Origin of the sequence: Psychroflexus curvus, from assembly GCF_020164585.1 — a bacterium.
GTDB lineage: Bacteria > Bacteroidota > Bacteroidia > Flavobacteriales > Flavobacteriaceae > Psychroflexus > Psychroflexus curvus.
The window spans coordinates 1-57,671 of the sequence record NZ_JAIQZF010000007.1 but is presented as its reverse complement, the minus strand read 5'-3'; the positions used below and the strand labels follow the sequence as shown (position 1 = coordinate 57,671).

At 39.6% G+C, this 57,671-nt stretch carries 47 protein-coding genes (1 of these 47 running past the window's edge); 22 read left to right on the top strand and 25 right to left on the bottom strand.

What is annotated here, in order from left to right:
- From LB450_RS11435 to LB450_RS11400, 8 genes are all read left to right on the top strand, one after another.
- Window positions 1–1,189, top strand: partial view of a hypothetical protein gene (locus tag LB450_RS11435; RefSeq protein WP_224488823.1) — the 3' portion only. Its footprint begins 452 nt before the window's first position; the window shows 1,189 of its 1,641 coding nt (coding positions 453–1,641); its start codon lies off the left edge, out of view; its stop codon occupies window positions 1,187–1,189.
- Complete coding sequence (locus tag LB450_RS11430) at window positions 1,189–2,187, top strand: vWA domain-containing protein (RefSeq protein WP_224489093.1); 999 nt, start codon at window positions 1,189–1,191, stop codon at window positions 2,185–2,187. The genes LB450_RS11435 and LB450_RS11430 overlap by 1 nt, the downstream gene beginning before the upstream one ends.
- On the top strand, window positions 2,188–3,234 hold the full coding sequence (locus LB450_RS11425) for a VWA domain-containing protein (protein WP_224488821.1): 1,047 nt from the start codon (window positions 2,188–2,190) through the stop codon (window positions 3,232–3,234).
- Window positions 3,209–4,078 (top strand): tetratricopeptide repeat protein, encoded by an 870-nt coding sequence (locus LB450_RS11420; protein WP_224488819.1) that lies wholly within the window; start codon window positions 3,209–3,211, stop codon window positions 4,076–4,078. Before LB450_RS11425 ends, LB450_RS11420 begins: the two co-directional genes overlap by 26 nt.
- Window position 4,079: 1 nt before the next feature.
- Window positions 4,080–5,837 (top strand): BatD family protein, encoded by a 1,758-nt coding sequence (locus tag LB450_RS11415; protein WP_224488817.1) that lies wholly within the window; start codon window positions 4,080–4,082, stop codon window positions 5,835–5,837.
- 1 nt (window position 5,838) lies between these two features.
- The gene (locus tag LB450_RS11410; protein WP_224488815.1) at window positions 5,839–6,588 is read left to right on the top strand and encodes a tetratricopeptide repeat protein; all 750 of its coding nucleotides are present in this window, start codon (window positions 5,839–5,841) and stop codon (window positions 6,586–6,588) included.
- A gap of 414 nt (window positions 6,589–7,002) precedes the next feature.
- Window positions 7,003–8,571 carry a SulP family inorganic anion transporter gene (locus LB450_RS11405; protein WP_224488813.1) on the top strand — a complete coding sequence of 523 codons (1,569 nt, stop codon included), beginning with the start codon at window positions 7,003–7,005 and terminating at the stop codon, window positions 8,569–8,571.
- Between the two features lie 2 nt (window positions 8,572–8,573).
- Window positions 8,574–9,200: a carbonic anhydrase family protein gene (locus LB450_RS11400; RefSeq protein ID WP_224488811.1), complete on the top strand. Its 627-nt coding sequence runs from the start codon at window positions 8,574–8,576 to the stop codon at window positions 9,198–9,200.
- 53 nt (window positions 9,201–9,253) lie between these two features.
- Here the strand turns inward: LB450_RS11400 and LB450_RS11395 are convergent, their stop codons facing one another.
- A complete protein-coding gene (locus LB450_RS11395) occupies window positions 9,254–9,775 on the bottom strand; it encodes a CvpA family protein (protein ID WP_224488809.1) in 522 nt (173 codons plus the stop codon).
- A 45-nt stretch (window positions 9,776–9,820) separates the two neighbouring features.
- Between LB450_RS11395 and LB450_RS11390 the strand changes: the two genes are divergently transcribed.
- The 3 genes from LB450_RS11390 to LB450_RS11380 all read left to right on the top strand — a co-directional run bounded on the left by LB450_RS11390 (window position 9,821) and on the right by LB450_RS11380 (window position 12,327).
- Complete coding sequence (locus LB450_RS11390; protein ID WP_224488807.1) at window positions 9,821–10,174, top strand: hypothetical protein; 354 nt, start codon at window positions 9,821–9,823, stop codon at window positions 10,172–10,174.
- Between the two features lie 82 nt (window positions 10,175–10,256).
- Window positions 10,257–11,279, top strand: a complete 1,023-nt coding sequence (pheS, locus tag LB450_RS11385; protein ID WP_224488805.1) for a phenylalanine--tRNA ligase subunit alpha — start codon at window positions 10,257–10,259, stop codon at window positions 11,277–11,279.
- 646 nt (window positions 11,280–11,925) lie between these two features.
- The gene (locus LB450_RS11380) at window positions 11,926–12,327 is read left to right on the top strand and encodes a hypothetical protein (RefSeq protein WP_224488804.1); all 402 of its coding nucleotides are present in this window, start codon (window positions 11,926–11,928) and stop codon (window positions 12,325–12,327) included.
- Between the two features lie 8 nt (window positions 12,328–12,335).
- Here the strand turns inward: LB450_RS11380 and LB450_RS11375 are convergent, their stop codons facing one another.
- The 5 genes from LB450_RS11375 to LB450_RS11355 all read right to left on the bottom strand — a co-directional run bounded on the left by LB450_RS11375 (window position 12,336) and on the right by LB450_RS11355 (window position 16,406).
- Window positions 12,336–13,235 (bottom strand): EamA family transporter, encoded by a 900-nt coding sequence (locus tag LB450_RS11375; protein ID WP_224488802.1) that lies wholly within the window; start codon window positions 13,233–13,235, stop codon window positions 12,336–12,338.
- 12 nt (window positions 13,236–13,247) lie between these two features.
- Window positions 13,248–14,255, bottom strand: a complete 1,008-nt coding sequence (locus LB450_RS11370) for an NAD(P)H-dependent glycerol-3-phosphate dehydrogenase (RefSeq protein ID WP_224488794.1) — start codon at window positions 14,253–14,255, stop codon at window positions 13,248–13,250.
- Between the two features lie 125 nt (window positions 14,256–14,380).
- Window positions 14,381–14,962, bottom strand: a complete 582-nt coding sequence (gene nadD, locus LB450_RS11365; RefSeq protein WP_224488792.1) for a nicotinate (nicotinamide) nucleotide adenylyltransferase — start codon at window positions 14,960–14,962, stop codon at window positions 14,381–14,383.
- Window positions 14,959–15,537, bottom strand: coding sequence for a guanylate kinase (gene gmk / locus LB450_RS11360; protein WP_224488790.1), 579 nt, complete (start codon window positions 15,535–15,537; stop codon window positions 14,959–14,961). The genes nadD and gmk overlap by 4 nt, the downstream gene beginning before the upstream one ends.
- Window positions 15,538–15,539: 2 nt before the next feature.
- A complete protein-coding gene (locus tag LB450_RS11355; protein ID WP_224488783.1) occupies window positions 15,540–16,406 on the bottom strand; it encodes a YicC/YloC family endoribonuclease in 867 nt (288 codons plus the stop codon).
- Window positions 16,407–16,540: 134 nt separating this feature from the next.
- On the opposite strand from LB450_RS11355, the gene lpxB reads away from it, so the two are divergent.
- Complete coding sequence (gene lpxB / locus LB450_RS11350) at window positions 16,541–17,653, top strand: lipid-A-disaccharide synthase (RefSeq protein ID WP_224488781.1); 1,113 nt, start codon at window positions 16,541–16,543, stop codon at window positions 17,651–17,653.
- 231 nt (window positions 17,654–17,884) lie between these two features.
- On the opposite strand, the gene dnaE is transcribed toward lpxB, so the two are convergent.
- From dnaE to LB450_RS11275, 15 genes are all read right to left on the bottom strand, one after another.
- Entirely contained in the window at window positions 17,885–22,249 is a 4,365-nt protein-coding gene (gene dnaE, locus LB450_RS11345; protein ID WP_224488779.1) for a DNA polymerase III subunit alpha, read from the bottom strand.
- Window positions 22,250–23,017: 768 nt separating this feature from the next.
- A complete protein-coding gene (locus LB450_RS11340) occupies window positions 23,018–24,100 on the bottom strand; it encodes a bifunctional 3-deoxy-7-phosphoheptulonate synthase/chorismate mutase type II (protein WP_224488777.1) in 1,083 nt (360 codons plus the stop codon).
- Window positions 24,090–24,959, bottom strand: coding sequence for a prephenate dehydrogenase (locus LB450_RS11335; RefSeq protein ID WP_224488775.1), 870 nt, complete (start codon window positions 24,957–24,959; stop codon window positions 24,090–24,092). Before LB450_RS11335 ends, LB450_RS11340 begins: the two co-directional genes overlap by 11 nt.
- The gene (locus LB450_RS11330) at window positions 24,956–26,116 is read right to left on the bottom strand and encodes a pyridoxal phosphate-dependent aminotransferase (protein ID WP_224488773.1); all 1,161 of its coding nucleotides are present in this window, start codon (window positions 26,114–26,116) and stop codon (window positions 24,956–24,958) included. Before LB450_RS11330 ends, LB450_RS11335 begins: the two co-directional genes overlap by 4 nt.
- Window positions 26,113–26,937: a prephenate dehydratase gene (locus LB450_RS11325; RefSeq protein ID WP_224488771.1), complete on the bottom strand. Its 825-nt coding sequence runs from the start codon at window positions 26,935–26,937 to the stop codon at window positions 26,113–26,115. Before LB450_RS11325 ends, LB450_RS11330 begins: the two co-directional genes overlap by 4 nt.
- Window positions 26,938–27,134: 197 nt before the next feature.
- Window positions 27,135–28,481 carry a M24 family metallopeptidase gene (locus tag LB450_RS11320; RefSeq protein ID WP_224488763.1) on the bottom strand — a complete coding sequence of 449 codons (1,347 nt, stop codon included), beginning with the start codon at window positions 28,479–28,481 and terminating at the stop codon, window positions 27,135–27,137.
- A gap of 162 nt (window positions 28,482–28,643) precedes the next feature.
- Entirely contained in the window at window positions 28,644–29,876 is a 1,233-nt protein-coding gene (gene clpX / locus LB450_RS11315; protein ID WP_224488762.1) for an ATP-dependent Clp protease ATP-binding subunit ClpX, read from the bottom strand.
- A 3-nt stretch (window positions 29,877–29,879) separates the two neighbouring features.
- Window positions 29,880–30,554 carry an ATP-dependent Clp protease proteolytic subunit gene (locus LB450_RS11310; protein WP_224488760.1) on the bottom strand — a complete coding sequence of 225 codons (675 nt, stop codon included), beginning with the start codon at window positions 30,552–30,554 and terminating at the stop codon, window positions 29,880–29,882.
- Between the two features lie 107 nt (window positions 30,555–30,661).
- A complete protein-coding gene (gene tig / locus LB450_RS11305) occupies window positions 30,662–31,984 on the bottom strand; it encodes a trigger factor (RefSeq protein ID WP_224488758.1) in 1,323 nt (440 codons plus the stop codon).
- Between the two features lie 108 nt (window positions 31,985–32,092).
- Window positions 32,093–32,668 (bottom strand): CPBP family intramembrane glutamic endopeptidase, encoded by a 576-nt coding sequence (locus LB450_RS11300; RefSeq protein WP_224488756.1) that lies wholly within the window; start codon window positions 32,666–32,668, stop codon window positions 32,093–32,095.
- Window positions 32,669–32,684: 16 nt separating this feature from the next.
- Entirely contained in the window at window positions 32,685–33,035 is a 351-nt protein-coding gene (locus LB450_RS11295; RefSeq protein ID WP_224488754.1) for a phage holin family protein, read from the bottom strand.
- Between the two features lie 88 nt (window positions 33,036–33,123).
- Window positions 33,124–34,683: an SGNH/GDSL hydrolase family protein gene (locus LB450_RS11290; RefSeq protein WP_224488746.1), complete on the bottom strand. Its 1,560-nt coding sequence runs from the start codon at window positions 34,681–34,683 to the stop codon at window positions 33,124–33,126.
- A gap of 9 nt (window positions 34,684–34,692) precedes the next feature.
- Entirely contained in the window at window positions 34,693–35,949 is a 1,257-nt protein-coding gene (locus LB450_RS11285) for an OmpP1/FadL family transporter (protein ID WP_224488744.1), read from the bottom strand.
- 284 nt (window positions 35,950–36,233) lie between these two features.
- Complete coding sequence (locus tag LB450_RS11280) at window positions 36,234–37,898, bottom strand: SGNH/GDSL hydrolase family protein (protein WP_224488741.1); 1,665 nt, start codon at window positions 37,896–37,898, stop codon at window positions 36,234–36,236.
- Window positions 37,899–37,916: 18 nt separating this feature from the next.
- A complete protein-coding gene (locus LB450_RS11275; RefSeq protein ID WP_224488739.1) occupies window positions 37,917–40,715 on the bottom strand; it encodes a TonB-dependent receptor in 2,799 nt (932 codons plus the stop codon).
- A gap of 430 nt (window positions 40,716–41,145) precedes the next feature.
- Between LB450_RS11275 and LB450_RS11270 the strand changes: the two genes are divergently transcribed.
- The gene (locus LB450_RS11270; protein ID WP_224488723.1) at window positions 41,146–43,506 is read left to right on the top strand and encodes a penicillin acylase family protein; all 2,361 of its coding nucleotides are present in this window, start codon (window positions 41,146–41,148) and stop codon (window positions 43,504–43,506) included.
- Window positions 43,507–43,663: 157 nt separating this feature from the next.
- On the opposite strand, the gene LB450_RS11265 is transcribed toward LB450_RS11270, so the two are convergent.
- Both LB450_RS11265 and LB450_RS11260 read right to left on the bottom strand, forming a co-directional pair.
- The gene (locus LB450_RS11265; RefSeq protein WP_224488721.1) at window positions 43,664–44,431 is read right to left on the bottom strand and encodes an alpha/beta fold hydrolase; all 768 of its coding nucleotides are present in this window, start codon (window positions 44,429–44,431) and stop codon (window positions 43,664–43,666) included.
- A 94-nt stretch (window positions 44,432–44,525) separates the two neighbouring features.
- Window positions 44,526–45,239 carry a pyridoxine 5'-phosphate synthase gene (locus tag LB450_RS11260; protein WP_224488719.1) on the bottom strand — a complete coding sequence of 238 codons (714 nt, stop codon included), beginning with the start codon at window positions 45,237–45,239 and terminating at the stop codon, window positions 44,526–44,528.
- A gap of 78 nt (window positions 45,240–45,317) precedes the next feature.
- Between LB450_RS11260 and LB450_RS11255 the strand changes: the two genes are divergently transcribed.
- The 8 genes from LB450_RS11255 to murI all read left to right on the top strand — a co-directional run bounded on the left by LB450_RS11255 (window position 45,318) and on the right by murI (window position 53,219).
- Window positions 45,318–45,974 (top strand): CBS domain-containing protein, encoded by a 657-nt coding sequence (locus LB450_RS11255; protein WP_224488712.1) that lies wholly within the window; start codon window positions 45,318–45,320, stop codon window positions 45,972–45,974.
- Window positions 45,975–45,980: 6 nt separating this feature from the next.
- Window positions 45,981–46,868 carry an NAD kinase gene (locus LB450_RS11250; RefSeq protein ID WP_224488710.1) on the top strand — a complete coding sequence of 296 codons (888 nt, stop codon included), beginning with the start codon at window positions 45,981–45,983 and terminating at the stop codon, window positions 46,866–46,868.
- A gap of 96 nt (window positions 46,869–46,964) precedes the next feature.
- The gene (gene porG / locus LB450_RS11245) at window positions 46,965–47,675 is read left to right on the top strand and encodes a type IX secretion system protein PorG (protein WP_224488708.1); all 711 of its coding nucleotides are present in this window, start codon (window positions 46,965–46,967) and stop codon (window positions 47,673–47,675) included.
- Between the two features lie 3 nt (window positions 47,676–47,678).
- Entirely contained in the window at window positions 47,679–48,416 is a 738-nt protein-coding gene (locus tag LB450_RS11240) for an isoprenyl transferase (RefSeq protein ID WP_224488706.1), read from the top strand.
- On the top strand, window positions 48,352–51,009 hold the full coding sequence (gene bamA / locus LB450_RS11235; protein WP_224488705.1) for an outer membrane protein assembly factor BamA: 2,658 nt from the start codon (window positions 48,352–48,354) through the stop codon (window positions 51,007–51,009). Before LB450_RS11240 ends, bamA begins: the two co-directional genes overlap by 65 nt.
- 30 nt (window positions 51,010–51,039) lie before the next feature.
- Entirely contained in the window at window positions 51,040–51,834 is a 795-nt protein-coding gene (locus LB450_RS11230; protein WP_224488703.1) for an OmpH family outer membrane protein, read from the top strand.
- Between the two features lie 25 nt (window positions 51,835–51,859).
- Entirely contained in the window at window positions 51,860–52,369 is a 510-nt protein-coding gene (locus LB450_RS11225; RefSeq protein ID WP_224488701.1) for an OmpH family outer membrane protein, read from the top strand.
- Between the two features lie 61 nt (window positions 52,370–52,430).
- Window positions 52,431–53,219, top strand: coding sequence for a glutamate racemase (murI, locus tag LB450_RS11220; protein ID WP_224488699.1), 789 nt, complete (start codon window positions 52,431–52,433; stop codon window positions 53,217–53,219).
- Here murI and LB450_RS11215 read toward each other — a convergent pair.
- The gene (locus LB450_RS11215; protein ID WP_322962779.1) at window positions 53,216–54,250 is read right to left on the bottom strand and encodes a type IX secretion system membrane protein PorP/SprF; all 1,035 of its coding nucleotides are present in this window, start codon (window positions 54,248–54,250) and stop codon (window positions 53,216–53,218) included. The genes murI and LB450_RS11215 overlap by 4 nt on opposite strands.
- 179 nt (window positions 54,251–54,429) lie before the next feature.
- Between LB450_RS11215 and LB450_RS11210 the strand changes: the two genes are divergently transcribed.
- Window positions 54,430–55,341 carry a NifU family protein gene (locus LB450_RS11210; protein WP_224488697.1) on the top strand — a complete coding sequence of 304 codons (912 nt, stop codon included), beginning with the start codon at window positions 54,430–54,432 and terminating at the stop codon, window positions 55,339–55,341.
- Between the two features lie 554 nt (window positions 55,342–55,895).
- On the opposite strand, the gene LB450_RS11205 is transcribed toward LB450_RS11210, so the two are convergent.
- Entirely contained in the window at window positions 55,896–56,315 is a 420-nt protein-coding gene (locus LB450_RS11205) for a CBS domain-containing protein (RefSeq protein ID WP_224488695.1), read from the bottom strand.
- Window positions 56,316–57,671: the final 1,356 nt, after the last annotated feature.

The window sequence follows — 57,671 nt, the reverse complement described above, 5'->3', positions numbered from 1 at the left end:
AGGCGTAAACAAGCCTTTTGCTGTGCCATCCTGGTTTTGGTGGACTCTCGCTATTATTGCAATTTTAGCAGTTATAGCTTTCTTGATTTTCAAATTGAAGAAAAAAAGAGACGAAGCCAGGCGTAGAATTCCTCCCTATGAACAGGCGATGCTGTCTTTGAAAGAGTTGGACAAATCTTCTACTTTAGAAAATAGAAATTTTAAAGACTACATTACAGAACTCACCTATATTTCCAGAAGATACCTCGAGGAAAAGTTGGAGATAAGAGCTTTGGAATATACTACCAGCGAACTTATTTCTGAATTAAAATTCAAAAAGGAAAAGAAAAAATTGGCTCTCAAAGAGGATATGATTGCTGAGTATGAAAAGATTTTAAAAAGGGCAGACCTTGCTAAATTCGCCAATATTAAACCTGATTTACTGACTTTAAAATCAAACAGAAAACAGATTGAAAAGTTTTTAAAACACGTCCAAAGTGCCATTCCACAAATTACAGAAGAAGAGAAGAAAAAGGATGAAGCTTTTCAAAAGACTTTGGCCAAAAAACGAAAGAAACAAAAATGGATCGTCGGGGTTATACTTGGGTTGGTATTGATTTTCGTTACAGCGACTGCTGTCGTGGCCACTAAAGGCTTCGAGTACGTGAAAGATAATATTTTAGGAAATCCTTCCAAAGAACTGCTGGAAGGCGATTGGATTACCAGCGATTACGGCGTACCACCTGTGAGCATGACTACACCAGAAGTATTGGTAAGAGGTGAATTTGAGCTTCCGGAAAGCATTTCCGAAAATGTAAAAGCCAAAGAAACCTATGGTTTTGGAACGCTATACCAAAGCTTGTATGTTAAGCTAAACCAAGTTCGATTTAAAGATGCTCAAGACATAGATTTGAATGCTATTGTAGACGGGATTTATAATAACCTGGAAGAACGGGGAGCTTATAACATCATTACCAAAGCAGAAGAGTTTGAAACGCTGGGAGGGGTGAAAGGTAAGAAGGTATTTGGAAGCTTTTCCATAGAAAATCCTATTACTAAAAAAGACATTAAGAAAGAATATCAAATTGTGAATTTTGGTCGGGGAGGTTTTCAACAGATCGTCATTTTTCACGATGCTGATGATGAATATGGTGAGAAAATCGCCAATCGTATATTGAATGCTGTGGAATTTAAAACGATAGAACAATGATGTTTGAAAACTTTACGTTTGAAAATCCGAGCTGGTTCTGGCTGTTGCTGGCTATTCCGTTAGCGATATTCTGGTATTGGAAAAAACGCAGTAAACAAACAGCAACGCTTAAAATATCCAGCACCCAGGGCTTTGATAAAAGTACCCTGGCTCAGCTTCGACCGCTTTTATTCATTCTCAAAATGTTAGCGCTTGTTCTTTTGACTATTGCCATGGCAAGGCCAAGAACGGTGGACGTTACGACCAAAGTAAAAAAGACGGAAGGTATCGATATCGTTATGGCGGTAGATATTTCTGCAAGTATGCTGGCAAGAGACCTGGAACCCAACCGTCTGGAAGCTCTTAAAAATGTTGCCAATAATTTTGTGGAAGGAAGACCAAATGACAGAATAGGCCTTGTAATTTATGCTGGAGAAAGCTATACCAAAACCCCGCTTACCAGTGATAAGTCTATCATCATCAATGCAATAAATGATTTAGAATATACGCAGAATATTGAAGGAGGAACAGCGATAGGAATGGGACTTGCTACTTCTGTCAATAAACTAAAAGATAGCAAAGCAGAAAGCAAAGTCATTATTTTATTGACAGATGGAGAAAATAATGCAGGATTTATAGACCCGATTACGGCTACACAGCTCGCTACCGAATATGATATCAAAACCTACACCATTGGTGTTGGCAGCAATGGAATGGCTCTATCGCCAGTGGGCATCCAACCAAATGGCCAGTTTGAGTATAGAAACATTGAAGTAAAAATTGACGAAAACTTATTGAAAACAATTGCAGAAAGCACAGGGGGTAAATACTTTAGAGCTACCGATAATGAAAAATTTCAATCGATTTATGAAGAAATCGATGACCTGGAAAAAACAGAAATTGAAGAGTTTAAATTTTATAATTACGATGAAAAGTTTAGAATATTTCTCCTTTTGGCAGGGGCTTTATTGTTTTTAGAATTTTTACTGAAACACACCCTTTTTAGAAGCTTTGTATAAATGATTTTAGAAGAACAAATATATGTATGGGGATTTCTGGTTTTACCAGTACTACTTCTTTTGTTTCTAAGTTATGTGTTCTGGAAAAAGAGAACCCAAAAGAAATTTGCGGATACCAAGCTGTTTAAAAAACTGGCTCCAGATCAATCCAGCTTTAAGTCTAATCTGAAATTCATAATCCTTTCCCTTGCTTTTGCTTGTTTTGTGATGGCATTGGTCAATCCGAAATTGGGCACCAAGATAGAAACGATAAAGCGGGAAGGTGTAGATATCGTGTTTGCTCTGGATGTTTCCAAGAGTATGCTGGCAGAAGACATTGCACCAAACAGACTCGAGAAATCCAAACGTATTATTACCGAAATCATCAACAATCTGGCGTCAGACCGTGTAGGTCTGGTTGGCTATGCAGGAAGTGCATTTCCTCAGGTTCCAATTACTACAGATTACTCCACCACCAAGACATTTTTGCAAAGCATGAATACCGATATGGTATCCAGTCAGGGAACGGCGATTTCTCAGGCTATAGATTTAGCCAGATCGTATTACAACGATGATGACCAAACCAATAAAGTTCTTGTCATTCTATCTGAAGGTGAAGATCATGACAGTAATGCTGAAGGTATGGCAGAGCAAGCTTCAGAAGAAGGGATAAGAATATTTACCATTGGTGTGGGGACAGAGCGTGGCGGCCCTATCCCTATTAAACAAAACGGCAGAATACAATCTTATTTAAAAGATGATGCCGGAGAAACGGTAATCACCAGGAAAGATACGGAGACCCTGAGAAGAATTGCGGAAATCGGAAATGGGGCTTATATAAATGGGACAAGTACTTCTGAAGCTGTTGAAGGAATCTTAAATGAACTACAAAAAATTGAAAAAACTGAGTTTGAAGCCAAACAATTTGCAGATTTTAAGAGTAAATATCAGTGGGTTTTAGGTTTTGGTATATTTTTGGTACTGATAGATATACTCCTGCTGGACAGAAAAACAGCCTGGATACGACGATTGAATTTATTTAATGAAAGAAAGAAAGATGACGACTAAGACTATTATTTTATCGGTTTTGATAAGCTTGAGCACTGCCATTGTAGCTAAGGCCCAAAGCATTTCTAATGCTCCAAAAAAAGCGAAAGCTTTACTGGCCGAAGCAAGTTCCAAAGACCTTGACTTCCCTAGGTCTGAAGCTAAGATAAGACAGGCCAAAGCCATAGATAAAGACAACTCAGACATCAGCTATAACTTTGGAAATTTATATATAGAAAATAACGAGCTCGAATCTGCAAGGTTAAGACTCGTTGAATCTATAGAAAGTACAGAGGATAAATCCTTAAAACATAAAAGCTACCATAATTTAGGCAATGTATTGATGGAAGAAGAGCAATACCAAATGGCAGTAGATGCCTATAAAGATGCCCTTAGAAACAATCCTACAGACGAGGAAACCCGTTATAATCTTGCTTACGCCAAGTCCAAGTTAAAAGACGAGAAAAACGACGAGAACAAGGACGGTGATGATAATAAGGATAAAAACAAAGACGAGAGCGAGGACGAAAGCAAGGATAACAAAGACGAAGGAGAAAACGAGGATAAAGATAAAGACAACAAGGAGAAAGATCAGGAAGACGACAAGGGCGATAAGAATGAAAATGAAGAAGATCAAAAAGACGATAAGGGCAATAAAGACAAACAGGAAAAAGAGAAAGAAGGTGAAGGCGGAGATAAAGAGCAGGAGCAGCCTCAGCAGCCTCAGAATACGAAAGGACAAATCTCTCCACAACAGATTCAGCGTTTGCTAGAAGCCATTGAGAATCAGGAAAAAGACGTACAAGAAAAGCTAAATGCTCAAAAAGCAAAAGGACAAAAATCTAAAACAGGAAAAGACTGGTAAAATGAAACAATTGACATTTTTATTGGTTTTTCTGCTGGGCTGGTCTTCAGTTGCTCAAGTGAGTTTCACTGCCGAAGCAAGCAGGTCTAAGCTTGGTATCAACGAACGGTTGAAGGTTGAGTTTATAGTAAATGCTAATGGTGACAATTTTATGCCACCAAGTTTTGATGGTTTTACAAAAATTGGAGGTCCATCCCAAAAAATTTCTCAATCCTGGGTGAATGGAAAAAGTACGTTTCAAAAAACATTTACCTATTTTTTTCAGCCAGAACGCAGAGGTGAGTTCACTATTGGGCAAGCTGAAATCACCGTGGATGGACAAGTGTATAAAACCTCACCTATCCAGATAGAAGTAACAGCCGCCGTAGATACGCCAAATCAATCCAGGGCTGTTGCCGAAGCTGGTGACGGCATACATTTAATCGCAGAAGTAAGCAAATCTCAGCCTTATCTCAATGAAGGTATTTATGTGGTTTATAAATTGTTTTTAAGTCCAACCGTGAATATCAGAAACTGGAGACCTCTAGATGATCCTAAGTTTGAAGGATTTTGGAGTCAAAATATAGATATTGAACAGCTTGAACTTAAAGAAGGTGAATTTGGTGGTCAGCCTTATCGCTATGTGGAGCTTCGTAAAACCGTTTTATATCCCCAAAAAACAGGAGATCTCAAAATTGAGCCTTTGTCTCTGGCTGTTTCTGTTGAAGTGCCAACAGACAGAAGGGACTTTTTTGGAAGACGCATGTATGATGTGGCAGAGAAAAACTTTTCTGCCAACACAAGAACCATAGACGTGCAACCTTTACCTGAAGAAGGTAAGCCAGCAGGTTTTTCTGGCGCTGTAGGTGAATTTGATTTTGAACTAAAAGCCAATAAAAAAGAACTGGATGCTCAAACTTCCCTTGAACTAACTTCAGAAGTAAGTGGAAAAGGAAATTTGAAGTTATTCAACTTACCAAAAATCCAGACGCCTTCTTCTTTTGAAGTCTATGACCCTGAACGAAATGAAAACGTGAGAACAACAAGCCTTGGCATGCGTGGTGACATATCAGAGAAATATACTATTATACCTGAGTTTAAAGGGGAGTACGTTATCCAGCCAACATCATTTTCATATTTCAACCCGAGGACGAATTCCTATGAAACGATACAATCCAGCCCAATAACCATACAGGTAAACGCTGGTCCGGAGCGTCCGGAAGAAACTGCAAATGTTACCCCAAGCGATTCTGGTAATCCACAAAATATTATTTCTTCAAAAAACAACTTTAACTACATTAAGTTAAAAACAAATTTGAAAGCAGAAGATCAAACTCAGTTTTTTCAATCGCCACTCTACTGGACTTTATTTTTCCTCCCATTTTTAAGTATTCCTTTTATGCTGATATTTGGGAAAGTAAAAAACAGAGATATCGATCAAAATCAGCTTCAGTTAAAAAGAGCCAACAAGCTGGCTAAAAAATATTTATCTGAAGCTAAAAAGACCATAGGCGATTCCAAGGCTTTTTATGAGTCTCTTGAGAGGGCTTTGCATAACTACATAAAAGCCAGGTTGAAGATTCAAACTTTGGATATGCAAAAAGAAAAAATACAATCACTGCTTTTACAAAAAGGGGTTTCACAGGAGACTTCCAAGAATTTTTTAAAGATTTTGGAAAGTTGTGAGTTGGCAAGATATACACCAACAGTTACAGAAGACATGCAAAACGATTACAAAGAATCCGCAAAAGTTATATCTGAAATTGATAAAGAAGTTTAGTATGAAATTTTATACCTGCGTATTATTTTTTTTAATCAGTTCTGTTGGTTTTTCTCAAGCTGAAGGTACTTTTGAAAAAGCTAATTCTGCTTATGCAGATGATGAGTTTGAGGAGGCGATTCAACTTTACAATACTATTTTGGAAGAAGGCTTGGTGTCATCCGACTTGTATTTCAACTTGGGAAACGCGTATTTCAAACAAAATGATCTGGCCAATGCGATTTACCACTACGAAAAGGCACTTCAGTATAGTCCGGGCGATTCAGACATAAAAGAAAACTTAGAGATTGCCAATTCGCAAACCATAGACAAAGTCGTAGATGCTCCGGAGAATCAGCTAAATTCTGTAGTTCACTTGATGACCCGTACTCTGAATATAAATGCCTGGGCCTGGATAAGTATTGGCTTTTCTGTAGGTTTTGGCTTATTAATTATACTTTATTTCAGGTCATCAACAGTGAAAGGCAAACAGAGAAACTTTTCTTTTGCCATTGCTTTTCTAGTCTTTGCCGTTGGGAGTTTGTTTTTAGGACGCTTTCAAAATCAGCTTCAGCAAGAGCAGTCCTTTGCTATCATTTTTGAAAATCAATTGCCTGCCTACGTGGAGCCTAATCCCAGAAGCGATATCAACTTTGAACTCAATAAAGGAACAAAGGTAAGCTTAGGGTCAACGTTTAGAGATTTTACTGAGATAAAACTTTCTGATGGTTCTTCGGGCTGGGTCAAAACATCAGCTTTTAAAGAATTATAACAAGAGGTATTGAAAGAGTTACCAATTAATCCATATATTTGCCTGATATATGAGATTAAAATTATTTATACTTGTTTTTTCTTTTACCAATCTTTTGGTAACTCCTACTATTCTGACCTTACAAGGTAATGGTGATGTTTCTTTTTTTATAAACTTAAATGAAGAAGAAAATTCAGAAGAAAATAGTGTCTCATTTAGCGAATATCTTTTTCATAAATCAGACAAGGCTGTTAGTTCTTTAGATTCCAGCTATTCAAGATTTCTACCACACTACACATTAAGCTACAAAACTATTTATCAGAAAATAGTATCTCCCCCTCCAGATTTTAAATTGAATTATTTCATTTAATCATTTCAATTTCAATTTATAAATCTAAGTGCTTTTTTATGAAAAGCACCATTTCAAATATTTTTATGTTTAAACATTTAAATAAAGACATACCAGCTAGTATAGTTGTTTTCTTTGTAGCTCTACCTTTATGTCTGGGTATTGCTTTAGCCAGTGGAGCACCACTTTTTTCAGGACTAATTGCAGGAATCGTTGGAGGAATCGTGGTCGGGGCCCTTAGTGGTTCTTCTGTGGGTGTAAGTGGTCCTGCTGCAGGACTTGCAGTTATTGTGTTAGGGGCTATTGCAAGCCTTGGAAAATACGAGTATTTTCTTGTTGCCGTCGTTATTGGTGGAGTCATTCAAATCCTTTTAGGCTTTCTTAAAGCTGGAGTCATAGGCTATTATTTTCCTTCTTCTGTTATAAAAGGAATGCTGGCGGGAATAGGGATCATTATTTTTCTTAAACAGTTTTCAGTGGCATTTGGATTGCCGGATGATTACCGATTTTTTGATTACAACCTGGAAGTCTTATTAGATAATGTGATTTTAGGCTGGGAACAGCTTTCTTTAGGCACATTAACAATTACTATTCTCAGTATTGCTATCATGATGCTTTGGTCCAATGTTCTTGAGAAAAAACACAGCATTTTCAAAATTATTCCGGGACCTTTGGTTGCAGTAGTTGTAGGGGTATTATACAAACTCTTTATAGATGACTCAAGTGTTTTAGGAATATCAGATTCAAACCTGGTTACCGTTCCGGTACCAGATAATTTTTCTGACTTTGTAAGTCAGTTCACCTTCCCGGATTTTTCAATCATTACCTCTAGTCAGGTGTGGATTGTTGGGATCACCATTGCCATAGTAGCGAGTTTAGAAACTTTGCTCAGTGTAGAGGCAACAGATAAACTTGACCCGCGAAAACGAGTAACTCCTACCAATCGGGAATTACTTGCTCAGGGAACTGGAAATATGGTCTCCGGATTTATAGGTGGTCTGCCAGTAACTCAGGTGATTGTAAGGAGTTCTGCCAATATACAATCGGGAGGACGAACAAAAATGTCGGCTATATTACATGCCTTGTGGCTATTGCTTGCTGTAGTCTTTATACCAGATTTACTCAATCTTATTCCTTTGGCTGTATTGGCGGGTGTTTTACTAATCGTTGGATATAAATTAGCAAAGCCTTCACTTTTCATCAAATCTTATAAATTAGGTAAAGCTCAATTTCTACCTTTTATTATTACTGTCGCTGGAATTGTTTTTGGAGATTTACTTATCGGTATCGGACTAGGACTGGTTTCTGGTTTGCTTACAGTTTTATACAACAGTTTAAAAAACTCTCACTTCCTTCACATTGAAGAAAAAGAAGGCGTAAAAAAATCGATTAAAATGACCTTCGCTGAAGAAGTAACTTTTTTCAATAAGGGAGCTATTCTTAAAACATTAAATGATATTTCAGAAAATTCTAACCTTACCATTGATATTAGAAAGTCTAAATATTTAGACTATGATGTCTTAGAAATTCTTGAAGACTTTGCTATCAAAGCGGAAAACAGAAATATCAATATCAACATCATATCAGAACTCGGAGAATTTGAAAATCCGAAGGAATACAGTAAATTTTTCAATATAAATTCAAAATACAACTAATCATGCTTAAAAAGATAATAACAAAACAAGAACAGGAAGCTTTAACGCCAGACGAGGTATTAAAAGACCTTATGGAAGGTAATAAGCGATTTACTTCAGAAGATTTCCATTCAAGGGATTATAACGCTATGAAAGTAAGCGCAACTGGTGGTCAATATCCAAAAGCTGTGGTTTTATCTTGTGTAGATAGTAGAGTGCCTGTAGAGACAGTCCTGGATCAGGGAATCGGTGATATATTTGTAGCCAGAGTTGCAGGTAATTTTGAAAACACAGACATACTGGGCAGCATGGAATATGCCTGTAAAGTAGCTGGGAGTAAGCTCGTTTTTGTACTAGGTCACGAAAGTTGCGGAGCAGTAAGTGCTGCCTGCGATGGCGTTGAATTGGGTAATATCACTCATTTGCTAAGCAATATCAAACCAGCAGTAGAAGCTGTAAAGACCGATGGAAAAAGAGATTCTTCTAATAAAGATTTTGTACATAAGGTAGTTCAAAAGAACGTAGAACTGACTATGGACAGGGTAAGAGAAAAAAGCCCAATCTTAAAAAGCATGGAAGAAAAAGGAGAAATCAAAATAGTAGGAGGGGTGTATTCCCTTCAAACAGGTGAAGTAGAATTGCTTTCTTAATCACTTTATTTATTATTTAAGTTCCAACCCTCAAATTTTGTTTGAGGGTTTTTTTATGCCTCTTCGTTTCCGTTCAAAAGCTCACTTTCATCCAGCAACTCTTCTAAAGAGGGAAGCAGTGTGGAGCTCAATTCTCGAATGGTGGTAACCACCACAGAATCCTCTAATTTTGTTTCTGAAACAAATCTGCCATCACCATTGACGTAATCGAAAATAAGAAGCAAAATAAAAATAAAAAGTCCGGTTTTGATGACGCCAAACAGAGCTCCGAAAATTCGGTTGATCAAGCCCAGAGCTATGCTGTGTACGATGGTCGTTAAGATTTTGGCAATGACTGAAACCAAAATAACTATGCCGATAAACACAATAAAAAAGCTGGCAATCTCAATACCTGAGGGCGACCAGTCGGTCCATTTTTCAAGATAACCTTCAGCGATATAGCCGTATTCAAGACCGCCAAATATGCCTGCCAGTAAGGCGACAATCCCTGCTAGTTCTATGATGAATCCCTTTTGAAATCCCCTTATAAAACCGAGCAGGAGTAAAACCCCAAGAATAATATCTATTACATTCATGTTGTCAAATATAATCAATTCGGTTAAAGCGAGTACCTTTGTAGCATGAGAGATGAGTTACTTAAAACACGCTGGGAAAGCCTTCAAAATAAGCTGTCCAATCAATTTGCAGATGGAGAGCAAATGGAACTGGATGCCATTATTTATATGGTAGGCGTACAGGAACTTGGGAAGCCACAGGCTAAGTTCAAAAAAGATGACAAGATCAATTTGATGCACATCGCCATATGTACACTTTTGGAGCCTTACGGATTTTATGAATTTGACTTTATCGATGAAGAGGGCTGGCCCCATTTTACGAACACCTCTAAGCTGCCAGCGCTTAAAGCCGGCGAACAAACCGTCCTGATGAAAGAAGCTCTGGTGAGCTACTTTTTAAAGCGAGAGTACATCGAGTAAGCAGTACTATTTAAATAATAGATTTTCTAAGTTGGAAACAGTCTATTTTTTCTAAATTTGCCAATTCATTTTACCAAATGCCATGATAGATAAGATAAAGGGATATATCGATGAGGTTGAACGCTTTACAGCAGATAATGCTGAAGATGTTGAGCAATTCAGGATACAGTATTTAGGGAAAAAAGGAATTCTTAATGCGTTTTTTGCAGAATTCAAAAATGTACCTAATGAACAAAAAAAAGAATTTGGTAAGACCATCAATCAGTTAAAGATTTCAGCTCAGGAAAAAGTTGATCAGCTAAAACTGGAAATCGCTTCCAATATAGAGGATAAAGGTATTTACGGCGACCTCACCAGACCTGGAGAACCTTTACAAATTGGAGCAAGACATCCTATCTCTTTAGTCAAAAACAGAATTACAGAAATCTTTTCCAACATTGGCTTCAATGTTTCTGAAGGTCCAGAAATCGAAGATGACTGGCATAATTTCACTGCCTTAAATTTGCCGGAATACCATCCGGCAAGAGATATGCAGGATACCTTTTTTATCCAAACCGATCCTAAGGATATCTTGTTGAGAACGCATACCTCTAGTGTACAGGTACGCTATATGGAAAACAACACGCCACCCATCCGGACGATTTCTCCCGGGAGAGTCTTCAGGAATGAAGATATTTCATCGCGATCTCATTGTATTTTTCATCAGGTGGAAGGTTTGTACATCGATAAAGAGGTGTCCTTTAAAGACCTGAAACAAACTTTGATTTATTTCACCAAAGAGCTATTTGGAAAGTCAAAAATCAGATTAAGACCTTCTTATTTCCCCTTTACAGAGCCAAGTGCAGAAGTGGATATTTACTGGGGTCTCGAAACAGAAACGGACTATAGAATTACTAAAGGAACAGGCTGGCTGGAAATTATGGGCTGTGGTATGGTAGATCCCAATGTGTTAAGAAATTGTAATATCGACCCGAAAGAATACAGCGGTTTTGCTTTTGGTATGGGCATAGAACGCATAGCCATGTTGTTGTATCAAATTGGAGACATTCGTATGTTTTACGAAAATGATATTCGTTTTCTTGAGCAGTTTAAATCTACATTTTAACTAAAACTGATGTAACTAATCAGTATCTATTATGTTTTCACCTACAAGTTATAAATAATCTATTCTCAGTATGTTACATAAGTTTTTCACGCCAAGACCGCTAAGCTTTTCGCAAAGGCCGTGAATTTATAAATCGATGCTTATCAACAATTTGCGTCGCTTTTCGTTTTCTCTTTGCGAACCCTGTCTGTTCAAGTGACACAAAGGCAGGCCTGCCTGCCAATGGCACGAAGGCAGGTTCGCGTGAAGTAATTTTTTTCAATGCTTAAAATAGACTGATTAGTCCTTTTGACAAATTCAGGTTAAACTGGAGTCGAAGCCTTGAATAAAATGTCATATCGAGTCTCTGGAAATTTTAGGATTTCATTTAATGGAATGTGAGGATAAAGCTATAATTTTAATCTAAACTACGACTTAGCTTCCTCCCTTAAAGGAGTCCCGATAGCTATCGGGAGAGGAGGGTGTTTAGTAGAATGAAGTTCATTTCGCGTTAACACCCTTTGCCTATCGGCATTTCCCTCAAGGGAAAATAAGTATCTAAAAACGAGTTAATTACACAAAAAAGTCAATAGTAGAAGCTTGTCCTCAACACTGAGGGTGGCAGTCGAGACAACTTTACTATAACCACTTTTACACACTATATATCATGAAAAAAGACATCGATAACCATATTCCAGAAGTTGAACATGTTTACGTGGTTGCCGCTTTTGAGTATAATTCAATCTTCAAAGTGGAAGAGTGGACCATATACCTCGTCAATGATACTACTGAAGCTTTAGAAACCGTTTTGGTGGTGTCTAAAGGGGAAAGCAAAACAAAAACCACTTCTGTACTCAGAAAAAAATTAGAAGTCTTACCAGCTAAATCTATCGCTAAGCTTGAATTTCTTCACGAGGATGTGCTGGAAGTCGATAATATATTTCAGGTCACTTATTTTCTTAACGGGAAACTGATGCACAAGGATTTCAAATTTCCTAAATACAGCTTGAAATCTAAAGACATCAAAGCATTGCCGCTGCTAACTTCAAAAGGAATTATAGCGGAGTAGATGTTGACTTATAACGGCTCTTTCTGAACTTTCTTTAAGTTCATAAGGACTATCGAGGACAAAATCAGAAGTATTCCAACCCACTTATAAATATTTTGATCTTCATGCAGAACAAAGTAGCCCATCAGCACCGCTACCGGAAGTTCTATGGAAGAGATGATAGCGCCCAGGCCAACGTTTATTTTGGGCATGCCTGCTGTAAAAAACAAGGGAGGCAGAATGGTGCCAAACAAGGCTAAAACAGGTCCCCAAAGCATGAAAATACCAAAATCCATATACTCGATAAGTTCTGGTAAAGTAATCACGGAAACAACGATGAGCCCGCCCAGCATCATCCATTTGCTTCTGGTGATAGGGTGGTATTGCGTACCAACGCTATTGGAAGTCATAATTGTGATGGTGTAGGACAAGGCGGCCAAGATCCCAAAGCCGATACCTGCCAGACTTACCTGTTGTTCCTCGATCAATAAATCTGCAGCGAGAACGGTTCCTATCAAGATAAGAACCACAGAAATGATTTTGATTTTAGTGGGTTTTATCTTGTTGATGATGCTGTCCAGAACAACTCCTATCCATACGCTTTGCATGAGTAAAACGATACCTACAGACACGGTAATATATTGTATAGCCAGGTAATAAAATATACTGGTGAAGCCCAGAGACGTTCCGGCGAGGATGAGGTAGAAAATAGTTTTACGCCTCAACTTCGGATCTGTGATGGGTGGTTTTTTCTTTTTTAGAAAAAGATTCAAAATCATTAAGGCAACGAAACCGATGAGGATCTGAGAAAAAGTAACTTCATAAACCGTATAATGCTCTTCATAAGCCAGTTTGACAAAAGTGGTGAGTAAACCATAGCAGGAAGCGCCCAGGGCAACCAAAATGCCACCTTTCAAAATTGAATTCATGTAAAAAAATAATTAGTTAAGCTTATCAGCTAAATTTTCGAAGATTTTTTTTGGATTTTTCCCCTCGTATAAGACTTTGTAAACCGCATTTATGATAGGAGTTTTTGCCTTCTTTTTCCCAAAAGATTTGCTCATTTCATAGGCAGAGTTAGTAGCATAATAGCCTTCTGCGACCATACTCATTTCCATTTGAGCGCTTTTCACCGTATATCCTTTTCCTATCATGTTTCCAAAATAGCGATTTCGACTAAAGACAGAATATCCCGTAACCAGTAAATCCCCTAAATAGGCGGAATCATTGATGTTGCGTTTCATTTTATAGCGTTTTTTGATAAAGCGTTTCATCTCCCTTATGGCATTACTCATTAGCACGCTTTGGAAGTTATCTCCATACCCCAGACCATGTGCAATGCCTGCAGCTATGGCATAAATGTTTTTGAGCACGGCAGCATATTCGGTGCCTATGATGTCCTCAGAGACGTTGCATTTGATGTATTCGCTGCTCAGGTACTGAGCAAGAGTATTGGCATGCCCCTCGTTGGCGCAGGCAATCGTTAAGTAAGACAAGCGTTCCAGGGCCACTTCTTCTGCATGACAAGGACCAGTGATCACACCAATTCTTTCAAAAGGAATATCGTATTCCTTATTGAAGTGCTCTCCCACCAAAAGCTGAGATTCGGGTACAATGCCTTTGATCGCACTGAAGATGATTTTGTCTGTAATATCAACACTAATCTTATCGAGTTCCTTCTTTAAAAAAGCAGAAGGCACCACAAAAATTAAAATATCAGACAGTTCAATTACCTTATCAATATTATCGGATAATTTGATTTGTTTAGGGTTAAATTCAACAGCGCTGAGGTAGTTGGGATTGTGGTGTTCCTTCTCAATATAATCTATAACTTCCTGTTTTCTGATGTACCAATTTACTTCCGGTACATTTTCGCAAAGCATCTTCACAATGGCTGTCGCCCAGCTTCCGCTGCCGATAACTCCAAAATTTGGATTAGGATTTGTCATAGGGTTTGTCTTTTAAAAATTTTATTCTTCAATCTTTTTAAGATTGATTTTCAATTCAAAACTTGATAAATAAAAGTAGTTTTTAATTCGTATTAACAAAGATTTAAAGGCACCTGAGAACAGATTTATCTGTAAAAATTCATTTCGTCGATATATTCCCAAACTCTGTGCTGGAGCAAAGGCGCCACGTTTTTACCAGATTTTATCATCTTTCTTATTAAAGTAGATGAAATTTCCATGACAGGCGTGTCTGTTGTATGTATTTTGGGATTGTTTTGAAACTGCTCAGGAATTTCAATAGTGGTTTGTCTGGGGCACACGTAAATGTCGTGATGTTCCAGGATGCTTTCATAATTTTTCCACTTGTGAAAATTCACCAAATTGTCTTCTCCCATAATCAATGCAAAATCCTTATCGGGATGTGAGTCTTTCAGTTCTGCCAAGGTTTTGGAAGTGTAATTGGGTTGAGGCAACTTGAATTCAACATCGCAGGGCTTCAGCTTTTCGTAAGATTCTGTCGCTCGATATACCAGCTCATATCGGTGATGATTTTCCAAAAGATTGTTCTTTTTCTTAAAAGGACTTTGAGGGGTAATCACTAACCAGACTTCATCCAGATCTGTGTGCTCCGCCAAATGATTAGCAATGACCAAATGTCCAATATGAAACGGATTGAACGTCCCAAAGTAAAGGCCTACTTTTTTCATTTGATAAAGTCTTTAACCAATTCATAGGCTTCACCTAAGGCTGTGTCCAAATCTTCGTTCACGATAATATGATCAAATTGTGGAGCTGTAGCCATTTCAATAGAAGCTTTAGCAACTCTTGTGGCAATGCGGTCTTCAGATTCGGTTTTGCGTTTTTTGAGCCTTATTTTGAGTTCTTCAATACTGGGTGGTTCTACAAATACGGCAAGGGTTTGCTCTGGATAAATGCGCTTGATGTCCAGACCGCCAACCACATCAATATCGAAAACCACATGTTTTCCCATCGCCCAGATGCGTTCTACTTCAGAATTTAAAGTGCCGTAGAAATTATCTCTGTACACTTCTTCCCATTCCAGGAAATCATCGTTTTTGATGTGAGATTTGAATTCTTTCAAATCCATAAAATAATAATCTTCACCATCTACTTCATTTTCTCTCGGCGCTCTGGATGTTGCTGAAATAGAAAATTCCAGGTCCAAATCTTTTTGTGCTAAAAGATATCTTACAATCGTTGTTTTTCCAGAACCGGATGGTGCAGAAAACACAATGAGTTTACCTTGTTTTTTGTCGGTCATACTTAAAGGACGTTAAGCAGTTGTTCTTTTATTTTCTCCAGCTCGTCTTTCATTTGCACTACTGCTTTCTGCATAGCGGCAAAATTCGATTTGCTTCCAATGGTATTGATTTCTCTGCCGATTTCCTGGCAGATAAAATTGAGTTTTTTTCCGTTGGAATCCGGAGAGTTAAGTGCTTTGATAAAATAAGACAGGTGGTTGTCCAGTCTCGTTTTCTCTTCGGTGATATCGTATTTTTCGATGTAATAAATCAATTCCTGTTCAAATCGATTTTCATCTATTTTTTCTTTTAAATCCTCAATGCCTTTTCTCAATCTCGTCTTCACGTGTTCAATCCGCTCAGGATCTATGGATTTTACTTCTGAAAGTAAATCGGTTAGGTTTTGAATGCGGAGTTCAAAATCTTCCTTCAGGACTTTTCCTTCGTCAGTTCTGAAGGTATTGATTTGCTCCAAAGCCAAATCTAAAACTTTATATACCGCCTCTGAATCTTCTTTTTCGAGTTCATCTTTTTCAGAACTCAGCGCGTTAGGCATCGACATGGCAATCTGAAGTAAGCGGTTGTCATCTCCTTTTGTTGAAGATGGAAACTGCTGAAGTTGTTTTAGATAATTCTCAACCACTTTAGTATTGATTTTTGAAGAACTCTCTTCCGCATGCTTTTCAACCTGTAGGGAAAGGTCTACTTTACCTCGGTTAAGGCTTTGCGACAGCTTGTTTCTTATGGGAAGTTCCAGTTCTCTAAATTCTGAAGGAATTCTTACATTGGCGTCTAAGTTTTTACTGTTGAGAGATTTTATCTCTGCGGTAAAGGTTTTGCCTGCTACTTCTAGCTTGCTTTTGCCATAACCGGTCATGGATTGAATCATAAATGCGTTGTCTTAAAAAGATTAGGCAAATGTAGCAAATCCAACAGGAACTCAAGAATGAACTTGCAGTTAAGCTTAAGGTCTAATCTTTTATTTATCGTAATTTCGTGAATCGATAGCGGTAAATTAATTTGATGAAATATTATATCATTGCCGGAGAAGCTTCCGGAGATCTTCACGCTTCCAACCTGATGCAGGCTCTGCTGGAAAAAGATGCTTCTGCAGACTTTAGATTCTGGGGGGGTGACCTCATGGAAAGCCTTGGCGGAACGCTGGTAAAACACTACAGAGAACTTGCCTTTATGGGGTTTTGGGAAGTGATTACCAATCTGAAGACTATCTTGAACAACATCAAACTCTGTAAAGAAGATATAGGTCAGTTTCAGCCAGATGCGATCATTTTTGTGGATTATCCCGGGTTTAATATGAGGATTGCCAAATGGGCAAAAGCACAGGGCATTGCCACGCATTATTATGTTTCACCACAAATATGGGCCTGGAAAGAAAACAGAATTAAAGACATCAAAAGGGACGTGGACCACATGTATGTGATTCTCCCTTTTGAAAAGGAGTTTTATGAAACCAAGCACGATTTTAAAGTTCATTTTGTAGGTCATCCGTTGCTGGATCAGATCGAAAAGCGAAAAGAAATCAGTTTTAAAGAGTTTAAACACAAGCATCAGCTGGAGGATAAACCTATTATTGCCTTGTTGCCGGGAAGTCGAAAACAGGAAATATCCGTGATGCTTTCGGTGATGCTTTCAGTAGTTCGCCATTACCCGACCTATCAATTTGTGATTGCTGGGGCACCAAGTCAGGATGAAGAATTTTATAAGTCAATTGTATCAGATTCTAAAGTCAAATTAATCCAAAATGACACCTATAATCTGCTGAGTAAATCTCATGCGGCTCTGGTGACCTCGGGTACAGCTACTCTGGAAACAGCCCTGTTTGAGGTGCCGGAAGTGGTCTGCTACAAAGGTAATGTGATTTCTTATCTGATCGCTAAGCAAATCGTGAAGCTGGATTATATCTCCCTGGTGAATCTGATAATGGATAGGGAAGTGGTGAAGGAACTGATTCAAAATGAATTTAATTCCAAACACCTAAAACTGGAACTGGATAAAATTCTGAATCCGGACCAAAGAGAAAGGTTATTGTCAGACTATAAAGACCTGAAAACTAAACTCGGTGGAGCAGGAGCGAGTCGCCGTACCGCCGAATTGATTGTGAATAGTTTCAAGTAAACATTCTTGAGTATTTTATTTTACCTTACCTTTCCTTTGGAGAGGTCGGATTTATGAAATAAATCTGGGTGAGGCTTTTCGCAGCTGGCTATAATGACGTGAACTTTGACGAAAGCAAAGACTTATTTTTCTGTGGACAGTCGACTGTAGACCGAAGACAAACGTCCTTTCAACACATCACCACACCGCCTTTTCACTTTTTGTCTTAGTCTTCGCCTTAGTCTTGAAAAATCAATTCAACTTAAAACTGATGTTGTTCTGATTCAATTCTGAAATTAATTCAGAACAAATCTGGACTTTCTTAGACTTGCTGGGCATGTGGATTTTTATTTTATTTTTCATTTCATACACCACAAAATTCAAAATGTGATCACCGGTATAGTTGGAGAATAAATCCTGCATCGCCAGAACCTGGGACTCGGTAAGGTCGGCTACATTCATTTGAATTGTCAACTTTTTAGCATTTTCTTTCAGCACATCCTGCAGTTGTTTAAAGCCTAAAAACCCAATACGCGTTCGTCCGGGCTCACCCGTTTTCCTATCGATAAACTGGGTGGCTTTCAGCTTCACATGCACGAAGTTATCCTGAATTAAAAAGTGCCTGTACTTCAGATACTCTTCGCTAAAAATCCAAAATTCATGGCTTTCATTATAATCCTCAAGCACAAACGTAGCATAGCCTTTCCCCGTTTTGGTGACTCTGTGATTCACATCGGTGACCACGCCTGCAAGGCTGATTTCCTTATTCAAATGCTCTTCAATATGAGCCATTTGTCTTAGATTGGAATTGCAAAACGAATTGATTTCCAATTCAAAATCATCTAAAGGATGTCCCGATAAAAACAGGCCAACCACTTCTTTTTCGGCCTTTAAAGTTCGCATGGTATGCCAGGGCTCGCAGGGCGGCACTTCGGGCTCCGGGATTTGAACATCGCTGGATTCCCCAAACAAACTCACCTGAGCGGAGTTTTTATTTTCCTGGTACCTCGCTGCATATTTGATGACTTTTTCCAAAAACGTCAGTTCCCCTTCTGTCACCTGGAAATACTGAGCCCGATGCACTTCGCCTAAACTATCAAACGCCCCGGCATAAGCCAGACTTTCGAAAGCTTTTTTATTGGCAGCTCGTAAATCGATGCGCTTGGCCAAATCGAAAATCGATAAATAATGCCCGTCCTTTTTTCTGTGTTCCACGATTGTATTGACGGCTCCTCCGCCTACACCTTTGATGGCTCCCATTCCAAAACGAACGGCATTGTCTTTATTCACAGAGAACTTATAGTAAGATTCATTCACATCTGGTCCCAAAACGGGTAAGTCCATACGTTTGCATTCTTCCATAAAGAAGGTGACTTTTTTGATGTCACTCATGTTATTGGAAAGTACCGCCGCCATGTATTCGGCGGGGTAATGTGCTTTTAAATATGCTGTTTGATAAGCTATAAAGGCGTAACAGGTGGAGTGCGATTTGTTGAACGCATAACTGGCAAAGGCTTCCCAGTCCTTCCATATTTTTTCAAGCTTCTCTTCATCGTGACCATTGTCTTTGGCCTGGTTGATGAATTTAGGTTTGAGTTTGGCCAGGACATCTTTCAGCTTTTTACCCATAGCTTTACGCAAAATATCCGCTTCACCTTTGGTGAAACTCGCCAGCTTTTGAGACAACAACATCACCTGCTCCTGGTAAACTGTAATTCCGTAGGTTTCCTCTAGATACTCCTTCATTTCCGGCAAATCGTAAGAAATCTCCTCGTCCCCGTGCTTACGCTTAATGAAACTCGGGATATACTCCATCGGTCCTGGTCTGTACAAGGCGTTCATGGCAATCAAATCTTCAAACACCGTAGGCTTCAAATCCTTCATGTGCTTCTGCATGCCCGGAGATTCGTATTGGAAAATCCCGACCGTTTCTCCACGCTGAAAAAGTTCGTAGGTCTTTTCATCATCCAGCGGAAAGGCATCAGGATCCAGCTCAAGTCCGTGACGTGCTTTTACGATATCGACAGTGTCTTTAATTAAAGTCAGTGTCTTTAAACCTAAAAAGTCCATTTTCAGCAGACCTGCATCTTCCACCACCGAGTTGTCAAACTGAGTGACATATAAATTGGAATCTTTGGCCACCGAAACAGGAACAAACTTGGTAATGTCGTCGGGTGTAATAATCACCCCACAGGCATGTATACCGGTATTCCTCACCGAACCTTCCAAAATTCTGGCCTGGTTAACCGTTTCTGCCTCCGGTGAATCTTGTTCTGAAAGGCTGACCAGTTCCAAAACCTTATCGATTTCTTCAGCTCTGAATTTCTTCCGAATTTCTTTTTCGTCCATGCTGAAAATCTTGCCCAGCTTGGACATGTCCGGGATCAGCTTTGCAATGCGGTCGGCTTCGTAAAGCGGCAAATCTAAAACTCTGGCCGTATCTCGAATCGCAGACTTGGCCGCCATGGTACCGTAAGTGATAATTTGAGCCACCTGATTTTCACCGTATTTATCGATGACATAATCCATGACTTTACTTCGGCCTTCATCGTCAAAATCGATATCTATATCGGGCATACTCACCCGTTCCGGATTCAGGAAACGCTCAAAAAGCAAATCGTATTTAATCGGGTCGATATTGGTAATTTTTAGGCAGTAGGCCACGGCACTACCCGCAGCAGAACCTCGGCCCGGCCCCACCGAAACGCCCATTTTTCGGGCTTCCCGGATGAAATCTTCCACAATCAGGAAATAACCGGGATATCCCGTGTTGGCAATTACCGACAATTCAAATTCCAGACGCTCCTTGATCTCATCGCTGAAATCGCCGTAGCGTTCTTTAGCCCCTTCAAACGTAATATGCTTCAAATAGGCGTTTTCTCCTCGCTTCCCTCCATCTTGCTTGTCCTGGGCATCCAGAAATTGCTCAGGAATCTCAAAAGCTGGTAATAACACTTCTCTAGCCAGTTCATAAGCTTCGACTTTTTCAGCAATTTTTTCGGTATTGGAAATCGCTTCAGGCAAATCTTTAAAGAGGGATTTCATCTCTTCAGCCGATTTGAAGTAATACTGGTCGTTGGGCAGACCATACCGGTAGCCTCGGCCTCGGCCAATGGGTGTCGCCTGCTTCTCACCGTCTTTTACACAGAGTAAAATATCGTGGGCATTGGCATCTTTTTGTTCGGCGTAGTACGTATTATTGGTCGCCACCAGATTCACCTCATGCTTTTGAGCCAGACGAATCAAGGCTTCATTGGCACGGTCTTCATCTTCCTGCTGGTGGCGCATAAGTTCTACATAGAAATCATCTCCGAAGGTTTCTTTCCACCACAGCATCGCTTCTTCCGCCTGATTTTCACCTAGATTCAAAATTTTGCTGGCGATTTCACCGTAGAGACTTCCGGAAAGCACAATCAGGTCTTCCTTGTAGGCTTCAATCACTTTTTTATCGATTCGCGGCAAGTAGTAAAAGCCTTTGGTAAATCCGATGGAAGACATCTTCGCCAAATTGTGATAGCCTTTTTTGCTTTTTGCTAAAATCACCATTTGGTATCCATTGTCTTTGTGGGACTTGTCCAGGTGATCTTCACACACAAAAAACTCGCAACCAATAATCGGTTTGATAGGCTGAGAGGAAGTGTCAACATCTTCAGAAGCCACCGACGCATTGTGTTTTTTGACCGCATTCACAAAGTGGAACGCTCCCATCATATTGGCATGATCGGTGATGGCCACCGCTGGCATGTTGTGCTTAGCCGCAGCAGCCACCAAATCTGGAACTGCCGTGGTTGACTGCAATACCGAAAACTGGGTATGGTTATGCAAATGCACAAAACTCGACTCCTGCAGCTGCTCTAAATTCTCATCAAGCTCAGCTTTGGACGGTTTTTGTTCATCGGATTTAGCCTCCTGTTTTTGCTTGAGTTTTGCTGAGGCTTTTTTAAGGTTGATGTGGTTAAGCCCCACCTTATCGATAGGCTGAGGATGTTTAGCTTTGAATTCCAGCAGATAGCCGGGTTGCGCCTGAAGCTCTTTTTCGGTGTAATTTCCAATGCGAATCAGCTCCAAAAAACAACGGGTCGTGGCTTCCACATCAGCAGTAGCGTTGTGCGCTTCGCCAAAAGCCTCTCCAAACAAATGTTCGTGTAATTCTGTGAGTGTCGGCAGTTTAAATTTTCCTCCACGACCCCCCGGGATTTTGCATAAGGCTGCCGTTTTTTCGGTACAGGTATCCAAAACCGGCATGCTGTGCATAGGTGTCTCGAACATCGCTCTATGAAACTCGGCCCCCATCACATTGACATCAAAACCAAGGTTCTGTCCTACCGCAAATTTGGACTTGAGTAAAGCCTCATTAAACTCTCCCAAAACAAAGTCCAGCGACTCTCCCTTTTCCTGAGCCAGAGCTGTGGAAATCCCATGAATCCGCTCAGCATCATAAGGGATATCAAAGCCGTCCGGCCGCACGAGATAATCCTTGGCTTCCACTAGGTTTCCCCACTGATCGTGGACTTGCCAGGCAATTTGTATCGCCCTTGGCCAGTTGTCAGTGTCAGTTACAGGAGCATTCCAGCGCTTAGGTAAGCCGGTGGTTTCAGTATCAAAAATGAGGTACATGGAGCAGAATTTTGGACTATAAAATTAGCAAAAAACAGATGTTAAATGTGGATTTATTCCGATTTTATGACTGCAAAATTTTAAGTTTTCAGATAGTGAGCTTAAGTGCTGATAGTTATACTGAAGTTGGCGTCCTGGGTTTTCAGACATACCTGAATTGATGTCAAAAACAACAATCTCTTATAGCATTAACTGAAATAAAAAGATGTCAGGGCTCTGCCCTTTATCTGAATCCCGCTAAATACATTCACGAAGATGGCGGGGTTAACGCCCCTTTATCTGTATCCCGTTGAACACATCTACGAAGATGTCGGGGCTAACGCCCCTTTGTCTGCATTACGCATATCATTCCCGATTCAAAATCTACGAAGATGACGGGGCTAACGCCCCTTTGTCTTCATTACGCATATCATTCCCGATTCAAAATCTACAAAGATGGCGGGGCTAACGCCCCTTTGTCTGTATCACGTTGAACACATCTACGAAGATGGCGGGGCTAATGCTCCTTTGCCTGCATTACGCATATCATTCCCGATTCAAAATCTACGAAGATCGCGGGGTTAACGTCCCAGAATCTAACAATATAAATCTACAAAAAAAATATCTACGAAGATGGAGGGGCTAACGCCCCTGAGCTCATAGATAGTCAAAAGGGCGTAGCCCTGACATCATGGTAGGGGCAGAGCCCCGTCATCATCATACGGCGTAGCCCCGATATCTTCGTACCATAAACAAAAACCCCGATGCAAAGCCACCGGGGGTAGTGGATTACTCACTGATAATTTTATGCTGGTGACCTATGGATTCTTCGTGGATGGCTTTAAGAATCTTAGTGATAAATTCTTCACTTAAATTATGTTCAGCACCAGCTTCTATCATCGTATCCAGAATAAAATTCCAGCGTTTAGCCTGAAGAATAGCAACATTGTTTTTCTTCTTAAGCTTTCCGATGTCATCTGCGATTTTCATACGCTTGCCTAGCAAATCGATCAGTTGATGATCCACCACATCAATTTTAGTTCTTAAGGTCTGAAGTTTGTTTTGAAAAGCAGTAGCCTCCGTAAACTCCTTTCTCATTTTCAAATCGATGGTCATCTGGTCTAAAGCCTTGGGTGTGATTTGTTGTTTGGCATCACTCCAGGCATTATCAGGGTCGAAATGAGTCTCGACCATAATGCCGTCAAAGTTAAGATCCAGTCCTGTCTGGCAAATATCAAATATGATATCCCGACGGCCGGCGATGTGCGAAGGATCTAAAATGATGGGTAAATCCGGGAATTCAGACTGCAGATCAATCGCGATTTGCCATTCGGGGTTGTTTCTGTATTTGGTTTTTTCGTAAGTCGAAAAGCCTCTGTGAATCACGCCCAAATTTTTGATATTGGCATCATGAAGTCGTTCTACAGCTCCCAGCCAAAGGGCTAGATCTGGATTCACAGGATTTTTGACCAAAACCACTTTATCCGTTCCTTTCAAAGCATCTGCGATTTCCTGAACGATAAACGGGCTCACCGTACTTCTTGCTCCAATCCAAAGCACATCTATATCAGCCTTAAGGGCCATTTCCACATGAGTTTTATTGGCAACTTCGGTCGCCAATTTCATTCCTGTTTCTTTTTTGGCGGTTTTTAACCATTCCAAGCCAATGGCCCCTACACCTTCAAAGTTCCCAGGTCGTGTTCTTGGTTTCCAGATGCCTGCCCGCATGACGCTGGTGTCGGTATCCTTAAGCTGATGGGCGATTTTCACGACCTGTTCTTCTGTTTCTGCGCTACATGGTCCCGCAATAACCAGCGGATGATCCAGGTTGAACGCCTCTAGCCATTGTCTTTGTGTGTTGTTAATTTCCATTTTTCTCTTTTTTTAGTATTCCGTTTAAAATAGGTTTAAGCTCATTGGCATTGACCAACTGTTGTTCTATCTCAGTATAATTTTGAGTTTCTAATTGCTTTTGAAATGTTTTTAGATTCTGAATATATCCCTCTAAAGCCTGAAGTACTTCACTTTGATTTTCTTTAAATATCGCTGTCCAGGTCACAGGGTTGGATTTGGCTAACCTCACTGTGGAAGCAAATCCACTGCCCGCCAAATCAAAAATCGTCTTATCGTTTTGTTCAACTTGCAAGATCGTTTTACCGAGCATAAAAGAGCTGATGTGCGACAGGTGAGACACATAAGCCAGATGCTTATCATGCTCTTTGGCCCCCATATATTTTAGGCTCATATCTAAAGGGGCAATCAGACTTTTAGCCAGTTCAACACGATCGGTCTGGGTAGCGTCCACATCACAGAAAATCATAGTTTTGTTTTCAAAGAGTAAACTGAAAGCAGCTTCAGGACCAGAAAACTCGGTTCCTGCAATAGGATGCGCTGCCAAAAATTGATGGCGTTTTGGGTGGTCAGAAATCGATTGGCATAATTCCCCTTTTGTCGAACCCATATCCATCACTAGAGCCTTGGAATGTACTTTATCCAACACGGCTTGAATCACTGCATTTGCTTTATCAACAGGGATACTCACGACCACCACATCCATCCTAGGCAAATCGGTTTCCTCCAGAGCTTCATCTATGATGTTCAATTCCAGAGCTTTCTCCAGATGTTCCGGATTTTTATCCATCCCAAACCGCTTTATTTCGGGAAAATTCTTTTTTATGGACAAGGCAAAAGAGCCTCCGATCAATCCCAGGCCTATACATGCTATATTCATACGGCTTTGGGTTTTAAAATTCGTTTTTTACATACTTCCAGTTCATCCTCAGACACGCAAAGCGAAAAACGAACGTAATTCCCTCCGTTATCCCCAAATACAGTTCCGGGTGTCACAAAAATATTTTTATCATACAACAATTCATCTGCAAGTTCTTCAGCAGAAAGTGAAGCGTTGATTTTTGCCCAAACAAAAAGTCCTACGGCATTTTTATTAACGGTCAGATCTAAAGAGTCGCATATATCCCAGATGAGTGCTCTTCGGTTTTTGTAGATGTCATTTTGCCTGGCAAACCAGCTTATATCCAGGTTTAAAGCTTTAGTGGCTGCTTTTTGAATGGGGAAAAACATGCCGCTATCCATATTGCTCTTCACTTTTAAAACAGCTGATATAAAATCAGAATTACCTACCAAAAACCCGACTCTGAAACCGGCCAGATTGAAGGACTTACTCAGAGAATTCAATTCTAAACAAACTTCGTGAGCGCCTTCCAGTTGAAAAATGGAAAATTTCTCATCGGTAAGCACCATGCTGTAAGGATTATCATTTACCAAAAGAATAGAATTGGCTTTGGCAAAGCGGATCAACTCCTGAAGTTTTTCCTTATCGGCTGTTTCGCCGGTGGGCATGTTGGGATAATTGATCCACATCAGTTTAACTCGGGATAAATCCAGTTTCTGAAGGGCCTCCACCTCCGGATGCCAGGTGTTTTCTTCTGTCAGGTCATAAGAAATCAACTTTGCATTCAAAAGTTTGGTGGCAGCCTGATAGGTGGGATATCCAGGATTGGGCACCAGGACCTCATCACCTTCATTCAAAAAGGCCATAGAAATGAGCGCAATACCTTCTTTGGAACCCATCAGTGGTAAAACCTGCTCAGCTTGATTCACATCGACTTTATAATGGGTTTGATAAAAATTGCACATGGCTTCCCGCAACTCATCGAGTCCTTTGTAGGCCTGGTATTGGTAAGCGCCTGGCGCCTGTGTCGCTTTCATCAATTCTTCTACTACTTCCTGGGGGGGAGCCAGATCCGGGCTTCCAATCCCTAAATTGATGATGGGTTTGCCCTGCTTTTTGAGCTGAGCTACTTCCCTCAATTTTTTACTGAAGTAGTATTCTTTGGTTTCCTGAAGTCGGTTGGATACTGAAATCATGATTTTCCACTTTTGTATTGACCTACACAGGTCGGATTGATACTGATTTTAGATAGTTCTGAAAAGGCGTTTTGAAACTGAATTGCCTTTGAAAAACTCACATCCACAATAAACGCATACCTCCAGATATCGTAGGGAATGGGAATGCTTTGGATTTTTGACAAGTTCAAATGATGTGCTGACATGGTATTTAAAACTTTAGCCAGACTACCGGATTCGTGAGCCATTTCAAATTGAATAGTTGCCTTATTCACTTCCAAGCTTGCATTGGCTTGCTTTTGTACCACTACAAAACGGGTTTCGTTTAAGCTGTTGTTCTGAACATCTTCTGCTAGTGTTGCCAGCTGAAAAAGTTCTGCAGAGCCTTTAGGTACCAAAGCACCAACACCCATCAACTGATGTCCGGCAATAATTTTTGCCGGCAGAGCGGTATCCACATCTTCAATCAGATTGATATGAAGATGATTGCTGAAGAAGTTACTGCATTGATGAAGTGCCATCTGATGAGATTTCACCTGAACCAAATCAGCTAAACCCTGACCTGGCAGTGCCACCAAATTATGGCTGATGTTGAGGTAATGTTCTGCTGTAATCTGCAGGTGATGGTCTAAAATAAGCCGGTAGTTGGGAAGAATACTTCCCGCAATAGAGTTTTCTATCGCCATCACCGCTTTTTCACACTTTCCTGTCACAACGGCATTGACAAGCTCCTGAAATGTATTGCATTCCAAAGCCTCTACTTCAGCTTCATTAAAAAGCTCAGTTAGAGCCTTGTAATGGTTGGATCCTTTAATTCCCTGTATGGCTATCTTTTTTCTCATAAACTAAAAAAGCCTCGTAAAAACGAGGCTTATATATTTTGATGATGAATTTATTTCATATCAACCTCGTTTCGCTGGATCAGCAAAATAAAAGTTGAAATAAAAATAAATATGTGTTGTCATTTTTGTTCTAATAGAGTGCTAAATTAAAATTAATTTTGAATAAACAAGCCCAAACCTAAATAAAATTCAACTTTTTATTCGTTTAAGTAGGATTTCTGCCTTGGAATAGTTAAAAATTCCTTCTGCCTTCCATTTAAATACACCACCTTATCTCCATCATAATGCGCCCCTTCTTCCAGCATGATTCGCACTGGCTTTTGCCATTCTTCCAGATAGACTTCCGCATTGAGTTCGATGGCGTAAACGGTGTTAGTGTATAACTGATACTCTCCAGAACCAGGAACTTTCCCTTGGTTATCCCACATACCTATTGTAGGCCCTGCAGCATGACCATGATAGCCCATAGGATGGGTGTAGATAGTCCCGTTAATGCCCTCAGCTTTCATTTGAGTTCTGGCAGCTTTCAATATTTCATTACCTGTTCGTCCTGTTTTAAAATTGGTCGTCAGGATATCCTGCAAACGATTACCAACACTCAAGGCATCTACCAGATACTGCGGGACTTCTTTTTCATCTGCTTTTAAAACATAGGCCAGTTGCTGTGTGTCTGTATTCAACCTCAAATAGGTAATCCCGAAGTCGATGTGTAGCACATCCCCAGGCCTGATAATTTCCGGTTTGGGATGGTTATCGAAGGTTCGCAAATGCTCTTTACTTTCGGCACTCGATCTCTGAATGTCCACTGTGGGATGAAACCAGGTTTCCAGCCCCAGTTCCTTTATTCTGTCTCTGTACCACCACACCACATCGGTCGTGCTGGTCACGCCAGTAGTGATCACTTCTTCAGACAAGCCTTCCTGAATGATATCATGAGCAATGCTTTGAATATGTTTGTAAGTTGCCATTTCTGAAGCAGTTCTCGTTTCTAACCAGCCCACAGCCAGGTCTTCTGCAGAGGTCAGTTTCTTTTGAAATGAGGCTGGTAAATTGTCTAGAAGCAACTCGTATTCTGTATGATTGAGTCCATCGGCGTGACCAAAATCTTTAGACAAATTAATGCCGATATTTTCGGGGTTTCGCTCTTTGATCAATTCTACGAGACGCTTCCACTGGTTGGGTTGCTCTTCGGGGTTCCAGGCTTTTTTGAACTTTGTACCAACATCATACCTGGCCACAGCAAGTTTTTCTACCTGAGCTTGTGGACCGGCTTTGTACATCAACAGTATTGTTCTGCGTCTTGCTGCCAGCCAGGTGCTCGGTAACAAAGTTTTGGTAATCGGATCTTCATTATATTCTCTGGAAATCACCAGCCACATATCGATTCCGGTCCGGTCCATCAGTTCTGGCAGAACCGTTTCTAAACGTTCTCCAAGCCACTGGTCAATCACTTCCGATTGCTTTTTCTGAGACAGAACCGCAAGATCCTGGGCAAATGTAGAAACCGATAAGAGTAATAAAATGATTTGGAATAAACGTTTCATGGGATCTAGCTTTAAGTTAGACTTTAAAAATAGAAATTTATTCCATAAAAAAAGAAGCTGTCTCCAAACTTATCCTTTTGTCTTTCAGTCCCGAGGCTTCGGGACAAGGTGACAATTTAGATGTTTGGAGACAGCTTCCTATATTTTCAGGAAAGTTACTGTCTAACTCACTGCTTTTAACTTTCTAAGGCTTGTTCTTTCCAAGGCTTTTTCAGCATAAGATTTAGTGACTTTCAACTCTGTCTCTTCACCTTCCGGCATGTCAAACATCGCATCTGTAAGAATGGCTTCACATAATGAGCGCAATCCTCTGGCACCGAGTTTATATTCTAAAGCTTTTCCTACAATGAAATCCAATGCGCCATCAGTAATTTTAAAATCGATATTATCCATTTCAAATAACTTCTGATACTGCTTGATGATGGCATTTTTAGGTTCCGTCAAAATCAATCTTAAGGTCTCTTTGTCTAAAGGATCCATGTACGTAAGCACAGGCAAACGACCAATAATTTCAGGAATAAGCCCGTAATCTTTAAGGTCTTTTGGGATGATGTACTGCAGAATATTTTCTTTATCTACACTTTCACCCAACTTTGATGCTCCGTAACCTACCGCCTGCATGTTCAGACGTTTGGAGATGTTTTTTTCAATACCATCAAACGCACCGCCGGCGATAAACAAGATATTTTCTGTATTGACTTCTATAAATTTCTGATCCGGATGCTTTCTTCCCCCTTTAGGTGGAACATTTACCGTGGTTCCTTCCAGAAGTTTTAGCAAAGCCTGCTGCACGCCTTCTCCACTTACATCTCTGGTGATGGACGGGTTATCGCTTTTTCTGGCGATTTTATCAATCTCATCGATGAAGACAATGCCGTGTTCAGCTTTCTCTACATTGTAATCTGCTGCAGCAAGAAGTTTGGTTAAAATAGTTTCCACATCTTCACCTACATAACCAGCTTCCGTCAAAACTGTAGCATCTACAATGGCTAAAGGTACATTCAACATTTTGGCAATGGTTTTGGCCACTAAGGTTTTACCTGTACCAGTTTGTCCTGCCATGATGATATTACTTTTTTGAATTTCAATATCATCGTTGGATTTTGGCTGTAGTAACCGCTTATAGTGATTATAAACAGCTACGGACATTACTTTTTTGGTTTGGTCTTGTCCAATAACATATTCATCCAAAAAATCTTTAATAGCCTTAGGCTTTCTCAACTTCAATTCTGAAGTCAGCTCTTCGGTACTATCTTGTTTGGATTCTTCCAGAACAATTCCGTGAGCCTGTTCTATACACCGGTCGCAAATATGAGAATCCAATCCTGCGATAAGCAGATTGGTTTCAGCTTTTTTACGTCCGCAAAACGAACATTCTAACTCTTCTTTTGCCATAATTTACTCTCTTGTCAATATTTCATCTATCATTCCGTATTCTTTGGCAGCTTCTGATTTCAGCCAGAAATCTCTGTCACCGTCTTCATAAACGGTATCATAAGATTTTCCAGAATGTTTGGAAATGATTTTATATAATTCTTCTTTCAAAAGAACAATCTGCTTTGCAGTAATTTCAATATCATCTGCCTGTCCCTGTGCTCCGCCCATAGGCTGGTGAATCATCACTCTGGAGTGTGGTAAACCACTGCGTTTCCCTGCGGTTCCTGCACATAGCAGCACAGCTCCCATAGAAGCGGCAATCCCCGTATTGATCGTTGCTACATCGGGCTTGATAAATTGCATGGTATCGTAAATGCCCAAACCAGCGTAAACACTTCCTCCTGGTGAGTTAATATAAATCTGAATATCCTTGGAAGAGTCTGTACTTTCTAAAAACAGCAATTGTGCCTGAATGATATTGGCCACCTGGTCGTTGATAGGCGTCCCTAGAAAAATGATTCTATCCATCATCAGTCTGGAAAACACATCCATAGCCACAGCGTTCATCTGGCGCTCCTCAATAATATTGGGAGTCATTGCCGTAGGAATCATGCTGGTTATGACTTTATCGTAATAATTGGCACTGACACCGTGATCTTTGGTGGCAAACTTTTTAAATTCTTTATCCATATTCATAGTATCCTCTTTTTTAAAACGAATATAGCTTGAAGCTAAACTTTAGCGACCTTCTTTTACTAAATGTTAACTTCAAGCTATATCAATTACCTTAATCTTATATCGACTTATTTATAAATCTTGTCGACGAACTCTTTGTAAGTGATATCTTTCTCTTCAACTTCCATTTTGTCCTTATACAACTGAAGTAATTTTTGAACCATCACCTCTTCAGAAAATTGTTTCACCTGTTCTTCGTTGGACATTAAATTCTGAATAATGCCGTCCATTTGGTCTTCCGGAAAATCCATTTGACCAAACTGCTGCATCTGCATTTTGATTTTCTCTTTAGCTACTTTTTTAATGTCTTCAACTTCAATTTTAATGTCGTTGTTTTTGGCTATTTGAGCTTCAATCAATTGATATTTTATGCCTTTTTCGCTCTTTTCGTACTCTTCTTTGGCTTCCTCTGTAGTCAATTGCTTTTCACCTTGAGTTTGCAACCACTTCTGAAGAAATTCTGAAGGCAGTTCCATATCCGCTTTTTCAATCAAATGCTCTGTGACATCATTGAAAAACTGCTGATCACCCTGTTGCTTAAACGTTTCTTTAGACTGCTCTGCGATTTTCTCTTTCGCTTCTTTTTCAGAAGTCACTTCACCTTCACCAAAAGCCTTGTCGAATAATTCCTGGTTAAGTTCAGCCAGGATTTGTTCGTTGATTTCCTTGATTGTAAAGGTCAACTCTACTTTTAGATTTTCAGCTTTCTCTTTTTCAAGTCCAAGATGTCTGGCTAAAGTGTCATCGTCCTTAAAGAGCTTATTAGACTTTAAAATAACCTGATCGCCAACTTTAGCACCTAACAATTCTTTTTTATTGGTTTTGCCATCGATATCATCTACTTTAAACGTAGCTTCATTTTCGATGCCTTCCTCTTCGTTGTGAAATGTACCAACAACCGTAAAGCCGTCTTTGACTTCTTCCTGAGTCACTAGTTTTCCATACTGACGCTGAATGGTTTTGATTTGGTTATCGATCATTTCCTCATCTGCAGAAATATTGTAATAGGTAACAGGTCCTTCGCCCTCTAGAGTGACGTCAAATTTCGGAGCAAGTCCTAATTCAAATTCAAAGGTATACTCATCGGATTCCCAGTTAAGGTCGTCTTGTGGCATCGGAAGTGGGTTTCCTAAGATATCAATTTTCTCTTCTGTGATATAAGAGTTCAATGAATCTTGCAGCAATTTATTAACCTCATCTACCAAAACGGCTTGTCCATACTGCTTTTTAATCATTCCCATAGGAACCATGCCTTTTCTAAAGCCCGGGATGTTTGCAGTACGGCGATAGTCTTTAAGTATTTTTTCTACTTTTGGACTATAGTCGTTTTTTTCAATATTGATTTTGACTACAGAATTCAGTTGATCTTTGTCTTCTCTCGTTATATTCATTCTAAAGGATTATTTTTTTTAAGAGTGCAAAATTACAATTTATTTCACTGCTTACCAAGTTTTTATAAACAGGCAGGGCTTTCAAAAAGCTAAATAAATCTAAAGAAATCAATCCGTTTCTGAAACTAAAGACTCAGAATCTTTTCTGATTTTGAAAAACATAATCACATCAAAAATAAAATGAGCTGCCATTGCTGCGTAGATATCGAAGTCAACCACGAGATATCCAAATCCTGCAGAAATGAAAATCAGATATATACCGTAGAGTGATTTTTTCCAATCCTCAAATGATAGATAACCGTGTAAAATCACAAAAATTACCGCTGCCAGCCACAACCCCAGCAGGGGCTGTAATGCACCACGGAATAATATTTCTTCACCTACTCCTGCACAAAATGAATAAAAAAGAATATCTGTCCAGTGCAGGTTTAAACTCTTAAAGAAATTTGCATAAAACGTACTTGTATCTTTCAACGAAGGCAACTTCAAAAGTAAAATACCAATAAAAGCAGCAAGAGTTCCAAAGCCTAATCCTGCAGGAATAGAAAGCCATAGATTTTCATAGGCAAACATTTCAAAATACTGGACGCTATCAGAAAAAGAGAGAATGAAATAGGCTATTCCGCTAAAACCAAAAAGTGTAAATACGGACAAGGCAAACATTGCCGATTTTGTCAATTTCATAAAAATGGATTAGATGTTATCTTCTTCCAGAACGTTCTGCAACCGAAAAAATAAGGGATTGTAAAAAGGATAACAAAATACTAAACAGTACAGCCCACCAGAATCCATCTACACTAAATCCGCCTATAAGCCCGTCTGCCATCAAAATAATCAAGGCGTTGATCACCAGCAGGAACAAGCCAAAAGTGATGACTGTAACGGGAAGGGTAAGGATGAGTAAAATCGGTTTTACAAATATGTTAAGTAAAGCGAGGAGAGCCGCCACAACGATAGCAGTAAGAAAATCGTCAACATAAACACCTCCTAAGATGTTCGATAACACAAGGACAATGACTCCTGTAAGTATAATTTGTAGTAAGGTTTTCATGGGGTTAGGTTTAATTAAGCTTCTAAAATAAAAAAAAACTGCTTCAACTTATGACGCTGAAGCAGTTTTTAAACAATAATTAGTCTTTTTAGTTAACGTTATCACTTAAATAAATGGTTCCATAAGTTCCTAACTGAACTTCTGGCAAGTCAGAACCATAAGTAAGATTGATAGCTCTAAGGGTTTCATTGGCTACAAGAGCATATCCTCTAGGAGTTAAATGCACCCCATCCAGAGAAAACCCTCCGCCAGTTACAAAACTTGAGGTAATAGTTCCTCCCGGAAAGCTTACGCCCTGCCCTACATCTTGCAAGAGTCCATTAGCATCTACAAACGCCAAACCATTAGCCTGAGCTAAACCTTGTATGGTTGCGTTATAGGAGGTTCTTGCAGTTGAAATGGCCTGCAGTTCACTTGCGTCTAAAGCATCTTTATCATCAATTCCATTGACAGCATCCAATACCAGTGCAGCCTGTTCCTGTGTTGGTGTTCCGCCTTGCTGCAGAAGGCCTAAAACCTGCATAACTTCCGGGGATAGAGCAACTGAACCATAACCTTGAGCTAAAGCACCCTGATCTATAGTTAGCAGCAGCAGTTCTTCAGGTTGCATTTGTCTAAAGCCAAGAGGATTTGAAGGTGTAACAGGCACATCTATGATAAATCTGTTTGGTCCTTCACTGAATGTGATAGCGTATTGTGCCGCAAGAGCCTGGGCTTGTGCCGGTGGAATCCCCTGCTGAATAAGTCCCTGTGTAAAAATCCCGGCTACAGCCTGAAAGAAACCTGTAAGATTAACTGCAGTCTGAGCATCCAGCACCAGGGCATTATTGGGTACTGTGGTAAAAAATGGAATATCAGTAATGTTTGGGATATTGTAAACTACTCCACCAGAAGCTGAAGCCGTTAATCCTTCTATCAACTGACTATAAACTCCTGCAAATACGTTGGGATCTGTAATATCATTTGAAGCATAAGTGGATGCATCAAAATTTCCTGTTTGATCTACACCTGTTCCTCCACTTGTTGCATAGCCCAAGATATCATTATTTCCTATCCATAAAGAAAAGAAAGAAGGGCTCTGCGCTAAGGCATCTTCAATTACCGTCGCGTTTTCTGAAGATGAAAACCTGGCAAAATAAGGGTTCGCCTGTCCAGTAGCTACTCCTGCCAAACTTCCGTAGCCAGGAGCTAATAAGTGATAACTTTTTGCTCCAGGGACTCCCATATTATTAAAAGACCCAGACAGTTTAGTGGTGATTTCTGTTTGTGGTTCTCCAGTTATTGGCAGTGGTGGAATAACAGGCTCACCTGCATTGGAAGACAATACGAGTCTGTTCTCTGCGATTTGGTTGCCATTCAATGTCAATCCTCCAAGATTGTCTGCCATAAGAGGTTGCGTAAACTCTCCTCCTCCCACAAGTGCAAACTGTCCTGATAAGATATTAGGATACGAATTTTCCTGTCCCTGAATGTACAGCGCTCGGTCTGCATAACCAGCTGTAAGGGAATTTCCTAAAGCTACATAGTTGGAAAAATCTGCTTCACCAGCTGTGTACACTTCGTTTTCCTCAATTGCTTGATCTAGTTCCGGCTCACATGCCATGAGTCCAAAAGCTAAAAACGGTAAAAATTTTATATAGTTTTTCATTGTCTTAAATTATAATTTATAAGTAACTCCTATACCAGGTAAAAAAGCATTGGATTTATAAGTTCCTTCGAAAGGCACACTTTGACCATTTTCCGTATAAGAGTCATAAGAAGCATCCACCTCCTTGAATCTCAAATATAAAAACGAGGCATCGATTGCCAAACTCTCTGAAACCTGGAAAGAAAGACCAGCAGTAAACCCATTGGCATCATTTCTAGGAGTTTCTGGTGCAAAAAAGCCAGCTTGAACCGGAGATTCATCAAAATAATAGCCAGCCCTCAAGGTTAAGTTATCTGAAGCAAGGTATTGCGCACCAAATCTATAAGTAGAAGCATTTTTGTAATTTCTTGGGTTGACAGAAGTCGCGACATTTGGATCAGCAAAATCAATGTCCAAGGAATTATAAACGTCCCAGTATGCTCTTTGGTAATCAAAAGCAAACAACCACTTTTCATTCATTTCGTAAGCAAAACCAATGGTTAACTCAGCAGGCATAGGAAGAGTTGCATCAAATGCTGTTGTTCCGTTTTGAGGTGTTAAAGTAGAGTTTGGAAAATTGCTAAACGTAGCTTCTCCACCTTCAGCATTAAGAAGTATTTCAGATTTATAATTGAATCCGATTCTAAGCGCTTCAACCGGAGTGAACATAAAACTGGCGCTCCATCCTGTGTTTGTGACTCCTGAGTCGTCTACCGTAATATTGGATCTGTTTCCCTGCTCGTCTGTAAGAGTACGGTTAGCATTTCTATTGAAATTCACGTTACCTGTTACAAATATAGGTCCGCCTCCAATACTAAAATGCTCTGATAATTTTACAGAGACTAAAGGCTGAATATAAATGGCTGCAAGTTCAATATCGTTTACTAAGTGAGACCCCGGCCAATTTCTTTCCCACTCGACAGAACTTCCGTAGGGAGTAGAAACCGACAGACCTAAACTCATCCATTCATTGACTTTATAGGCGGCGTGAAAATAAAATGGAGTTCCCGGATCCTGCTGAGTTTCCGCAAACTGACCTGTAGAAGTGTTTTGCCACTTTACATTAGAAAAAACACCTGTTATACCAGCTGAAATTGTTAGTCTGTCTTCTAAATACACTAAACCTGAAGGGTTAAAAAAGGCAGTTTCTGCACTGTTTACCACACCAACACCTGCATGACCCATAGCTAAAGCTCTTTGTCCCTGCGCCCCTACTCGATAGCCTCCTGCATATGCTAAAGTTGAGGCTAGCATGAGAAGCAATCCTGAAATTAAAAAGTTCTTCATTTTAAATTTGTTTTTTTTTGGAATTCTAAAATTTACCAGCAAATTTATCATTTATTAACAACCTTGGACTTTATTACGGTATTCATTTAAAAGAAAATTGACTTCAATTTCTAAAGAGCTGATAGATAAGGTTTTGATCATTGTCTAAAATATTTGTCAGCATTAGTGCCATGGGGATCTATAAAAACCGCTGGAAAATCCTAAACTCCAAAGCAAAAAAAGCCTCCATTTCTGGAAGCTTTTAGCAGGTGTCAAAACCTTTTCAATTAAGATTTTAAAGAATTTTAATTGATTAAGCCGGGTGAATAGTTCGTGTTGTAAGTCGATACATCCACAAGATTTCCGGAAGCTTCAAAATTTGAACCATACGTTACATCTATGGCTTTTAGCATTTCATTTGCGATTAAGGCATAGCCTCTGGAGGTTGGGTGAACACCATCAAGTGAAAAAGCGCCTCCAGTGACTAAATTTGATGTCAGTATAAGATCGTTGGTCACTACACCAGAGGTTGCGATTCGATCTAACAAGGCGTTAGCATCCAGTAAAGCAAAACCATTTGCGCTTGCAACCCCAGAGATAACCTGATTGAACTGTGCTGTAGCCGTGGCTATCTCTTCCTGTTCTTCTGGTAACAAGACCCACTTATCTGCCAGGGGCAGCGTAATGCCTTCAACAGAAAATTGACCGGCAAGTTCCTGTGAAAGTCCCTGAGAGACTAGGAAAGCAAAACGATCTGTATTTACTGTTCCTATAATTGAACTGCTAGGCAGTACTAACAACTCTTCTTCTGTAGCCTGTCTTGCCTGGCCATATGTATTACCTAATAAATTAGCAACAAGAGGGGCAGCCTGAGCAGGCAAACCAAAACTCTCAACCAAAGCTATGAATTGAGGATTAGGTGCTAAAGCACCAGCAATCTGAGCAGAAACATCTGTAAGTGATTCGTCATTTATCACGACTGCATTTGAAGCCTCCGCAGTAAATTCAATAATCCGATTAGTCTCTCCTAAGGCAACAAATACTTGATTTATAGCTCCAAAAATAGCATTTAATGTAGGGATTTGATCCGCAAAGTCTGGATTGGAAGGGTCTAACGGGTTATGAGGTACGGTTGTGAAATGAGGTATAGCAGTCACATTCGGAATGTTTGCCATTATTCCCTGTAAGTTCGGAATGTTACCTGTTAAAAGACCGGCAATAGCTCCGTATGTCTGTTGAAAACCAACACCAGGAGGTCCATCCATTGGTGTAATAGGATTGGACCCGTCACCTCCGGAAAGCGCATAACCTAACACATCATTATTACCAATCCATAAGGATATAAACGTAGGCTGTTGAGCAATAGCATCGGCTATCACTGTTGTTTGGGGCGAGCTTGCCATTCTTACAAAATAAGGATTAGCGGAAGGCGGATTGGCAAAAACGCCAGTCACATTTCCATAACCTGGAGCAAGTAAATGAAAACTTTTTGCGCCTGGCACACCTAAGTTGTTGAAGGGACCGGTTGGATTATTATTCAGGATGTCGGTGGTAGGCTGTATAGGGCCTACAACACTTGATAGAGGAACAGGACCGGAACCTCCAAATACTAACCTGGGATTAAACCCTGGAAGAGGATTTCCTCCCGCCAAAAGACCCCCTATATTATCATTCATCAGGGGCTGAGTAAAACTGCCACCGTCTGCCAGTGTAGAGAATCGGTCGGCCAATATGGAGGGCATTGAATTTTCCTGTGAGATTTTATACAATGCACCATCAGAAAAACCAGCCGTTAATGAATTCCCTAAAGCCACATACGTTGAGAAGTTTGCAGAACCCTGCGTAAACTCTTCTGTAGCTTCCGGTTCTTCCTGAACACCTCTGTTTCTTAAGTCTTCCAGAGGTTCATTTTCACAAGCCATGAAGCTTACGGCTAAAAATGGAAGAAAGATATATTTAAAATAGTTCATCATTTTATGTTTTAGTTATTAAAAATTATTGATGGTTAAAGACAAGTAATAGATGGAACCTATATATCCGGTTCCAAATGCTGTGAAATATTCGTCTTGCAACAAGTTTGAAGCCCCTAATTTGATGGTAGATTTATATTTTGGTATTCTGTAATTCACCTGTGCATCTAAGACATTAAAAGCGGGCACTTCTCCATCACCAAAATTAGCTTCCCAAAAATAATTGTCGCTCCATCTCCATGACAGGTTAAACCCAAGATTCTCAAACAAATCCGTTTTACCAAAAGAAGCTTTTACCTTATGTTCCGGGGTGTTAAAATTAGTTCTCACATTTGGATTAGCAGCGACATCAAAATCTAACCTGGCGTAGGTATAATTGGCGCTCAGATCAAAACCATTAAACACTTTGGTTGAAAGGCCTATAGCTGCACCATAGGATTTAACCTCCTTATCTGTATTTGTATAGGTTTGGTAGACTTGGAAATCACCATTAGCGATAGCAGCCACTGCTAAAGGGGTATTGGTCCCAGGAACAGTCTGGGTTAATTCCACATCACCATAAAATGGAGAAATCACATTTTCATTGGCCAGGAAGTCCTGATAAATATTATAATACGCTGAAGCATCTATGACAAAGCCCTGAGCTTTTCCACGGTAACCAAGCTCAAAAGAAGATACCTGCTCCGGTTGTGCCAAATTGGAATTTCCAATTTCTAAATCTGCCGGGTTTCCAGATTGAGAAAAATCATTACTCACCGAACTTGCAGTGAACGAGTTGTTGTAGGCTCCAGAACCATTTATAGAAACCGATGGCGAACCAAGCACAGCTGCACCAAAAGGACTTAAGGTACTGTTTGCCACACTGTATTGTTTAGAGTAGCGTTTAGGATTATCGGAAGCTCCTCCAATTAACACAGCCCGACCAACGTCAAGTCCGATGTATAGGTTTTGTGTTGTTGGGTTTCTAAATCCTGTCTGAAAAGAGGCTCTAATATTATGATCCTCTGCAATCGTAAAGCCTGCAGATAATCTTGGAGAAAAGAATCCGTCAAATAACTCAGACTTATCAAATCGGAGAGAACCCGTAAGTTTCATTTTTACAAGATCCGAGATTTCTACCTCTTTTTGAATTTGTGTATATACTCCAAATTCTGAGTATATGATAGGACCATCGTTATCTGTGTAGATCGTGCCATCAGAATTCAGATTGTAAGATCTGAATGACCCGCCAACCTGAACTTCTGCATAGTCCCATAGGTGACTGAAGTTGTAATTAGCATCTGAATGGTAAAATTTAGAATTGTCCTGAAAACGCGAACCTGAACTTAAGTCTGTATCCTGTACGACCTGATCAAATGTATTCTGAAATTCAGGAGTTCCAGGGATTAAACGACCAGTATCCGCTGCAGCTCTAGCAGCATCATGCTTTTGATCATCGGTTAAGCCCTGAGGATTACCTGACAATTCTATACCTGCAAAAGTTTGAATGTAGTCGCCAAACCAGTCGGCATCGCTTTTCCATGATCTGTTGATGTTAATCCCCGTAAATACCATGTCATAGGAGTCTCCTGCGTCATCTTCATTCACGTAACCTCTCACAAAGAAATTATCATTTTTGATTTCAATTTTATGTTGCTGTAAGAAAAAGTTCTTGATGTTATAACGGTTAGCTCCCTGATAAATGGTGTTACCACTACCTACTTTTCCTACGTATTGAATTTCAAAGTCATCTTCCCAGGGTCTGAAGTACAACCCCCAGTCAGCTTTAAAACTCTCGGCATTATAGTTGGTTAGATCCATTTCGCTATAGCCGGTTCTACTGACCCGAACGTCGGGAATTATGCCTAAACCTGAAGCACTCCTTATGTTTGTAGATACCTCATCACCATAAACATTGATTCCATCATAATCTGTATCCTCTCTGGTGAGACCCCTGTTCAGTTTGTCGGACCTGTTATTGGCGGCCCAGTCTGTACCTTTGATGTATCCAATATTTGCCTTAACGGCAAATTTATCACTAAACTTATGAGCTATGCTCAATCCCAGATCGGTGTAGGGGTTCTCTCCTGCAGCATCCTGAGACGTCATTCCCTGTTTAACATACCCGCGAATACCGGGATAATCGAACGGGTTTTTACTTCTCATGAAAAGAATACCGTTAAAGGCATTAGCACCATAAAGACCAGAAGCAGCTCCGGGCAAAATTTCTATGCTTTGCACATCTGTTTCCACCATGCCTATGAGGTTGCCCAAAGGGAAATTAAGGGCAGGCGCTGAGTTGTCCATTCCATCCACCAGTTGCATAAACCTGGCATTTGCAAAATCTGCAAACCCTCTAGCATTAACAGACTTAAAAGTTAAACTGTTGGTGTTGATATCTATGCCCTTTAGATTTTCAAGCCCTCCATAGAAATCAACAGAGGCTGTAGTCTTTACATCTTTTATTCCAAAACGCTCAACGGTTACAGGGGATTCAAAAACACGCTCCGGAGTTCTTGAGGCAGAAATCACAACTTCATCCAGTGAGCTGCCAACACTCATCTGTACATCTATAATTTGATTGTTGGCCGTAACCGGAACTATAACGTTTTCGAAACCAGTGAAAGAAATAACTATATCAAAGGGTGGATTTTGATCTGTGGTGAGTGTATACTTCCCTTCAAAATCTGAAGTGGTTCCGCGGGCTGATTCTTCGATGAAAATATTTGCACCGGGTAAAGGAACGCCAGAGTTATCTGTAATGCTACCTTTTATGGTGGTCTGTGAGTAGGAAAACACACACAAAAGAAGTACAAAAAAATTGAAAACTGTTTTCATGTTAATGGATTTGTGATTTTTTTTTACACTGCAATCTAATAATTTAATAATAAATTAAGAGAAAAAAAATTGAAAAACGATGCATGCATATCTTTTTTTAACAGAAACTCATTTCATGACCAGTCCAGCCAGGTCATCAAACGCTGTATTTTAGATAGCTAAGTCCAATTTTATAAGAAGCATTGTCAGACCTCATCACCTTAAAATCAGGATGCTCTAAGTGAGAGTATAGAAAGTAGAATTTGAAGTTAGAAGTAGAAAAACTTATAAATTTTATTCTATTATATTTTGTGAAATTGACGAGTCATATCCAAATCCATGAAGTCTAAATCGATTGAGTTTTGTTTAAGCTTTCTTAAATCCGTTTTATGGATTTTTATAACTTTATAGCGATTTGAATTCATTTTTTTCAATTAACGCCCCTTTTAAAATGAAAAAGTACATTATTTCTATCCTCATCGTCTTAGTCCTTATTATCATAGCAGGCAGTCTTTACTTTTCAACTGTCAATAATTTCAAAAGAGAAGGACGTTTTCAAATTTCTAAAAATGATTTTCCGATTAATATCCACAGAGATGAAAACGGTATTGCCTATATATTTGCAAAAAATAAAGCTGATGCCATTCGCGGTCAAGGTTTTGTTATGGCTCAGGACAGGCTATTCCAGATAGAATTTTATCGAGCGCTTATCAAAGGAGAAGGGGCTAGCCTTGCAGGCAACTCAATGTTGCAATCTGACATAAAAATGCGGGTTCTTGATTTGGTTGGAAATGCCGAAAGGCATTACCAATTTCTCGATGAAGAAACAAAACAAACCCTGAAGTGGTATTGCGAAGGATTTAATGACTATTTAAACGTGGCAAAGGATGAATTCCCTCTGGAATTGAGTTTGCTGGATATTGAACCCAGCCCGTTAACCCCGGAAGAAATTGTCTCTGTCACCCATTTTGTAGGTTTGTTCCATAGTCAAAATATGGAAGATGAAGTCCTGAGCCTGAATCTGGCAGCGCGAACCGACTTAGCGTCAAAACTTTTACCCCTTTCTGTAAATTTAGACAGGACCAAACCTTTGGATTTTACTACAGATTCGACTATCATCGGTTTTTTGAATAACAACAAAACAGAATATCAACAGTTATCAGACCCATTTATGGCCCATCCTAAGTTAGGATCCAATAACTGGGCTATTTCTGGAGAAAAATCAGCATCAGGAAAACCGATTTTATCAAATGACCCACACGTGGACTCAAGACTGCTGCCGGGTATGTTTTATCCTATAGGTCTCTTTTGTCCGGAATTTAAAGCTGTTGGCATTGCCACGCCGGGTATTCCAGGCCTATTATCCGGTCGGAATGAATTTGTCTCTTTTGGAGTGACCAATGCCTACGGCGATAGTCAGGATTTATTTATTGAAGAAACACAGGGTGATTTCTATAAGTTCAACGGTGAGAAAACAGCATTTGAGACTCGCACTGAAACCATCGAGGTTAAAGACAGTACAAGTGTAGAAATTGAGATTCGATCCACTAAAAATGGACCGGTGATTTCTGATTTTCCTGTATTCAATATTTTAACGGATGATGTGGTGAGCCTGAGATGGTCTCTGGCCGAAACCAAAAGCAATTCCATTGGTTTTGAACGTTTACTGGAAACCAAAAACACCTTTGAATTTAGAGAAGTGCTGAAAGGCATGGACAATGTGTTTTTTAACTATGCCATAGCAGATGTCGATGGTAATATTGCACACCAGGCGACTGGATTGGTTCCCGTTAGAGCAGAAGGCAGGGGAGAGGTGCCTTCAAAAGCGAATCTGGGAGATACCTGGCTTGGATTTATTCCTAAAGATAGTTTGCCTCACATGGTCAACCCGGATAGAGGCTGGATCGGAACAGCCAATAATGACACGCGTCCAGACGATTACCCGTATTACTATTCCAATCATTTCTCACCCTATTACCGTTACCAAAGAATAACGGAAGTCCTCTCAGAAATTAAAAAATTTACGACTGAAGATTTATGGGAATTAATTTTGGATGTCAAAAACAAGCAGGCTGAAGTCTTTTCCCCGGTATTGGCCTCAGCTTTAAAACAAGAGAAATCTACTCAGGGTCTTGCCAAATTATTAGAAGAATGGGATTACAATGAAGAGATAGATTCCGTTGGTGCTGCGGTTTATAATGTTCTGTACAATGAGCTGTTATACCTGGTAATGAATGATGAGTTACCAGACGAGCTCGAAGATATGTACTGGGAAAATGTATACTACTGGAATCAAAGAGTAGATGATTTCATTTTAAGTCAGCATGAATTTATAGACAATAAAAATACTCCTGAAGCAGAAACAAGAACAGATTTGATCATCGAGGCTGGTCTTAAAACAAAAGCCCTGCTGACTGAGCGTTTAGGCAAAAATCAAGACAACTGGACCTGGGGCAGGATACACAGCATACATTTTGTAAGCCCGCTTCGCCCGGAAGGGTTTGGAAGTGATTTACTGGGAGCTGAGTTGTGGCCCAAATCCGGATCCAACCAAACCCTGAACAGAGGGGCATTTGTTAAGAATACAGATCGTGAATTTGAAACCAGCTGGTTTAGTTCGTTTAGAATGGTAGCGGATATGAGTGATGATGAAAAAATAATAGGAATACTGGCTGGGGGGAGTGCGGCAAGAGTGTTTCATCCCTATTATAAATCCCAGTTGGAAAAATGGAAAACAGGAGACTGGATTCCTTACTGGATTTCTAAGGAAAAGATTTTGGAGCACTCTGAATTTAAACTGACTTTGGAATAGCGCTAATGTATTCATTAGGACATATCTGACGAGAACTTGCCTGCTCTTAAAGACAGACAAGCTCTGTTCAGCATTAGAATAAAACCAGCAAACTATTCGGTTGACTTTTTAATTGTCTTGAAAACAACAATTAAGCCAGGTCTTGAGTGGTGATGACTTAAGATTTCAGGTGAGCTAAACTCACTTTAAAAAACTCATCCCGTTTTTCGGCATGCACCCAATGTCCGGCATTTTCTATAACCTGAATGTCGAAATTTTGAAAATGAGAAGAGATGTCACTGGTGTCACTTTCTTTGATGTAGTCTGAATTACCAGCTTTTAAAAATAAGGTTTCACCAGAATAGGTAGCGTTTTGAGGTAAGCCTTTGCCCACTTCTTCTATGTTTTGTTTTAAAGCATCAATATTGAGTCTCAGATTAAGTTCTTCCTGTGTTTTCCAGTACAGATTTTTCAGCAAAAATTGCCGTATTGGTTTTTCTGAAATGTATTCAGCTAAGAGCTCATCAGCATCTGTTCTCGAGGTGAGTTTCTCCTCCGAAATTTTTGTCAACCCCTCCAAAATCTGCTGGTGATGTGGTGCATAATATTTGGGAGCGATATCCACTATGATAAGTTTATCTACTTGCTCAGGATAAAGGGTAGCAAATCTCATGGCGGTTTTTCCCCCCATAGAATGACCTATAATCGAGGCTGAATCAAAGCCTTTTTCTTTAAAATAGCCGTTCAGATCCTCAGCCAAAAGATCGTAACTGAAGGCGTCTTCATGAGGGCTTCTTCCGTGATTTCTTTGATCGACAAGATGAACTTCAAAACCTTCTTTTGAATAAGAGTTTGCCAGGGTTTTCCAGTTATCACCCATGCCTAAAAATCCGTGGAGAATAACAAGCGGCTGTCCTTTCCCTTTTATTTTTGAATGTAATTTCATGTGTATAGTTTAGTATTCTTTAATGATCGCACTCGCCTGAATAACTCAGTTAGGCAGGAGTGAGCTTTGATGATTTAAATCATACCGATTTCATCTAGCTTAATTTTTTAAGATAAGCGTTCACCACAGGTTGCAGCCCATCGTAAAGGGCTTCAGAAATCAAAGCATGACCTATGGAAACCTCATCTAAAAATGGAATTTTATGCGCGAAAAATTCAATATTATCCAGTGATAAATCATGACCGGCATTTATCCCCAGACCAAGCCGCTTAGCTTCTTCTGCGCAAATAATGTAAGGCTGAATGGCTTTTATCTTATCTTCCGTGTAGCCTTGAGCATAGGATTCTGTGTACAACTCTATTCTGTCGGTACCCACTTCAGCAGCCCCTTGAATCATTTCGATGTTCGGATCTACAAAAATTGAGGTTCTGATCCCGTGAGCTTTAAACTTGGAAATAACTTCTGTCAGGAACTCTTTATTTTTGATCGTATCCCAGCCGGCATTGGAAGTCAGCACATCTTCGGCATCTGGCACTAAAGTGACCTGAGCGGGTTTTGCTTCCAGGACCAGGTCTATAAATTTCTGATTGGGATTGCCTTCAATGTTAAATTCGGTCGTCACCACTTTGGTCAGGTCTCTGACATCGGCATATCTGATGTGGCGTTCATCTGGCCTTGGATGAACGGTGATGCCCTGAGCGCCAAAAGATTCCAGTCGCTTTGCAGCTTCAACAACATTTGGTGTATTTCCTCCCCTTGCGTTTCTTAAGGTCGCAATTTTATTAATGTTAACACTAAGTCTTATCATTGTTAGTTTTTAAACAAAAATACAATCATAAGCGAGACTTTGCTTGGATTTTGTGTAATTTGCAACAAAAGATCAGTTATGATTTGGCAAAATTTTATAGACCAAACTTTACAGCCTATTCAGGTTTCTGATACTATTTCAGAAATAAGACAAGCCTTTAAAGCTTCGAAGTTTAATCATCTTCCAGTTTTCAAAAAAGAAGTTTTTAAAGGGAGTATTAATTTAGATGATCTCATCGACCTGGACACAAGCTTACCCCTTTCAGAATATAAATATCTTATCGAGGTATTTTATGCTGAAATCCATAATACAAACCTGGACCTTATCCATGAATTTGCTAACCACCAAACCAACTTGCTTCCTGTTCTGGATCCTGACAAAAAATACAGGGGAGTCATGAAGCTGGAGGATATTCTGGACTTATTTGGCGAAAGTCCATTTGTTGCCAATGAGGGCGAAGTGATGATCTTAAGGAAAGAAAGGACAAAATTCGCTTTTAGTGAAGTCGCTCAACTTATAGAAACCTTAAATGCGCGTGTTTCTGGAATGTATATCAGTCAGCTCACGCAGGACACGGTGGAAATCACCGTAAAAGTAGAGCACCAGGGCATCAATGAGATTTTACAAACCTTTAGGCGTTATGATTATCAAATCGCAAGCGAACATCCTGAAGATTTGTTTGCTGAAGATCTCAAAGAACATTCAGATTACCTCAATAAATACCTAGATATTTAAAGCATTATGACAAATCGTGTTGCCATATTTGGTCAGTCGTTTTATCCTGAAACTGAAAAATATCTTGCCCAGCTTTTGGAAGTTTTGAAATCTAATGGGGTGGAAGTCATCATAGAAAAGGAGTATTTCAAATTGCTTTTAAAGGAAAAATCTGTTGAAGATTTACAGGACTATACTACTTTCGAAACCCTAAATGAATCTGTAGACTTATTTTTTACCATCGGTGGCGATGGAACCATTTTATCTGCGGTAAAATTTGTGAAAAACCTGAACATCCCCATCATAGGTATTAATACCGGGAGGCTGGGATTTCTGGCGACGGTTCATAAAGACGAAATCAAAAAAAGCATTGAAGACATTCTCGCCGGGAATTATAAGGCTTCTGAGCGCTCTTTGCTGGAAGTCAAACTGGATTCTGAAGATTTTTCACTAGGTCAGTTTTCTTTTGCTCTTAACGATGTAGCCATCAGCAGAAAGGAGACCACTTCTATGATAACTATTGAAACCTGGTTAAATGATGAGTTTCTGAATTCGTATTGGTCAGACGGCATTATCATCTCTACCCCTACAGGCTCCACTGGATATTCTCTGAGTTGTGGAGGTCCTATTGTTACTCCACAAACCAAGAGTTTTATCATCACTCCTATCGCTCCTCATAATCTAAATGCAAGACCACTTGTCATACCAGACCATCTGGAAATCAAATTAAAAATTTCAGGAAGAGAAGATCAATACCTCATCTCGCTGGACTCAAGGCTGGCCAGTTTAGATAAGGACACTATAGTGCGGATAAAAAAAGCTGATTTCAATATCAAGCTGGTCTGGTTGCAAAACGATAGTTTCATCACAACCCTTAGAAAGAAATTATCATGGGGTCAGGATAAACGCAATTGAGACAATAAATTAAACTTAAATGTGTTTTTAGATGACAAGTAGTCTTAAATATTACCCGTTTAAGTATAGTTATATATTTGTAACTTTTTGAAATTTATGAGATATGTTTTTATTATCATCTCTATCTGTATGGGAATCCAGCTTGCAAACGCACAGACTTATGAAATAGGTTTAGTGTTTGGGAGCACTAATTTTGTTGGTGATGTAGGATCTCAATCCTTTGTACAGCCTAAAGATTATTTTAGTCAGGATAAAACCTCTTACGGAGCCATTTTAAAATGGAACAGAAGCCCTAGGCATGCTTTTCGTCTTACAGTCATCAGAATGAACACCTTTGACAGCGATTTCAGGTCGGACGAACCAGGAAAGCTTAGTCGAGGTTATGATTTTGAGACGGATATCACTGAATTTTCTTTTGGTCTTGAATTCAATTTTCTGGATTGGGATTTACATGAATTGAAACGCCCGCTAGTCACTCCCTATTTGTACACAGGACCTGCTTATTTTCTCACCAATGAATTTTTTGTTGATGACAATCAGCTTGTTAAAGGAAATTCTACTTCAAATTTCGCTATACCTATGGTTTTTGGGGTGAAAGGCGCTTTAAGCAGGCATTGGATAGTGGCGGCTGAATTTGGTGCCAGATATACCTTTACAGATAATTTGGACGGAAGTGCACCCGAAGAAATAAACAGTCAAACAATTTATCCTACCTTTGGCAACTCTAACATGAACGATTGGTATATGTTTGCAGGAATCACGCTAACGTACACCTTTGGTCGTAAGCCGTGTTACTGCAATTTTTAATGAATGGATTTTAAGTCAAACATCATAGTCGAAAAGTTGCCTGAGCACATAGCTATCATTATGGATGGAAATGGGCGTTGGGCCAAAAAACAAGGTTTAATGCGAGTGAAAGGTCACGAAAAAGGGACCAAGGCCGTAAGAGAAACTGTAGAAGGTTGTGCAGAGCTTGGTGTAAAAAACCTGACGCTTTACGCCTTTTCTACCGAAAACTGGAAACGGCCAAAACTTGAAGTACAAACTTTAATGAGACTTCTGGTTTCCTCATTGAAAGGTGAAATAAAAACCTTACAAAAGAACAAAATCAAGCTTCAAGCCATTGGGTGTATAGAAAACCTGCCCTCCAAAGCAAGAAAGGAACTCAATGAGGTCATCGAGAAAACCGCTCATAATGATCACATGACTCTGACTCTTGCCTTAAGTTATGGTTCTCGGGAAGAGCTGATTCAAACTGTAAAAAAAATAAGTGAAAAAGTAAAAAATAACATAATAGATTCAGAAAGTATTGATGAATCTACAATAAATAAGCATCTTTACACCCGAAATTTACCAGACGTAGATTTGATGATTCGCACAAGCGGAGAGCAGCGAATCAGTAATTTTCTATTATGGCAAATGGCCTATGCAGAATTGTATTTTACAGATACTCTCTGGCCAGATTTCAGAAAAGAAAACCTTTTTGAAGCAATTTACGAATACCAAAAAAGAGAAAGAAGATTTGGAAAAACAAGTGAACAACTCTAAGTACTCCTTATTGTTTGCTAGAGCAACTAGGTATATATCAGTTCTAGCTATTATATTATTTAGTGCATTAACAAGTGCTCAAAACTCACCACTAGAAGCTGCCGGCAAAAAATATACGCTTGGAGAAATAGAAGTAATTGGGTCGACCAGCTACAATGAGCAAACTGTAATTGCTTTTACGGGCCTTAAAAAAGGCGATGAAATCTATATCCCTGGCGATAAAATAAGCAAAGTCCTGAAAAAACTCTGGGATCTGGGCTTGTTTAGTGACATCAATTTTTATCTGAAGAATGTTGATGGGGATGTAGCAGATTTACAACTGGAAATCGTAGAAGTCCCCAAGCTGAATGAGGTTAAAGTAAGAGGAATCAAAAAGCGTAAAAGAGATGAAATCGTAAAGGATAATGAGTTGCAGAAGGGTACTAAAGTTACTGAAAACTTCATCATCAACCTCAAAAATACTTTAGAAGATAAATACAAAGAAAAAGGCTTTCTAAACATTAAGGCCAACATCATCACCACTCCTGTTGTAGATACTACTTCCACAGATAATTTGGTGAACATGACGCTTGATATTGAAAAAGGCGATAAAGTAAAGATAAGTTCCATAAATATAGAAGGGAACGAGGAGTTTTCGGACTGGAAAGTAAAGCGAATGATGAAAAAAACCAAAGAGAAATTTTTTCTTAGGTTTTGGAAACGTTCCAAGTTTATTGAAGATGAGTATGAAGCGGATAAAGAAAGAATCGTCAAAAAATTTAAAGAAAAAGGCTACCGTGATGCAAGAATCATAAGTGACTCTGTTGTTGTGAATTCTGATACGGATATCGCGCTTAATATTGAAGTTAAGGAAGGCAAAAGGTATTACTTCGGAAATATCGAATTCCTGGGAAATTCTGCCTATACTGATGCCCAATTAAATCAGTTGATGGGAATTCGTAAAGGGGATCCTTACAACGGGACTATTCTTCAAAATAAAATTGCAAATAAAGAAAAACCAGATGCAGATGATATCACCAACTTGTATCAAAACAATGGTTACTTATTCTCAAACATCACCCCTGTAGAAACAAGAATTTATAACGATACTATCGATTTTGAAATCAGGATAAACGAAGGTAAAATCGCGTACTTTAATGAAATACGGGTTACAGGAAACGATAAAACCAACGATAATGTCATCTTTAGAAATTTAAGGACTCGTCCTGGTCAGCAATACAGCAAGCAGGATGTCATGAATACCATTCGTGAACTTGGTCAGCTTGGGTTTTTCAATGCTGAAAATCTAGAGCCCAAATTCGAAAATGTAGACCCGCAGTCCGGGACTCTGGATTTACACTACATTGTAGAGGAACAAGGCAGTAGCCAGATAGAACTTCAGGGGGGTTACGGTGGCGGAGGATTTATTGGAACTTTAGGATTGAGGTTCAACAATTTCTCTATTAAAAACATTTTCAATAAGGAAGCTTACAAGCCTGTTCCTATGGGAGATGGCCAATCGCTTTCCTTAAGAGCGCAAGCGAGTTTAGCTTTTCAAAACTATAGCTTATCATTTGTAGAGCCCTGGTTGGGAGGTAAAAAACCTGTACAGCTTTCTGTTTCACTTTCTCAAACTATTCAGTTTTTATTTAATCCTTTGACCAGGCGAGCAGACAACGACCGAAGCTTTACGATATCAGGTATCAATATAGGTTTTGCAAAACGTCTGAGAGAGCCAGACCAAAACTTTACGCTATCTACCGCAATTGGATATCAAAATTTCCAACTGAACAATTACAACATTGGTTTATTTAATTTTCCTAACGGCTTTTCTAACAACTTATCATTTACAGTTGGTTTAAACAGAAACAACACATTCACCAATCCTATTTTCCCGATGGGTGGATCCGAATTTGATGTTTCCGTGAAATTCACCCTGCCTTATTCCGCCTTTAATGATGTGGATTACGGGGAACTTCGTCAGCAACGAAATGAAGCTATTGCAAACAATAACCAGGAAGCTTTAGCAAATATTGACCAGCAAAGGTTTAACTGGCTTGAATTTTATAAAATAAAATTTAGCGGAGACTGGTATAATAATTTGTTCGATAAATTAGTTTTAAAGACAGGCTTTGAATATGGATTTTTAGGAGCTTATAATAATGACAGGGGAATTCCTCCTTTTGAGCGTTTCTTCTTAGGTGGTGATGGCCTTGCGGGATTTGCACTGGATGGTCGTGAAATCGTTGCTTTAAGAGGTTATCCTAACCAATCCATTCTTCCAAGGTCGAGAACCGTTGGAGGAGAGGAAAGTTTTAACGATGGAGCCTCCATATATCATAAATACACCATGGAATTGAGATATCCGATCACTTTAAAACCAACTGCTTCTATTTATGGCCTTGCCTTTGTAGAAGGTGGTGCTACTTTCGATGATTTCAAAGACTTTACCCCTTTCGAAATGAGTCGATCTGCAGGTGCTGGTTTGCGTATCTTTATGCCTGCCTTTGGTTTGTTAGGTATTGACTTTGGATATGGATTTGATCCAATTCCCGGAGCCAATACCGGAGCTAACGGATGGGAAACTCATTTTATTATTGGTCAGCAATTCTAAAAGTGGCATGGTTTTTATTAATAGTTAGTTATGAAGTTGCTTAATTCCTTTTTAATTTTCAGTTTTTTTACCTTAAGCGTATGCGGACAAGCAGGTCTGAAAATTGCTTATGTGGATATGGACTATGTTTTAGAAAAGATGCCTAATTATAACCAAGCTTCGGAGCAACTGAATTTAAAAGTTCAGCAGTGGAGAACTGAAATTGAAAGTAAACAAAATGAAATTGAAACTTTAAAAGCAGAACTGGAAAATGAAAAACCTCTTCTTACTACAAATCTTATTCAGGATATGGAAGATGAAATCAGATTTCTGGAAAATGAGTTGCTGGACTACCGCAACAAGCGATTTGGCGTTTCTGGTGACTTTATTGTTCAAAAAAGACAATTGATTCAACCGATACAAGACCAGGTTTTTAATGCCATTCAGGAATTAGGTGAAACGAGAGGTTATGATTTTATTTTTGAAAATTCAGCAGATGCTTTACTTTTGTTTTCCGCAAGACGACATGATGTAAGTGAAGTCATTCTGAAGTTAATCACTAGAAACTCCAGAAAGGAAGAAACCAGTGTCATAGAGGAGATGGAGGATTATAAGTCTGTAGAAAAGGCTGAAGAGGACAAAATCGAAGAAAGGAAAAAGGCGATTAAAGCACAGGAATCGAGAACTCAACGAGAGGCTCTTTTAAACGAAAGGGAGCGCAAAAGAGATTCCATTCGAGATGCCCGGGAACGAAAGCTTGAAGAACGAAGGGCAAAAATACTAGAACAACGAGAAGAACGTCAAAGAGAAAGAGACTCTATAAAAAACGCTAAAGAAAACAATTAATTAAACACTAAATTAAATTTAAGAAATGAGAAATTTAAAAACAATTGCAATAGCCTTAGTATTGTCTTTTGGATTGATGGCAACCGCAAACGCCCAGTCTAAAATTGCACACATCAACTCTCAGGAATTTGTACAAAGCTTACCTAGTTATCAGGCTGCGATGACAGAGGTTGATCAACGTGAAAAAACCTATCGAAAAGAAATTGACGATTTATTGAAAGAAGCTCAAAAAACAAACGAGCGTTACCAGAGGGAAGCTCCTACAAAAACTGAAGAAGAAAACAACAAACGAGCAAGAGAACTTCAGGAAATGCAACAGTCTATCATGGAATATAGACAAACAGCATCTGAGGATCTTCAGAAAAAGCAAGAGGAGTTGATGAGACCGGTTTTGGAAAGAGCCAGAGAAGTCATCCAGGAAGTAGCGAGAGCTAAAGGTTATGACTATGTAGTTGACTCTTCACTGGGATCAGGAGTATTGATGGCCGATGGCTATGACTTAATGCCCGATGCTAAAGCTGCCATAGGAAAGTAATACATGTTACGTTTTAATTCATACAAAAAGACCATCTTTGTGATGGTCTTTTTTAGTTAGTATGTCTCAACAACCTATTGTTTTATTTGATTCTGGCGTAGGAGGAGCTTCTATTTTGAAAGAAATAGTCGAGCGGCTTCCTTATGAACATTTTATTTATCTCGCCGATAGTAAAAACGCTCCCTACGGAGAAAGGAGCCCTCAGGAAATCATCAATTTGAGCGTGAAAAATACAGAGTATGCCCTACGCATGAACGCCAAACTTATCGTCGTAGCTTGCAACACAGCAACAACGAATGCCATCTCCTACCTCAGAACGCATTACCAACTTCCCTTTGTGGGTATAGAGCCCGCCATAAAGACAGCAGCTTTAAATTCAGAAGTAAAAAGAATTGGTGTGCTTGCTACTAAAGGGACGCTGAGCAGTAAACTGTTCAAGCAAACCTCTGAAGCATTTACACAAGGTATTGGTGTGGTAGAAGTGGTAGGAAAAGGCATTGTAGAAGCTGTAGAAGGCGGCTGGACTTCTGAGCAAAATTTTCTTGACCATCTGAATATACAGGTGCAAGCCTTTATTGAAGAAGATATCGATTATCTTGTCCTGGGCTGCACTCATTTTCCTTATATCATACCTCAGCTTGAGCAGTTGCTTCCACCTCATGTGAAGATCATAGATTCTGGCAGGGCCGTAGCAAAGCAAACTGAAACTCTATTGATGGAAAATAAGCTTAAAACCTCATCTACACATCCGGGCGAGGTTGAAATCTATACCAATGTGGATAATGTCTTTCACCTGAAACAACTGACTAAAGAAATTCCGAATGCTGTGGTAAGAAGAGATGACTTTTAATAATTTACAGCCGGGCAGCTGCACTCATAACGCTTTCGGGTTACTCCAAAATCATATCCAAGTGTAATTTGATGAAAACCACTGGTAGAAATCACTTCAGAAAAAGCCTGATGAGAATAGGTATAAGCTACCATGAATCGATTATAATTAAATCCGATAAATGGTGAGATGTACTGCAACTTTTCGGATTGAGTCTCAGAATCGGGTGCTGTAAAATCTATACCATCCAAGGCTCTTCGGTAAGAAATACCACCCCAGATTTGCCCCATATTAAGTTCGTAGTAAGTTTTAAAATTGAAATCGAGACTGGACTGATTTAAAGCCTCACTATGTTGAAAAAACAGAGAAGGTTCAAAAACCCAACGGGATTCTAAAGACGATATAGTGTAACCTACAGATGCTAAATACTGTCTTTGGTTGCTGGTTTCAAACACTTCGCTATACGTCCTACGCTCTTGAGGGAGTAAGTTTTTGAAGGTGACATGAGCAAAAAAATCCAAAAAGAAATAAGAGACTCCAACGTCTACATTGAAAAAAGTTTCAGCGCGTTGAGAACCGTCTAGGGCAGGGTCTGGAATTCCGATAGTGCCGAGTCCGGTTTGATCCAGGCGATCCTGCATTACACCGGCACTTAACCCAAAAGAAAGCTGATTGATATCTATTGTAGATCTTGAATACATGAGGTGATAAGCAAAGGTCACCTGCGCACCTTGCTGGGTAAATCTGCCGTTGGAGTCATTATAAAGAATCCCTCCTAAAGCCACTTTGTCATTTACCCTTCCATTCACACTCAAGGTTTGCAAGCTCGGAGCATTTTCCATATCAAACCACTGCTGCCGGGCAGTAAGTCTTGCTTTATTAAAATTGGAAGCACCAGCCATGGAGGGGTGAACCAGGTAATAGTTATCCGTTAAATAGTCCATATAAATGGGCAAACTAAGACTTTGAGCAGAAGCAATGCTCGATGCCAGGGTCACATAAACCAACAGCATCACCAGGACTATTTTCTGAAAACTAAAACTAAAGGTCAAAAAAATTATTTAATGATTAATGATATTTCCAAATATACATCTTATAGCTATTTGCAAGGAAAGTCCTCGATAAATCAAGACAACTTTAATATATGTAAGCATGAAATCATTTGCCAATAGAAACTCAAATCATTCTTTCCTAGACATTTGTTTTGTAATTTTGCAAAAAATAGTGGATTATGTCGAATTATACTGTAGAACTAAAATCAACCAATAAGCCTTCCATACTGAAATTTGAATTCAACGAATTTTTGACCAAACAAAAAGGCTACGAATATCATAATATAGAAGAAGCAGCGAATTCGCCCTTAGCTTCTCAATTGTTTTACCTGCCCTTTGTAAAAACGGTTTATATCTCTCAAAATTTTATCGCTATTGAAAAATATAATATCGTGGAGTGGGAAGATGTTCAGGATGAAGTAGCGGAGCAACTTCTGAACCACCTGAACGATGGAGGGAAAATCGTAAACGAAGACGAAGCCAAATCAACCAAAAAGGTACCAGTCACCGTTTATGCCGAAAGTACACCCAACCCTTCGGTGATGAAATTTGTGGCTAATAAGAAATTGGTGCTGGAGTCTGCAGAGTTTAAAACTATAGATGATGCTGACCGTTCTCCCTTAGCTCAAAAGCTATTTCATTTTCCTTTCGTAAAAGAGGTATTTATGGATGAAAATTACATCTCCATCAATAAGTACGATATGGCTGAATGGGATATGATTACCAACGAACTTAGAGGTTTTATAAAAAACTACATCGAAGAAGGCGGGCCTGTTTTGAAAACGGGATCGGTTTCAAAAGAAAAAACTGAAGACACTTCAACCCCAAAAATTGACACTTCCAATCTTGATGAGATCTCTAAGGAAATAGTTCAGATTCTGGAAGAATACGTGAAGCCCGCTGTTGCAAGTGACGGTGGAAATATCATGTTCAAGTCCTATAATAAAGAGTCCAAAGACGTAGAAGTGATTTTACAAGGCGCCTGTAGCGGTTGTCCTTCCTCGACTATTACCCTAAAAAATGGGATCGAAACCATGCTAAAAGAAATGCTTCAGGGCAAAATCAATAATGTAGTCGCCTACAACGGATAGTAGCCGAACTCTGAAAAGTAAAATAGCCTGTCATTTCGAGGAAAGCGAAGACCTAGAACAAAGACTAAGACTAAGACAAAAAGTGAAATGGCGGTGTGGTGATGTGTTGACTTGTAAAGTTGACTGGTCTACAGTCGACTGTCCACAGAAAAATAAGTCTTTGTCTTCGTCAAAGTTCACGGTAGTATAGCCAACCGCCAAAGGGTCTAAAAGACCAGTTGTGTTCTTCAAAACGCAGAAACCTGTCATTTCGAGGGAAGCGCTAGTGTCGGGCTTGCCTGCGTTTCCTTGGCAAAGGCAGGAAATCTTTTAGACAACTAAGACCAAGACCAAAAGTGAAATGGCGGTGTGGTGATGTAGTGACGTGGTGGTGTAGCGGTGACTGGGACAATAGACCAGTAAACCAGTTCACGTCAAAGAGTTAATAGCTAATAGTCAACGGTCCACAGTCCACAGAGGATAAAGTTTTAGTCTTCGTCAAAGTCTAAGTTTTAGTCAAACGCCAAAGGTTAACTGCCGAAAGTTCCCCGCCTAAGGCGGGCTAGGGGGCTTATCTATTTACACTTCGTATTGTAATACCGAATCATATCGGTAGTGGTGACAATGCCTACCAACTTGTCGTTTTCAATCACCGGCAGGGCATGAAAGTTTTTGCTGATAAATAGTTTAGCAGCGTCTTCGATAGAGTCGGAAGCCTTGACAAAGTACACTTGTTTGGACATGACTTGCTCTAAATTAAACATATCGTAAACCGTGGTTTCTACGGTTTCACCATCATCGTTTGCTGAATCTGCAAAAGAGATGCGCAGGAGGTCGTTATAACTCAGCATGCCTACAATTTTATTGCCACTCACCACGGGCAGGTGGCGTATGTTATTGCTTTTGAATAGGGATTCTGCTTTGGTAAGCGAATCTTCCAGATTGAGCTTCACCAGGTTTTTAGTCATCAATTTCTGAATTTGTGTCGTTTTCATAGCTCCTGAATTTTAAATTGTTATAAATGTACTTAAGATCAGGCGTATATTTCATGACGAAAGTCATAATTCGTCAGGGTTTTAGGGGGAAGCAGAAAGCAGGAATTAGGGAGTAGGTGTTAGGTAGTAGAGCGAAGGAACTGGTGTCTGAGTCTGTCTTTCCTTGAAACGCAGACAGGAAATCTTGTTCAGGGTGACGCGATACAATCGCGCACCAAACTCGGTGAGTCTGTGAGTTTTTGAGTTCTTGAGGAAGATTGTTTATGGTTTTTAGTGTAGTCGTGTAATGGTATAATCGTGTATTCGCTTTATAAGTGAACAGTGAACGGTGAGCAGTGAAGGGTGATGGTGGCTGAGTCTGTCTTTCCTTGAAACGAAGGCAGGAAATCTTATTCAGGGTGTCGCGATACAATCGCGCACCAAACTTGGTGAGTCTGTGAGTTTTTGAGTTCTTGAGTTCTTGAGGAAGATTTTTTATAGTTTTTAGTTCATCGTATAGTGGTATAATCGAGTAATCGTGTATTCGCTTTATAAGTGAACAGTGAACAGTGAACAGTGAAGGGTGATGGTGGCTGAGCTTGCCTGCCTGCGTTCCTTGGCAGGCAGGCTTAGGGTGTGTAAGCTACCGAAAACCCTTTAGATTAAACTTATAACCCAAGACGGAGCTTAAATTCAGCGGCATGCTTAAAGCTGAATGTCTGAACACTAAACGTCCAACTCTACATAAAATCAAAAAAAGCATAAAAATAAAAAAGCAAGGCGATTAAACCTTGCTTTTCGTTGGAACGGTCTCAAAATCAGATGAAATTCTGATACAGTTGATCGTGTTAGTTATGCAAATATTTATTTTAAAAAAGACATTGCGTTACGGTTTAACCGTACTTTTGTTACGGGAAAACCGTACATTTTGTTTTTTGTAGCCAAAGTAGTGGTGAGTAGTGAGTTCCTCCCCCAGCCCCTCCCAAGGAGGGGAGTCGATTCCTCCCCCTAGCCCCTCCTAAGGAGGGGAGTTTATTCGATGATTTTTCTTTTCTCCTTCTACCATCTAACTTCTAATATTTAATATCTGCAATAGCGGTGAGTCTCTGAGTTGGTTAGTAGTGAGTAGAAAGTACAAAGTACAAAGTAGCAAGTACAAAGTATTAAGTAGTGTGACCTTCCCTAAATAGCGTTGACCGTTTAAAACCATTTACCAATGATAAATTTTAAAGTTATTAGAAATAAAGACCTCTTCCCTCGTATGTTTGATTTCATATAAATATAGATTTATAAATTTAAAGAATCAATTATAAAGGGTCTCAATAAGAGTATGGTTCTTCCCTTGATAACAATTACGTATATCGCCCTTGAGATAAT

Coding starts and splice junctions, on each gene's coding strand:
- LB450_RS11335 (WP_224488775.1), bottom strand. CDS start 24,959: ATGAATATAGCATGTATAGGCCTGGGATTGATCGGAGGCTCTTTTGCC.
- LB450_RS11355 (WP_224488783.1), bottom strand. CDS start 16,406: ATGATTCAATCCATGACCGGTTATGGCAAAAGCAAGCTAGAAGTAGCA.
- LB450_RS11400 (WP_224488811.1), top strand. CDS start 8,574: ATGCTTAAAAAGATAATAACAAAACAAGAACAGGAAGCTTTAACGCCA.
- LB450_RS11375 (WP_224488802.1), bottom strand. CDS start 13,235: ATGAATTCAATTTTGAAAGGTGGCATTTTGGTTGCCCTGGGCGCTTCC.
- LB450_RS11230 (WP_224488703.1), top strand. CDS start 51,040: ATGAAGTTGCTTAATTCCTTTTTAATTTTCAGTTTTTTTACCTTAAGC.
- porG (WP_224488708.1), top strand. CDS start 46,965: ATGAGATATGTTTTTATTATCATCTCTATCTGTATGGGAATCCAGCTT.
- LB450_RS11300 (WP_224488756.1), bottom strand. CDS start 32,668: ATGAAATTGACAAAATCGGCAATGTTTGCCTTGTCCGTATTTACACTT.
- gmk (WP_224488790.1), bottom strand. CDS start 15,537: ATGACCGACAAAAAACAAGGTAAACTCATTGTGTTTTCTGCACCATCC.
- LB450_RS11260 (WP_224488719.1), bottom strand. CDS start 45,239: ATGATAAGACTTAGTGTTAACATTAATAAAATTGCGACCTTAAGAAAC.
- LB450_RS11395 (WP_224488809.1), bottom strand. CDS start 9,775: ATGAATGTAATAGATATTATTCTTGGGGTTTTACTCCTGCTCGGTTTT.
- LB450_RS11255 (WP_224488712.1), top strand. CDS start 45,318: ATGATTTGGCAAAATTTTATAGACCAAACTTTACAGCCTATTCAGGTT.
- LB450_RS11205 (WP_224488695.1), bottom strand. CDS start 56,315: ATGAAAACGACACAAATTCAGAAATTGATGACTAAAAACCTGGTGAAG.
- LB450_RS11340 (WP_224488777.1), bottom strand. CDS start 24,100: ATGGAAATTAACAACACACAAAGACAATGGCTAGAGGCGTTCAACCTG.
- LB450_RS11320 (WP_224488763.1), bottom strand. CDS start 28,481: ATGAAACGTTTATTCCAAATCATTTTATTACTCTTATCGGTTTCTACA.
- LB450_RS11295 (WP_224488754.1), bottom strand. CDS start 33,035: ATGAAAACCTTACTACAAATTATACTTACAGGAGTCATTGTCCTTGTG.
- LB450_RS11410 (WP_224488815.1), top strand. CDS start 5,839: ATGAAATTTTATACCTGCGTATTATTTTTTTTAATCAGTTCTGTTGGT.
- nadD (WP_224488792.1), bottom strand. CDS start 14,962: ATGAAAAAAGTAGGCCTTTACTTTGGGACGTTCAATCCGTTTCATATT.
- LB450_RS11370 (WP_224488794.1), bottom strand. CDS start 14,255: ATGACAAATCCTAATCCAAATTTTGGAGTTATCGGCAGCGGAAGCTGG.
- LB450_RS11390 (WP_224488807.1), top strand. CDS start 9,821: ATGAGAGATGAGTTACTTAAAACACGCTGGGAAAGCCTTCAAAATAAG.
- dnaE (WP_224488779.1), bottom strand. CDS start 22,249: ATGTACCTCATTTTTGATACTGAAACCACCGGCTTACCTAAGCGCTGG.
- pheS (WP_224488805.1), top strand. CDS start 10,257: ATGATAGATAAGATAAAGGGATATATCGATGAGGTTGAACGCTTTACA.
- LB450_RS11290 (WP_224488746.1), bottom strand. CDS start 34,683: ATGAAAAACTATATAAAATTTTTACCGTTTTTAGCTTTTGGACTCATG.
- LB450_RS11325 (WP_224488771.1), bottom strand. CDS start 26,937: ATGAGAAAAAAGATAGCCATACAGGGAATTAAAGGATCCAACCATTAC.
- LB450_RS11210 (WP_224488697.1), top strand. CDS start 54,430: ATGTCGAATTATACTGTAGAACTAAAATCAACCAATAAGCCTTCCATA.
- LB450_RS11265 (WP_224488721.1), bottom strand. CDS start 44,431: ATGAAATTACATTCAAAAATAAAAGGGAAAGGACAGCCGCTTGTTATT.
- LB450_RS11250 (WP_224488710.1), top strand. CDS start 45,981: ATGACAAATCGTGTTGCCATATTTGGTCAGTCGTTTTATCCTGAAACT.
- LB450_RS11270 (WP_224488723.1), top strand. CDS start 41,146: ATGAAAAAGTACATTATTTCTATCCTCATCGTCTTAGTCCTTATTATC.
- LB450_RS11225 (WP_224488701.1), top strand. CDS start 51,860: ATGAGAAATTTAAAAACAATTGCAATAGCCTTAGTATTGTCTTTTGGA.
- LB450_RS11310 (WP_224488760.1), bottom strand. CDS start 30,554: ATGAATATGGATAAAGAATTTAAAAAGTTTGCCACCAAAGATCACGGT.
- LB450_RS11420 (WP_224488819.1), top strand. CDS start 3,209: ATGAAAGAAAGAAAGATGACGACTAAGACTATTATTTTATCGGTTTTG.
- lpxB (WP_224488781.1), top strand. CDS start 16,541: ATGAAATATTATATCATTGCCGGAGAAGCTTCCGGAGATCTTCACGCT.
- LB450_RS11330 (WP_224488773.1), bottom strand. CDS start 26,116: ATGATTTCAGTATCCAACCGACTTCAGGAAACCAAAGAATACTACTTC.
- murI (WP_224488699.1), top strand. CDS start 52,431: ATGTCTCAACAACCTATTGTTTTATTTGATTCTGGCGTAGGAGGAGCT.
- LB450_RS11405 (WP_224488813.1), top strand. CDS start 7,003: ATGTTTAAACATTTAAATAAAGACATACCAGCTAGTATAGTTGTTTTC.
- LB450_RS11415 (WP_224488817.1), top strand. CDS start 4,080: ATGAAACAATTGACATTTTTATTGGTTTTTCTGCTGGGCTGGTCTTCA.
- LB450_RS11240 (WP_224488706.1), top strand. CDS start 47,679: ATGGATTTTAAGTCAAACATCATAGTCGAAAAGTTGCCTGAGCACATA.
- LB450_RS11430 (WP_224489093.1), top strand. CDS start 1,189: ATGTTTGAAAACTTTACGTTTGAAAATCCGAGCTGGTTCTGGCTGTTG.
- clpX (WP_224488762.1), bottom strand. CDS start 29,876: ATGGCAAAAGAAGAGTTAGAATGTTCGTTTTGCGGACGTAAAAAAGCT.
- LB450_RS11280 (WP_224488741.1), bottom strand. CDS start 37,898: ATGAACTATTTTAAATATATCTTTCTTCCATTTTTAGCCGTAAGCTTC.
- LB450_RS11380 (WP_224488804.1), top strand. CDS start 11,926: ATGAAAAAAGACATCGATAACCATATTCCAGAAGTTGAACATGTTTAC.
- LB450_RS11425 (WP_224488821.1), top strand. CDS start 2,188: ATGATTTTAGAAGAACAAATATATGTATGGGGATTTCTGGTTTTACCA.
- LB450_RS11285 (WP_224488744.1), bottom strand. CDS start 35,949: ATGAAGAACTTTTTAATTTCAGGATTGCTTCTCATGCTAGCCTCAACT.
- LB450_RS11275 (WP_224488739.1), bottom strand. CDS start 40,715: ATGAAAACAGTTTTCAATTTTTTTGTACTTCTTTTGTGTGTGTTTTCC.
- tig (WP_224488758.1), bottom strand. CDS start 31,984: ATGAATATAACGAGAGAAGACAAAGATCAACTGAATTCTGTAGTCAAA.